Origin of the sequence: Streptomyces sp. NRRL F-5755 (genome assembly GCF_001279365.1) — a bacterium.
Classification (GTDB): domain Bacteria; phylum Actinomycetota; class Actinomycetes; order Streptomycetales; family Streptomycetaceae; genus Streptomyces; species Streptomyces rimosus.
Genome location: NZ_LGCW01000286.1, coordinates 1 through 50,392, shown reverse-complemented (window position 1 = coordinate 50,392; position 50,392 = coordinate 1). Strand labels below are relative to the sequence as shown.

The 50,392-nt window shown below is 73.6% G+C and carries 10 protein-coding genes; 6 read left to right on the top strand and 4 right to left on the bottom strand.

Going from position 1 to position 50,392, the window contains the following annotated elements; translation table 11 throughout:
- Both ADK86_RS29530 and ADK86_RS29525 read right to left on the bottom strand, forming a co-directional pair.
- A partial coding sequence (locus ADK86_RS29530) for a penicillin acylase family protein (protein ID WP_053699368.1) occupies window positions 1-2,083 on the bottom strand: 2,083 nt, incomplete at its 3' end.
- Window positions 2,084-2,129: 46 nt separating this feature from the next.
- Window positions 2,130-3,812 carry an ABC transporter ATP-binding protein gene (locus tag ADK86_RS29525; RefSeq protein WP_234346084.1) on the bottom strand — a complete coding sequence of 561 codons (1,683 nt, stop codon included), beginning with the start codon at window positions 3,810-3,812 and terminating at the stop codon, window positions 2,130-2,132.
- A 673-nt stretch (window positions 3,813-4,485) separates the two neighbouring features.
- On the opposite strand from ADK86_RS29525, the gene ADK86_RS29520 reads away from it, so the two are divergent.
- From ADK86_RS29520 to ADK86_RS29495, 6 genes are all read left to right on the top strand, one after another.
- The gene (locus ADK86_RS29520; RefSeq protein ID WP_078952346.1) at window positions 4,486-29,514 is read left to right on the top strand and encodes a non-ribosomal peptide synthase/polyketide synthase; all 25,029 of its coding nucleotides are present in this window, start codon (window positions 4,486-4,488) and stop codon (window positions 29,512-29,514) included.
- Window positions 29,511-45,818, top strand: a complete 16,308-nt coding sequence (locus ADK86_RS29515) for an amino acid adenylation domain-containing protein (protein WP_053699365.1) — start codon at window positions 29,511-29,513, stop codon at window positions 45,816-45,818. Before ADK86_RS29520 ends, ADK86_RS29515 begins: the two co-directional genes overlap by 4 nt.
- Before the next feature lie 47 nt (window positions 45,819-45,865).
- Window positions 45,866-46,084: an MbtH family protein gene (locus ADK86_RS29510; protein WP_053699364.1), complete on the top strand. Its 219-nt coding sequence runs from the start codon at window positions 45,866-45,868 to the stop codon at window positions 46,082-46,084.
- Window positions 46,085-46,170: 86 nt separating this feature from the next.
- Window positions 46,171-46,938: a thioesterase II family protein gene (locus ADK86_RS29505; RefSeq protein ID WP_053699363.1), complete on the top strand. Its 768-nt coding sequence runs from the start codon at window positions 46,171-46,173 to the stop codon at window positions 46,936-46,938.
- 78 nt (window positions 46,939-47,016) lie between these two features.
- Window positions 47,017-48,039, top strand: coding sequence for an SAM-dependent methyltransferase (locus tag ADK86_RS29500; protein WP_053699362.1), 1,023 nt, complete (start codon window positions 47,017-47,019; stop codon window positions 48,037-48,039).
- A gap of 158 nt (window positions 48,040-48,197) precedes the next feature.
- Window positions 48,198-48,722 (top strand): TetR/AcrR family transcriptional regulator, encoded by a 525-nt coding sequence (locus tag ADK86_RS29495; RefSeq protein WP_053699361.1) that lies wholly within the window; start codon window positions 48,198-48,200, stop codon window positions 48,720-48,722.
- A gap of 3 nt (window positions 48,723-48,725) precedes the next feature.
- Here ADK86_RS29495 and ADK86_RS29490 read toward each other — a convergent pair whose 3' ends face one another.
- On the bottom strand, window positions 48,726-50,177 hold the full coding sequence (locus tag ADK86_RS29490) for an Asp-tRNA(Asn)/Glu-tRNA(Gln) amidotransferase GatCAB subunit A (protein ID WP_053699360.1): 1,452 nt from the start codon (window positions 50,175-50,177) through the stop codon (window positions 48,726-48,728).
- Window positions 50,174-50,392, bottom strand: a 219-nt coding sequence (locus ADK86_RS29485) for a hypothetical protein (RefSeq protein ID WP_053699359.1), incomplete at its 5' end; no start/stop codon positions are given. The genes ADK86_RS29490 and ADK86_RS29485, both read right to left, overlap by 4 nt.

Genomic DNA, 50,392 nt, shown 5'->3' with positions numbered 1-50,392 from the left:
GGCGGGTGCCTATGGGGGCGTCCAGGGGGGAGCCCGCCGCCTGGAGCTCCCGGAGTGCGTCGCCCAGGGCGGTGCGGACTTCTGGGGCGGCCGTGTTGAGGGTGTGGGGGGTTGTCACCGGGTGGTCGGGGTCGAAGGGGGTTTTCCAGAGGGTGTCTTCGTCGGCGGTCAGGATGATGCGGGTCCAGAGGGTGGCGAAGAGGAGGGAGCCGGGGCTGTCGGCGGTGAAGTGTTTGTCCCAGGAGGCGAGTACGTCGCAGGCCGTTCCTACCGGGACGGTGTCGCCGTCCGAGGTGGGGGCCTTGCCGTCCGGGAGGGAGGTGCAGAGGTCGGCCAGGGCCGGGGTGGTGAGTTCGGCGGTCAGGCTTCGGTTGTCGGTGAGGAGGGATTTCAGGGTTTCGGCTGAGATGCGGCCCTTGGCGCGGAGCGCTTCCTGTATGGCGGTGATGCCCATGCGGGTGCGGGGGGTGCGTTCGGTGCCGATGGGGCCGACGATGCGCGGGTACGAGGTCAGCGGGGTGGCGGGGTTGGTCAGCCAGGCGCTGTCGTTGGAGTTGGCCACGTAGTCGGTGCGCAGGAGACGGGGGAGGCGGGAGGTGCCGAGGAGGCCGGGGAGAGGGGCGTCGGGGTCCTTGCCCCAGGCGCAGGAGGAGCGTGCGCCGTCCAGGGTGGCGAGGCCGGTGGTACGGAAGGCGTCGTGGTCGGTGGCGCAGCGTGCGGCCAGGTCGTCGGTGATGTGCGGGACGGACTGGTAGCCGGCGAAGAGGGCTGTGCCGTGCCGGTCCGTGGCGAGGGTGTTGACCCAGGGGAGGCCCAGGTTGCCGGCCAGTGCCGTGGACACGGCCTGGGTACTGCGGGCGTGGTCCAGGTCGAACCAGGTGTTCAGGCCGCGCAGGTTGCCGGTGTTGGCGTCGCGTACCGCGTAGGCCGTGGTGGTGTCCCAGGGGAGGGGCTTCTGTTCGGTCCCCAGGGTGACCGGGCCGTAGCGGGTGGTCCACAGGGTGCGCCGGACCTGGGAGGTGCTGCCGTCGGGGTGGGCGACCCGGACGGTGACCTGCCGGCTTTTCATGCGTTCCGGTCGGCCGTCGACCAGGTACGTCGTCGGTGATCCCGGCTGGAGGCGCAGGCGGTAGAGGCCGTACGTGGTGGCCGTGGAGACCGTATGGCTCCAGGCGGCGTCCGCGGTGTGGCCGATCTGTACCAGCGGTACGCCCAGCAGGCTGCCTCCGGAGACGTTCATCTTGCCGCGTACGGTCAGCTGGACCTGCCAGAAGCGTTCGGCGCCCTGCCAGGGGTAGTGGGGGTTGGCCAGCAGCAGGCCCCGGCCGTTGGCCGAGCCCGCCGAGCCGAGGGCGATGGCGTTGCTGCCGAGTGGGGGGCGTGGCTTCGGGGGCGGCCCCGAAGCCAGACTGGCGGACATACCAGGGGTGTTGGGGCGGGCCGTGGCGATGCCGCTGATCATCGTGCCTTGACCGCTGACGGTCGCCAGTGCGTGGTAGTGCCGGTAGAAGTCGAGTTCGGAGATGGGGCGTACCCAGGCCGCGCCCCGGCAGACGGGGTCGGAGATGCGGGCGGCGCCTCCGGTGTCGCGCAGATAGCGGTTGTAGCCCGCCACGTAGCCGCGGACGATCTCGCGTACTTCGGCGCGGGGGCTGGCCGGCGACCGCAGGGCCCGTTCGACGACGCGTGAGTCGTTGACCTGCTGGTAGTAGAGGTCGCTGTCGAGGTTGGTGCGGGCGGTGGCGAAGGTCGGGTCGGCGGGGCCCTGCCGGGGCGCGGCCTGCGGCTCCAGGTGGCGCGAGCGCTGGGCCCCGACGGTCAGGTAGACCGAGGCGAGGACGCAGAGGTTGTCCTTGGCCTGGGCGTATCCGTAGCCGTAGCCGACGCCTCGGTAGGTGTCGGAGATGATGTGCGGCACGCCGTATTCGGTGTAGCGGATGTCCGCCGCGGTGCCGGGCCGCCGCTCCGTCCCCGAGGGGACGGAGCCGGTGAGGGTGAGGGCGAGGGTGAGGACGGCGGCGAGGGCCGCGGCCGGTAATCTGCCGGGCTTACGGCGCCCGGTCCCGCGGGCGCGGGACGCCACCGCCGTACGCGACGTCTCCTGTCCCCGGGCGCCCCGCGCCCCCGCCTCACGTCGAAGCCGCGATAAGGGCACGGTACTTGTCCTCGGTCTCCAGAAGCGCGGTGTGGTGCCCGGCCGCGTGGACCCGGCCGTCCTCCATCATGATCACTTGGGTGGCCTGGAGGGCGATCGGCATCCGGTGGGTCACCGCGATGACGATCTTGTCCTTGGCGTGCACGGCCAGCGAGTCCAGCAGGGTGCGCTCGTTGTGCGGGTCCAGCTGCGAGGTCGCCTCGTCGAGCAGCAGCACCTCGCTGTCGCGCAGCAGGGCCCGTACGACCGCCAGCCGCTGCCGCTGCCCGCCGGAGATGTGCACGCCGCGCTCGCCGACCTCGGTGTCCAGGCCGTCGGGCAGGCCGCGCACCCACTCCATCAGGCCCACCGAGTCGAGGATCTTCTCCAGCCGTACGGGGTCCACGTCGTCCACCCCGTACGAGGCGGCGTCGCGGACGGTCGCGCCGAGCAGCGGCGCCTCCTGCTGGACGTAGGAGACCCGGCCGCGCAGCTCCGCGAGGTCGAGTTCGCGGATGTCGGTGCCGTTGAGGAGGACCCGTCCGCCGCTGGGTTCGACGAACCGCTCGATCAGGCTGAGGACGGTGGTCTTGCCGGTGCCGGACGGTCCCACCAGCACGGTGATGCCCACCGGCGCGTCGATGGTGACGCCGCGCAGGACCTCGCGGTTCGGGTAGCCGAACGTGACGTCGTCCAGGCGCAGTCCGGGTGCCGGGCGCCCGTCGGCCGGGGCCGCGGCGCGGGGGGCGGTGGCCTCCGGCGGGAGCTGGAGGAGTTCGTCCACCCGGCGTGCGGCGGCCAGGCCCTCGGAGAGGCGGCCGGCCGAGGCGACCAGCGAGCCGATGGGCTCCTGGATGTAGACGACGTAGAGCAGGATGGCCACGAGGTCGCCCATGGACAGTGCGCCGGAGCTGACCCGGATCGCGCCGATGCCGAGGACCAGCAGGAAGGTCACCTCGACCGAGCCGAGCGCGGCGGTCTCGGCGACGGCCTCCGTGCGCGCGGCCTTGACCCCGGCGCGGTAGGAGCCCTCGGCCTCCTTGCCGAAGGCGGCGGCCTCGGACTTCTCGGTGCGGGACGCCTTGACCGTACGGAAGGCCAGCAGGACGCGCTGGAGGACGCCGGTCATCGCGCCGAGGTAGTTCTGCGCGTGCTCGGACTGCACGGTGACCCGCTGGAACGCCCAACTCTCCACCACGGTGGCCACGGTGAGCATGACGATCACGAGGACGGCCAGCAGCGGGTCGATGAGCAGCATCAGGACGACCGTGATCACGATGGTGAACGGGACGATGAGCAGTTCGATCGTGCTGCGGATGATGGTCTGCTGGAGGAGCGTGGTGTCGGCGCCGACGCGGGAGAGCACGTCGCCGGTCGAGGCGCCCTCGACCTCCGGGACGCGCGCCCCGAAGATCCGCCGGGCGAGGTCGTTGCGTACGCGCAGTACGAAGCGCTGGCCGACGCGCCCATGGACGTACACGCCCACGTAGTTGAGCGCCATGCCGACCACGGCGATCACCGCGAGGGCGGTCACCGGGCCCCACAGCCCGCCGTTCTCCCGCACGCCTTCGACGACGCTGCTGGCGACCAGTGGCTGGACCAACGCGGTGCCGTGTGCCGCGAGTTGCAGGAGGAAGACGCCCACCAGCACCCAGCGGAACGGTCTGAGGAGGCTCACCAGCACCCGTAGCGATGATCTCGATCGATCTTCGGCCGACCTGCCCACGACTTACTCCTGCCGTTCCGGTGCGCCTGCCGGCGGGACACCGCGTCGTATTCAGCCGTTCAATTCGGCGAAGGCGCGCATTCATCGGGCTGTCATCGCAGTTATTCGGCTGCGTTCAGCATGTCGACGCGGCTGTATTCGTCCCCCGTGACTGCCGAGCATCACAGAGAGTGGGCGGGGTCGCAACCGCGGCACCGGATCTTTTTGGTTGTGACCTGGATCACTGCAAACTGAGATCGTCCTGAAATAGGCTGTCGGTGACCACACAGCGGGCCGCAATTCTGCGCGTCCGCAGCGCACTGCTTTAGCTGCTCTTTGCCTGACTGCCGGTGCGCGCATACGCTGCCTGCGGCATGGGGGAAGCCTGGCTGCGGCGTTCATTTTAGGGGGATTCGAGGCATGTGTCCGGGATGGTGCCATCCTGCCGCCGCCGCTACCGAGTGTTGCGCCGCCGCAGTCAAACGCTGATACGGGACGCCCGGCTTTAGTTTGCCTTTAAAGCGCCTGCTGGTTTGCCGGGTGTTCTCCTTCTCTTTTCATTCCGGTGCGCTGCGCACACGGTTCCGCGCGTAATGCTGATTTTCGCGTGCGCTCTTCCAGAAAATGGCGTACGCAAGGGGGAAGTATGTCTGCCCTGGGGACAACCCGACTTCCGTTGACCGCCGCGCAGCTGGGAATTTGGTATGCGCAGCATCTCGACCCGGCCAATCCGCTGTTCAGCATCGCCGAATACTTCGAGATCGACGGTGCCGTCGCGGCGGACGATCTCCAGGCGGCGCTGCGGCAGGTGGTCGGCGAGGCGGAGGCGCTGCGCGCCCGCTTCGAGGACGGCGGCGACGGCCCGGTGCAGACCGTCGAGCCGTCCGTGCCCGTCACCTTGCGGCGCATCGATCTGAGCGCCGAGGCCGATCCCCGGGCCGCGGCCCACACATGGCTGGAGGAGGAGGCCCGGCGGCCCCTCGACCCGGGCGCGGGACCGCTGTTCACCTTCGCGCTGCTCACGCTCGCGCCGGACCGGCACATCTGGCTCCACCGCTACCACCACCTCGTGATGGACGGCTTCACCGGATCGCTGGTCGCCCAGCGCGTGGCCGAGCTGTACACCGGCCGCGTCACCGGAAGCCCTGTTGGCGCAAGCCCCTTCGGCCCCCTCCGCGCGCTGGCAGACAGCGACCGGGAGTACCAGGACTCCAACCGTTACGAGGCCGACCGGCAGTACTGGACGCAGACGCTCGCCGACCGGCCCGAGCCGGTCACCCTCGCCGGCGCCCCGGCCACCGCGTCGACGGGCGTACGGCACTCCCGCGACCGGCTCCCGGCCGGCGAACTGGCCGAACTGAAGGCCGCGGCCCGGCAGCGGCGCACCCCGTGGCAGCCCGTCCTGGTCGCCGCCCTCGCCGTCCACCTGCACCGGATGACCGGGGCCACCGATGTGGTGCTCGGCCTGCCGGTCGCCGCGCGCAGCGGCCCCATCGTGCGCAGCACCCCCGGCATGATGTCGAACGAGGTGCCGCTGTGGCTCACGGTCCGCCCGGACACCCGGCTCTCGGAGCTGGTACGGCACACCGCCGACCAGATGCGCGGCGCGCTGCGGCACCAGCGCTACCGCTACGAAGATCTCCGCCGCGACCTCAACCTGCTCGGTGAGGGACGCCAGTTGACCGGCCCCACGGTCAACATCATGAACTTCGACTACGGGCTGAGCTTCGCCGGCGCGCCCGCCCGCACCCACAACCTGTCGATCGGCCCGATCGAGGACCTGGCGGTGGTGATCTGCGACCGGGGTGACGGCGCCGGGCTGGAGATCGACTTCCAGGGTGCCGACGAGCGGTACGGCGAGGCCGAACTCGCGGCGCACCGGGACCGGTACCGCTCCGTGCTCGCCGGTTTCGTCCGTGCCGCCGATACGGACGTGGTGGCGGGCCTGGACCTGCTGACCGTGGAGGAGCGGGGGCGCCTGGAGCAGTGGCAGTCGGGCGGGCCGCAGGCACCCGAGAGCGAGACCGAAGCCGAACCCGGGGCCGAGACCGGGCTTGAGCCCGCGCACCGGAACCTGGCCGCCGCCTTCGAGGCGCAGGCCGCCGCCACTCCGGACGCGACCGCCCTGGCCGGCCCCGACGGTGCGCTGACCTTCGCCGAACTGAACGCGCGCGCCAACCGCCTGGCGCGGTCCCTGGCCGCCGCCGGCGCCGGTCCCGACGACCTGGTCGCCCTGGCCCTGCCGCGCACCGCCGACCTCATGGTGGGCCTGCTGGCCGTACTCAAGGCCGGGGCCGGATACCTGCCCATCGATCTGGACTACCCGGCGGAGCGCGTCGCCCACATGCTGCGCGACGCCCGGCCCGTACTGGCCCTGGCCACCTCGGCCACCGCGGACACCCTGGGCGCGGATGCTCCCCGTACGCTCCTGCTCGACCGCCTCACCGAAGCCGAAGCCGAAGCCGCGCCCGGAACCGAAGCCGGGACCGCGGCCCCCGAGCACAACCTCACCGACGCCGACCGCACCGCCCCCCTCCTCCCCTCGCACACCGCCTACGTGATCTACACCTCCGGCTCGACCGGCACCCCCAAGGGCGTCGCCGTCGAACACCGCAGTGTGCTCAACCTGCTGGCGGCGCACCGGTCCGGGTTCTTCCGCGAGGCGGCGGGGCGCCGCTTCCGGGTCGCGCTGACCGCGTCGATCGGGTTCGACACCTCGTGGGACGAGCTGCTGTGGATGTGGGCGGGCCACGAGCTGCACCTCATCGACGACGACACCCGGCGCGACCCGGCCGCGCTGCACCGCTACGCCCGTACCCACCGGCTGGACCTGCTCGACGTCACGCCCGCGTTCGCCCAGCACCTGCTGGACGAGGGGCTGTTCGAGACGGCGCCGCCCGCCGTGCTCGTCGTCGGCGGCGAGGCCCTGCCCGAACCGCTGTGGTCCCGGCTGGCCGACGGCCCGACGGCGGTCTACAACTTCTACGGCCCGACCGAGGCCACGGTCGATGCCGCCTACGTCCGGCTCGCGGACGCCGCCTGGCCCACGGTCGGCCGCCCGGTGGCGGGCGTGCGCGCGTACGTACTGGACGGCGCGCTGCGACAGGTTCCCCCGGGCACCGCGGGAGAGCTCTATCTCGGCGGCGCCGGTCTGGCGCGCGGCTACCTGCGCCGGGCCGGGCTGACGGCGGGGCGGTTCGTCGCCGACCCGTACGGCGGTCCGGGCGCCCGTATGTACCGCACCGGGGACCTGGCGCGCTGGAACGGGCGGGGGCAGCTGGAGTTCCTGGGCCGGGCCGACGACCAGGTCAAGGTCCGTGGATTCCGTATCGAGCCGGGCGAGATCGAAGCCGTGCTGGGCGGCCACCCGGCGGTCGGGCAGGTCGCGGTGGTCCTCCGCGAGGACGCGCCGGGCGACCAGCGGCTGGCCGCCTATGTGGTGCCGGTGCCCGGCTCGCCCGTACCGGACGTTGCGGAGCTGCGCGCGGCCGCCGGGGAGCGGCTGCCGGACCACATGGTTCCGGCCGCTTTCGTCGTGCTGGACGCGCTGCCGCTGACCGCGAACGGCAAGGTGGACCGCAAGGCGCTGCCCGCCCCCGACTACGCGGCGGGCGCGGGCCGTTCGGGTCGTGGCCCCCGTAACGACGTGGAGCGGGCGCTGTGCGAGGTGTTCGCGGACGTGCTCGGGGTGCCCGGGGTGGGCATCGACGACAGTTTCTTCGACCTGGGCGGGCACTCGCTGTCCGCCACCCGGCTCATCGCCCGTATCCGCACCGCGCTGGGCGCGGAGCTGACCGTACGGTCGGTGTTCGAGGCCCCGACCGTCGCCCGGCTCGCGCCGCTCTGCGCGCAGACGGCCACCCGTACCGCCCACGCCGCGGTACCGGCCCCGCGTCCCGAGCGCATTCCGCTCTCGCTGGCGCAGCGCCGCCTGTGGTACCTCAACCGCCTCGACGGCGCCGACGCCACGTACAACATGCCGTGGGTGCTGCGGCTCGACGGCGAGCTGGACCAGGAGGCGCTGGGCCGCGCGATCGCCGATGTCGTGCGGCGGCACGAGATTCTGCGCACCGTCTTCCCCGAGGCATCCGACGGCGAGCCCTGCCAGCAGGTCACCGACCGTACGCCCGTCCTGGAGACCGTGGCGGCCACCGAGGACAAGCTGCCGGAGCTGCTGCGGGCCGCGACCGGGCGCGGCTTCGACCTGACCACCGAGACCCCGCTGCGCGCCTGGCTCGGTGTGCTCGGCCCGCGCCGGGCCGTGCTGGCCGTGGTGCTGCACCACATCGCCGCCGACGGCTGGTCCCTGGAGCCGCTGGCGGCCGACCTCGCCACCGCCTACGCCGCCCGCGTACAGGGTGAGCAGCCCGCGTTCACGCCGCTGCCGCTCCAGTACGCGGACAACACCCTCGCCCAGCTCGCCGCGCTCGGCACCGAGGACGACCCGGACAGCACCCTGGCCCGGCAGGCCCGCTACTGGGACGAGACGCTGCGGGCGCTGCCCGAAGAGGTGACACTGCCCGCCGACCGGCCGCGGCCCGCCCGCGCCTCGCACCGGGGCCGCAGTCTGCCCGTCGCGCTCGGCGCCGAGCTGCACGCCGCCCTCGCGGAGCTGGCCCGCAGCCGCGGGGCGAGTGTGTTCATGGTGGTCCAGGCGGCCCTGGCCGGGCTGATGTCCCGGCACGGGGCCGGGGACGACATCCCGATCGGCAGCCCCGTCGCGGGCCGTACGGACCAGGCGCTGGACGACGCCGTCGGCTTCTTCGTCAACACGCTGGTGCTGCGTACCGACACCGCGGGCGACCCGGCCTTCACCGAACTCCTGGACCGGGTGCGGCAGACCGACCTCGCCGCCTTCGCCCACCAGGAGCTGCCCTTCGAGCGCATGGTGGAACTCGCCGACCCGGTCCGCTCACCCGCCCGGCACCCGCTCTTCCAGGTCATGCTGTCCTGGGAGACGACCGGCGACACCGGCCTCGGCCTCACCGGGCTGGAGGTGAGCGCCCACCCGCTCGCCAACACCGTGGCCAAGTTCGACCTCACCGTCAGCCTCGCCGAGACGTACGGCCCGGACGGCGCCCCCGCGGGTCTGCACGGCGAGCTGGAGTACGCCACCGACCTGTACGACGAGTCCACGGCCCGCGCGCTGCTCGACCGCCTCGTGCGGATACTCACGCATGCCGCAGCGCAGCCCGACACACCCCTGAGCGGCCTCGATCTGCTCGGCACCGAGGAACGCGGGGTGCTGCTGGGCGACTGGCAGGGCACCGCGCACACCGCCCCCACCGGAACGCTGCCCGCGCTCTTCGAAGCCGCGGTGGCCCAGAACTCCGACGCGACCGCGGTGGTCTGCGCGGACACCCGGCTGACCTTCGGGGAGCTGAACGACCGCGCCAACCGGCTGGCCAGGCTGCTGGCCGAGCACGGCGCCGGGCCCGAACGGACCGTCGCGCTGAACCTGCCGCGCTCCGCCGACCTGATCGTGGGCCTGCTCGCGGTACTGAAGTCCGGCGCCGCCTATCTGCCGATCGACGCCGGACAGCCCGCGGAGCGCCTGGAGTTCCTGGTCCGCGACACCGCGCCGGTCGCCGTACTGGCCTGCGCCGCCACGGCCGGCGCGCTGGCGGGCACCGGTCTGCCGCACCTGGTGATCGACGCGCCGGAGACCGTACGCCGCCTCGCGGCCCTGGACGGCTCGGACCTCACCGACGCCGACCGCACCGCGCCCCTGGCACCGGCCCACCCCGCGTACGTCATCCACACCTCCGGCTCCACGGGCACGCCCAAGGGCGTGGTGATCGAGCACCGCAGCGTGGTGAACCTCTTCCATGCCCACCAGGCCGAGTTCTTCGGGCCGCTGGTGGCCCGCTCCGGACACGCGCGCCACCGGATCGCGCTGACGGCGGCCGTCGGTTTCGACAGCTCCTGGGACGAGCTGCTGTGGATGTGGGCGGGCCACGAACTGCACCTCATCGACGACGAGACGCGCCGCGACCCGCACGCGCTGCGCGACTACGCCACCGCCCACCGCATCGACCTGCTCGACCTCACCCCGTCCTTCGCCCAGCACGTCGCGGACACCGGCCTGTTCGACGGCCCGGGCCACCGCCCCGGCACGCTCGTCCTCGGCGGTGAGGCCCTGGGGGAGGCGCTGCGGCAGCGGCTGGCGGAGTGCGACGGCCTGGCCGTCTTCAACTTCTACGGGCCTACCGAGACCACCGTGGACGCCACCTTCGCCGAACTGGCGGCGGAGGGGCGGCTCACCATCGGCCGCCCGGTGGCCGGTGCGCGGGTGTACGTGCTGGACGCCGCGCTCAGCCTCGTACCCCGGGGCGTGCCGGGCGAGTTGTACGTCGCCGGGGCCGGACTCGCCCGCGGCTACCTGGGGCGTCCCGGGCTGACCGCGGGGCGGTTCGTCGCCGACCCGTTCGGCGGTCCGGGTGCGCGGATGTACCGCACGGGCGACCTGGTGCGCTGGACGGAGCGCGGGGAGCTGGAGTTCCTGGGCCGGGCCGACGACCAGGTGAAGGTGCGCGGCTTCCGCGTCGAACTGGGCGAGATCGAGGCGGCCGCCGCGGCCCACCCCGAGGTCGCCCAGGCCGCCGTACTGGCCCTGCCGTCCCCGTCCGGCACCTCGCTCGCCGCCTACTTCGTACCCCGCGAGCCCGGGGCGGCGACCGGCGAGGAGCTGCGTGCCTTCCTGCGCTCCCGGCTGCCCGACTACCTGGTGCCGGCCGCGTTCGTCGCGCTGGACGCGCTGCCGCTGACCGCGAACGGCAAGGTGGACCGCAAGGCGCTGCCGGAGCCGGATTACGGGGCGGTGCTCTCGGGGGTGCGCAAGCCGCCGCGCAATGCGGTGGAGCGGGCGCTGTGCGAGGTGTTCGCGGAGGTGCTGGGCGTACCCGAGGTGGGTATCGACGACAGCTTCTTCGACCTGGGCGGCGACAGCATCGTCTCCATCCAGCTGGTCAGCCGGGCGCGTAAGGCCGGGCTGGTCATCAGCCCGCGCGAGGTGTTCACGCACCGCACCGTAGAGGGGCTGGCGCCGGTCGCGCAGCCGGTGGCCGAGGTCCGCGCCGAGGACCCGGGCGCCGCGCTGGGCGAGGTCCCGCTCACCCCCATCGTGCTGGCCACCGACCAGGCCGGGCCCTGGGCGCGGTTCCACCAGTCCATGCTGGTGGAGATCCCCGCCCAGGCGGGCGAGGACCGGCTCGGCACCGCCCTCCAGGCCGTGCTGGACCATCACGACGTGCTGCGGTCGCGGCTGACGCACACCGCGGACGGTCCGTCCTGGACGGTCGGGGACCGCGGCACCGTACGGGCCGCCGACTGCCTGGAGCGGGTGGACATCACCGGCGTGCCGGGCGACGAGCTGACCGCCTTCATCGAGGCGCACACCACGGCCGCCCACGACTGGTTCTCCCTGGAGGACGGCAGGCTCGTCCGGGCCATCTGGTTCGACGCCGGGGACCGGGCCACCGGGCGGCTGCTGCTCGCGCTCCACCATCTCGTGGTGGACGCCGTGTCGTGGCGCATCCTGCTGCCCGACCTGGAGAGCGCGTGGGAGCAGGCGGGCACCGGCCGTCCGGTCGTCCTGGACCCGGTGGGTACGTCCTTCCGTACGTGGGCGCAGGGCCTGCGCCGGGCCGCGGCGGAACCGGAGCGTGTGGCGGCCGAACTCGACCTCTGGCAGCGGCAGACCGCACTGCCCGACCCGTTGCTCGGGGACCGGGCACTGGACCCGGCGGTGGACACCGCCGACACCGAGCGGGAGTGGCTGACCTCGCTGTCGGCGCGGTGGTCGGAGCCGTTGCTGACGACGGTTCCGGCGGCGTTCCGGGCCGGGGTCAATGACGTGCTGCTGACGGCGTTGGCGCTGGCCGTGGTGCGGTGGCGGGGTGCCGGTTCGGGTGTGGTGCTGGACCTGGAGGGCCATGGTCGTGAGGAGCAGGTGGTCGCGGGTGCGGACCTGTCCCGTACGGTCGGCTGGTTCACCAGCCTCTTCCCCGTCCGGCTGGACCTGGACGGTGTCGATGTCGAGGACGCCTTCCGGGGCGGTGCGGCGGCCGGGGTGGCGCTCAAGCGCGTCAAGGAGCAGCTGCGGGCGATCCCGGACCACGGCATCGGTTATGGCCTGCTGCGCCACCTGAACCCGGAAACCGAAGACGTCCTGTCCTCGGCCCCTGCCCCGCAGATCGGCTTCAACTACCTCGGACGCTTCGACGCTCCCTCCGCCCAGGACGGACCCCAGTTCTGGGTCACCGCGCCCGAGGCCACCCGCCTGGAAGGCAGCGGCGCCGACGACGCGATGCCGCTGCCGCACGCCGTCGAGATCACCGCGCTCACGGAGGACGACGCCGAGGGGCCGCGCCTGGTCGTCAACTGGAGCTGGGCCTCCCGGCTGCTGCCCGAGGCCGAGGTGCGCCGGCTGGGCGAGGACTGGTTCGACGCGCTCAAGGCGCTGGTCGCGCACGCCGAACAGCCGGGCGCCGGCGGCCTGACACCCTCCGACGTGCCCCTGGTCCAGCTGACCTCCGGGCAGCTGGACGCGATCACCGCCGAGGTGCCCGGCACCGTCGACGTGCTGCCGCTGTCCCCGCTCCAGGAGGGCATGTTCTTCCACTCCCTCTACGACGAGCAGGGCGTGGACATCTACCACACCCAGCTCGTGTTCGACCTGCACGGACGCCTGGACACCGGGCTGCTGCGGCGTGCCGCGCAGGGCCTGCTCGACCGGCACCCGAACCTGCGGGCGGGCTTCGTGCAGCGGGACCTGAAGCACCCCGTCTCGGTCGTCCTCGGCAAGGCCGAGATGCCCTGGCAGGACATCGACCTGTCCACCGTGCCGGACACCGAGGCCGAGGCGGCACGCGTCATCGAGGCGGACCGGCACCGGCGGTTCTCCATGGACGCGCCGCCGCTGATCCGCTTCACCGTCCTCAAGCTCGCCGCCGAGCACCACCGCCTGCTGCTCACCAGCCACCACATCCTGCTCGACGGCTGGTCCACCCCGCTCCTCGTCGGTGAGCTGTTCGCGCTGTACGGCAAGGGCGCCGACACCTCGGCGCTGCCGCGGGTCCGCCCGTTCTCCGACTACCTGGGCTGGCTGGCCGGGCAGGACGCCGAGGCCGCCGAAGCGGCGTGGCGTACGGCGCTGGCCGGGGCCGAACCCTGCCTCGTCGCGCCCGAGGCGGGCCCGCTGACGCCCGTACTGCCCGAGCACCACGTCACCCGCGCCTCGGCCGGGCTGACGGCGGCGGTGGCCGAGCAGGCCCGGCGGCTGGGGGTCACCCCCAACACGCTGGTGCAGGCCGCCTGGGCGGTGCTGCTGGGCCGGCTCACCCACCGTCAGGACGTGGTCTTCGGTACCACCGTCTCCGGACGCCCCGCCGAGATCGACGGGGTGGCGGACATGCTGGGGCTGTTCATCAACACCCTGCCGGTCCGGCTGCTCATCGACCCGGCCGAGCCGGTCGCGGCCCTGGTGCGCCGCCTCCAGGCGCAGAGCGCCGAGCTGATGCCGTACGAGCATCTGGGCCTGGCCCGGCTCCAGTCGCTGGCCGCGGCGGGCGCCACCACCGGCGGCCCGGCGCCCGACCTCTTCGACACCCTGCTGGTCTTCGAGAACTACCCGCTGGACGCCGCCGCGCTCGAAGAGGCGACCGGCGACCTCTCCTTGTCGTACGTCGACGGCGAGGACCCGGCGCACTACCCCATCAGCATCGCCGTACTGCCCGGCGACGAGCTGGAGTTCCGGGTCGACTACCGGCCCGACCTGTTCACCGCCGGGCAGCTGGACCTGGTCTTCCAGCGGCTGCTGCTGGTGCTGGAGGCGATGACGGCCGACGCCGAACGGCCGGTCGGCGCCATCGACGTCCTCACCGGCGAGGAGACCCGGCAGCTGGCGGACTGGACGCGCGCCGGGACACCGGCGGCCGCGGCCACCGTCGTGGAACTGTTCGAGGCCGCCGCGGCCGGTCACTCCGACGCCACGGCGCTGGTCGCGCCGGCCGGTTCCGGCGACGCCGACGGTACGGCGCGGCTCACCTACGCCGAGCTGAACGCCCGCGCCAACCGCCTGGCCCGGCTCCTGGCCCGGCACGGCGCCGGGCCCGAGACGGTGGTGGCGCTCGCCCTGCCGCGGACCGCGGACCTGATCGTCGGCCTGCTGGCCGTGCTCAAGAGCGGCGCGGCGTACCTGCCCGTGGACACCGACTACCCGGTGGACCGCATCGCCTACATGCTCCAGGACGCGCGGCCGGTGCTGGCCCTGGTCACCGGGGAGACGAGTGCCCTGGTGCCGGATGTGCCGCAGGTGGTGCTCGACGGGCCCGGCACGGCCGACGCGCTCCGTACGCTCGCGGACACCGACCCGGGCGACGCCGACCGGCTCCGCCCGCTGCGCCCCGAGCACCCCGCGTACGTCATCTACACCTCCGGCTCCACGGGCCGCCCCAAGGGCGTGGTCGTCGAGCACCGCAGCGTGGCCAACCTCCTGCACGCGCACCGCGGGGGCCTGCTCGCCGCGCCGGATGACGGCCCGTTCCGGCTGGCGCTGACCGCCTCCATCTCCTTCGACACCTCGTGGGACCAGCTGCTGGCGCTGCTCCTCGGCCACGAACTGCACCTGATCGACGACGAGGTACGGCGCGACCCGGCGGCCCTGACCGCCCATGTCGTCGCCGAGAAGATCGACTTCCTGGACCTGACACCGACCTTCGCGCAGCACGTCGTCAACAGCGGCCTGTTGCGCGACCCGCGGCACCGCCCGTCCGTGCTCAGCCTGGGCGGCGAGGCCCTGGGCGAGGCGCTGTGGGCGGAGCTGGCGGCCCTGCCCGACGTGACGGCGTACAACTGCTACGGCCCGACCGAGGCGACGGTCGACTCCGTGGTCACCGAACTGCGCGCGTCCGACTGGCCCTCGATCGGCCGGCCGGTCACCGGCACCCGCGCCTATGTGCTGGACGCCGCGCTGCGCCCGGTGCCGCCGGGGGTGACCGGCGAGCTGTACGTCGCGGGCGCGAGCCTGGCCCGCGGCTATCTGCGGCGCCCCGGCCTGAGCGCCCAGCGGTTCGTCGCCGACCCGTTCGGCGCGCCGGGGACCCGTATGTACCGCACGGGCGACCTGGCGCGCTGGACCGGACGCGGCCACCTGGAGTTCCTGGGCCGGGCCGACGACCAGGTGAAGATCCGCGGGTTCCGCATCGAGCCCGGCGAGATCGAATCCGTACTGGCGGGTCTGGACGCGGTGGCGCAGGCCGCGGTGACCGTCCGCGAGGAAGGCCCCGGGGACCGGCGGCTGGTGGCCTACCTGGTGCCCGCCGTGCCGGAACCGGACCTGGGCGCCGTACGCGCGGCGGTCGCGGACGTCCTGCCCGACTACATGGTCCCGGCGGCCTTCGTCACGCTGCCGGCCCTCCCGCTGACGGCGAACGGCAAGCTCGACCGCAGGGCGCTCCCGGCTCCCGACTACGGAGCGGTGCTCTCGGGCGTGCGCAAGCCGCCGCGCAATGCGGTGGAGCGGGCGCTGTGCGAGGTGTTCGCGGAGGTGCTGGGCGTACCCGAGGTGGGTATCGACGACAGTTTCTTCGACCTGGGCGGCGACAGCATCGTCTCGATTCAGCTGGTCAGCCGGGCGCGCAAGGCCGGGCTGGTGATCAGCCCGCGGGAGGTGTTCACCCACCGCACCGTCGAAGGGCTGGCCCCCGTGGCGCGGGCGGTGCCGGAGACCGGCGCCGAGGACCCCGGCGCGGCCCTGGGCGAAGTGCCGCTGACCCCCATCGTCGCCGGGACCCTGGCCGAGACGGGACAGGCGGCGCACACCTTCGCGCACTACTACCAGTCGATGGTCGTCGAGGTGCCCGCGCAGCTCGGCCACGACCGGCTGCTCACCGCCGTACAGGCGCTCCTGGACCGGCACGACGCGCTGCGGTCCCGCCTCGGCGACGACCGGGTGTGGGAGATCGTCCCGCGCGGCGCGGTCCGGGCCCGCGACTGCGTGGTCCGCGTCGAGGTCCCCGAGGACGATGCCGCGTCGCCGGCCTCCGTACTGGAGGAGCAGGGACGGGCCGCTCAGCAGTGGCTGTCCCCGGCCCACGGCCGCATCGCCCGGTTCGTGTGGTGCGACGCCGGGGCACGGCGCTCGGGCCGGCTCCTGGTGGCCGTCCACCACCTGGCCGTGGACGGGGTGTCGTGGCGCATTCTGCTGCCCGATCTGGAGAGTGCGTGGGAGCAGGCGGGGACCGGTCGTCCGGTGGTGCTGGACCCGGTGGGTACGTCCTTCCGTACATGGGCGCAGGGGTTGCGCCGGGCTGCCGCTGAGGCGGGCAGAGTGGAAGCAGAACTCCCCGTATGGCGAGCGCAGTTGGCGGATGCCGGAGCTCCGCTGGGTGCCAGGGCGCTGGACCCCGTACGGGACACCGTCGCCACTGCGCGGGAGCTGGAACTCTCGCTGTCGGCGCGGTGGTCGGAGCCGTTGCTGACGACGGTTCCGGCAGCGTTCCGCGCGGGAGTCAACGATGTCCTGCTGACGGCGTTGGCGCTGGCCGTGGTGCGGTGGCGGGGCGCCGGTTCGGGTCTCGTCCTGGACCTGGAGGGTCACGGGCGTGAGGAGCAGGTCGTCGCGGGTGCGGATCTGTCCCGTACGGTCGGCTGGTTCACCAGCCTGTTCCCCGTACGGCTGGACCTGGACGGTGTTGACGTCGAGGACGCATTCCGGGGCGGTGCGGCGGCCGGGGTGGCGCTCAAGCGCGTCAAGGAGCAGCTGCGGGCGATTCCGGACCACGGCATCGGCTACGGGCTGCTGCGACACCTGAATCCGGAAACCGAAGAGGCTCTGTCTGCGGCTGCTGCCCCGCAGATCGGCTTCAACTACCTCGGGCGCTTCGACGCTTCCGACGAGCAGAGCGCACCGCAGTACTGGGTCTCCGCCCCGGAGTCCACCGGCATCGGTGGCGGCGCCGACGACGCGATGCCGCTGCCGCACGCCCTCGAACTCAACGCGCACACCGAGGACCGCGCCGACGGCCCGGCCCTGGTGGCCGGCTGGGGCTGGGCGGCCGGGCTGCTGTCGGAGCAGGAGGTGCACCGCCTGGGCGAGGCGTTCTTCGAGGCGCTGCGCGCCCTGGTGACGCACGCCGAGCAGCCGGGCGCGGGCGGTCTGACGCCCTCCGACGTACCGCTGGCCGGGCTCGCCCAGCACCAGCTGGAGGCACTGCCCGCCGCCACCGCCGACGTGCTGCCGCTGTCGCCCCTCCAAGAGGGCCTGCTCTTCCACGCGCTCTACGAGAGTGAGGGCGTCGACCTCTACAACACCCAACTGGAACTCGACCTCGAAGGGGAACTGGACCGGGACCGGCTGCGCACCGCGGCCCGTACCGTGCTCGAACGGCACGCCAACCTGCGCGCCGCCTTCTGGCAGCGGGACCTCGACCGGCCGGTGCAGCTGATCCTCGACGGGCTCGACGTTCCCTGGCAGGAGACCGACCTCACCGGCCACCCGGACCCCGAGGCCGAGGCCCGTACCCTCACCGAGGCCGACCGGGCCCGGCGCTTCGACGTCACCGAGCCGCCCCTGCTGCGGTTCACCCTGCTCCACCTGGGCGAGAACCGGCACCGGTTGCTGTTCACCAGCCACCACATCCTGCTCGACGGCTGGTCGATGCCGCTGCTGTTCGGTGAGCTCTTCGACCTGTACGCGGCCGGGGCCGACACGCTGCCCGCGGTGCGCCCGTTCAAGGACTACCTGGCCTGGCTGGCCGGGCAGGACCGGGACGCGGCCGAGGACGCCTGGCGGCAGCGGCTGTCCGGCGTCGAACCGTGCCTGCTCGCCCCCGGGAACGAGCAGCCGCCCGCCGTGCCCGCCCAGCACGTGGTCTCCGCGGACACCGGGCTGACCGGCGCGCTGGAGGAGCTGGCCCGGCGCCTCGGCGTCACGGTCAACACCGTGGTCCAGGGCGCCTGGGCCGTGCTGCTCGGCTGGTACACCGGGCGCCGGGACGTGGTCTTCGGCTCCACGGTGTCCGGACGCCCGGCCGAACTGCCCGGCGTCGAGACGATGGTGGGTCTGTTCATCAACACCCTGCCGGTACGGGTGGACGTGGACCCGTCCCGCCCGGCCGGCGACCTGTTGCGGCAGCTCCAGGAGCAGCACACCGCCCTCATGCCGTACCAGCACATCGGGCTGCCCCGGCTCCAGTCCCTGGCGGGCGCGGGCGAGCTGTTCGACACGCTCATGGTCTTCGAGAACTACCCGCTGGACGGGGCGGCGCTCCAGGAGGCCGTACCGGGCCTCGCGGTGTCCGCGGTGGGCGGTGAGGACGCCGCCCACTACCCGGTCAGCATCGCGGTGATCCCCGGCGCGGAGCTGGAGTTCCGGGTGGACTTCCAGCCGCACGTACTCGACCGGCAGGCCGTCGGCACCATGATGGCGCGCCTGCTGCGGGTGCTGCGGGCCCTGACCGACGCACCGGACACCCCTCTGGCCGCGCTCGGAATGCTCACCGACGACGAGCGCCGCACCTTGCTGACCGGGCGCAACGCCACCGCACTGCCGGTGCCGGAGGCGACCTGGCCCGAGCTGTTCGAGGCCCGCGTCGCCGAGTCCCCGGACGCCACGGCCCTCGTCGTCACCGGGGAGGAGCTGACCTACGGGGAGCTGAACTCCCGGGCCAACCGGCTCGCCCGGCTGCTCGTCGGCCGGGGCGCCGGGCCGGGCCGCCACATCGCGCTCGCCCTTCCGCGCGGCAGCGAACTGGCCGTCGCCGTGCTCGCGGTCCTCAAGGCGGGCGCCGCCTATGTGCCCGTCGACCCCGACTACCCGGCCGAGCGCATCGGCTACCTGCTCCGGGACAGCGGACCGCACCTGGTCCTGACCGCCTCCGCGACGGCCGCCGCGCTCGACGCCGCGGACCAGGCCCTCGGCGGCGTGCCGCGTCTGGTGCTGGACGCACCGGAGGTGACCGGAGCGCTCGCCGGCCTCGCCGGTACGGATCTGACCGACGCCGACCGGAGCGCGCCCGCCCGGCCCGCCGACCCGGCCTACGTCATCTACACCTCCGGCTCCACGGGCCGCCCCAAGGGCGTCGTCGTGCCGCACACCGGTATCGCGAGCCTGGCGGCCACCCACGCCGAACGGCTGGCCGCGGGACCCGGCAGCCGGGTGCTCCAGTTCGCCTCGGCGAGCTTCGACGCCTCGGTGTGGGAGACCTGCATGGGGCTGCTGACCGGGGCCACGCTGGTCATGGCCGACGCGGAGCAGCGCGCCCCGGGTGAGCCGCTGGAGCGGCTGCTGACCGGGCAGCGGATCACCCACGCCACCCTGCCGCCGGCCGTACTGGCCCAGCTGCGCCCCGAACAGGTCCCGGCGGGCACGACCCTGGTCGTCGCCGGTGAGTCCTCGGCGCCGGACCTGGTCGCCCGCTGGTCGCGGCAGCACACGCTGATCAACGCCTACGGGCCGACGGAGACCACGGTCTGCGCCACGATGAGCGGGCCGCTGTCGGACGGCGGCCGGGTGCCGATCGGCGGCCCGGTGGCCAACACCCGGGTGTACGTCCTGGACGACGCGCTGCGGCTGGTGCCCGACGGCACGGTGGGCGAGCTGTACGTGGGCGGCGCCGGGGTGGCCAGCGGCTACCTCGGCCGCCCCGGCCTGACCGCGCAGCGCTTCGTGGCCGACCCCTTCGGCCCGCCCGGCGCGCGGCTGTACCGCACCGGTGACCTGGTCAGCTGGAATGGACAGGGCGAGCTGGAGTTCATCGGCCGGGCGGACGGCCAGGTCAAGATCCGCGGCTTCCGCGTCGAACCCGGCGAGATCGAGGCGGTGCTCGGCGAGCACCCCGAGGTCGACCGGGTGGCCGTGGTGGTACGCGAGGACGCTCCCGGCGACAAGCGGCTGGTGGCCTACGTGGTGCCGGTCCCCGGCAGCACCGTCGCATCCGCCGAACTGCGGGAGTCCACCGCGGCCCGGCTGCCGCGCCACATGGTGCCCGCCGCGTTCGTCACGCTCCCCGAGCTGCCCCTGACGGTCAACGGCAAGCTCGACCGCGCCGCGCTGCCCGCCCCGGACTTCGCCGCCGAGGCGGGCCGCTCGGGACGCGGGCCGCGCAACGACGTGGAGCGGGCACTGTGCGCGGTGTTCGCGGAGGTACTGGGCGTACCCGAGGTCGGCATCGACGACAGCTTCTTCGACCTCGGCGGCGACAGCATCGTCTCCATCCAGCTGGTCAGCCGCGCCCGCAAGGCCGGGCTGGTGATCAGCCCGCGCGAGGTGTTCACCCACAAGACCGTCGAGGCACTGGCGGCCGTAGCGACGAGCGAGGAGCAGCAGACGGTGAGCGAGGAGCCGAGCGCCGGCATCGGGGGCGTTCCCGCGACCCCGATCGTGCAGGCGTTCACCGGGGCCGCGTGGTTCCCGCAGTTCAGCCAGTCGATGGTGGTGAGCGTGCCGCCGGAGCTGGGCACGGACCGGCTCACCGGGGCCGTGCAGGCGGTGCTCGACCACCACGACGTGCTGCGCTCGAAGCTGGTGACGGTGGCCGGCATCCCGCTGTGGGAGGTGGCCCCGCGCGGCAGCGTCCGGGCCGAGGACTGCGTCACCCGTGTCGATGTGTCCGGCGCGGACCCCGCCGGCCTGTCCCGGCTGCTGGACGAGCACACCGAGGCCGCCCAGCAGCAGCTCTCCCTCGGACAGGGCTCGCTGGTGCGCGCGGTGTGGTTCGACGCCGGAGACCGGGCCGCCGGCCGTCTGCTGGTGGTGATCCACCACCTGGCGGTGGACGGCGTGTCCTGGCGCATCCTCCTTCCGGACCTGGCGTCCGCCTGGGAACAGACCGCGACCGGCGGCCCGGTCACGCTGGAGCCGGTCGGTACGTCCTTCCGCACCTGGGCCCAGCAACTCCAGCTGGCCGCCTCGGACATCGGGCGCATCGGCGCGGAGCTGCCGATGTGGCAGCGGCAGCTGACCGGCGTACGGCCGCTGCACCAGGGCCCGGTGCCCGACGGCACGCCCGCCGTCGAGACCAGCCACGTACTGCCCGCCGACTGGACCGAGCCGCTGCTCACCGACGTACCGGCGGCCCTGAACGCCTCGGTCAACGACGTGCTGCTCACCGCCCTCGCCCTGGCGCTCGCCGCCTGGCGGCAGGACGGCGGGGCCCTGCTGGTCGACCTGGAGGGCCACGGCCGCGAGGAGCAGGTCGGTGACGGCGCCGAACTGTCCCGTACGGTCGGCTGGTTCACCAGCCTCTTCCCGCTCCGCCTCGACCTGGACGGCATCGACGTCACCGAGGCCCTGACGGCGGGCCCGGCGGCCGGCGCCGCGCTGCGTACGGTCAAGGAGCAGCTGCGGCAGATCCCCGACAACGGCATCGGCTACGGGCTGCTGCGCCACCTGAACCCGCAGACCTCACCGGTCCTCGCCGCCCTGCCCCAGGCCCAGATCGGCTTCAACTACCTGGGCCGGTTCGCCGTGGAGAGCGGCGATCCGGGCGCCGCGGCGGACACGTACTGGATGCCGGTCTCCGAGGAGGACGCCGCGGCGGACCGGAGCGACGGCGACGCCACGGCCACCGCGGCCCGGCTCACGCTCGCGCACCTCGTCGAGATCAACGCGCAGGCCGAGGAGCGCCCCGACGGCACCCGCCTGGTGGCCTCCTGGGCGTGGGCGAAGGACGTGCTGGCCGAGGACGACGTACGGCGGCTGGCCGACGGCTGGTTCGCCGCGCTGCGCGCCCTGGTCGAGCACGCACGGGGCGGGGCCTCCGCGGGCCTGACCCCCTCGGACGTCCCGCTGGCCGGGCTGTCCCAGGGCCGGCTGGACGCCCTCGCCGAAGCCCGTCCGGGCACCGTGGACGTGCTGCCGCTGTCCCCCCTCCAGGAGGGCCTGCTGTTCCACGCGTCGTACGACGAGGACGGCGTGGACGTCTACAACACCCAGGTGGTCTTCGACCTGCGGGGCCCGCTGGACGCCGCGGCCCTGAAGGACGCCGCACGGGCGCTGCTCGGCCGGCACCCCAACCTGCGCGCCGCGTTCTGGCAGCAGGGCCTGGACGCACCGGTCCAGTTCGTGCCCGCCGAGGCACCGCTTCCGTGGCAGGACGCGGACCTGAGCACCCTCCCCGAGGAGGAGCGCGCCACGGCGGCGGACCAGCTGGCCGAGGCCGACCGGACGACCCGCTTCGACATGAGCACGCCGCCCCTGGTGCGCTTCACCCTCGCCCGGCTGGCCGCCGACCACCACCGGTTCATGCTCACCAACCACCACATCCTGGTGGACGGATGGTCGATGCCGCTCGTGGTCGAGGAGCTGTTCGCCCTCTACCGCTCCGGGGCCGACGCCTCCGCGCTGCCGCCGGTCGCGCCGTTCTCGGACTACCTCGCCTGGCTGGCCGGGCAGGACCGCGCGGTCGCGGAGAAGGTCTGGGGCGAGGCCCTGGCCGGTGCCGAGCCGGTCCGGCTCGCACCGTCCACGGCGGAGCACGCCCAGGCCGCCCCGAGCAGCCTCTCGCACATCGCGTCCGAGGAGCTGACCGTACGGCTGGGGCAGCTGGCGCGGCGGCTGGGGATCACCGTCAACACCGTGGTCCAGGGCGCCTGGTCGCTGCTGCTGGCCCGGCTGACCGGCCGGGACGACATCGTCTTCGGCACCACCGTCTCCGGCCGCCCGGCCGACATCCCCGGCATCGAGACCATGGTCGGCCTGTTCATCAACACCCTGCCGGTACGGGTGCGCCTGGACCCGGCCGAGTCGGTCGCCGCCCTGCTGACCCGCGTGCAGCGCGAACAGTCCGACCTGATGAACCACCAGTACCTCGGACTGGCCGACCTCCAGTCGCTGGTCGGCGGCGCGGAACTCTTCGACACCCTGCTGGTGTTCGAGAACTACCCGCTCGACGGCGACGGCGTACTGGAGCCCGGCGCCGACGACGGCCTGACCGTGGCCGGCATCGACATCAGCGACGCCGCCCACTACCCGGTCACCATCGCGGCCCTCCCCGGCGAGCGGCTGGAGTTCCGTACCGACTACCGGGCGGACCTGTTCACCGAGGAGGAGGCCGGGCGGCTGGTCCGGCGCCTGGTGTCCGTACTGGAGACGCTGACCGCCGACCCGGACGCCACGGTCGGCACGCTGGACACGCTGCTGCCCGGTGAGCGGGAAGAGCTGCTGGCCGCGCCCGGCCAAGGCCCGGAGCTGCCCGGAACCGACACCCGCACCCCGGCCCGGCTCTTTGCGGAATGGGCGGCGGAAACCCCCGACGCCACCGCGGTGACCTGCGAAGACGTCTCGCTCACCTACGCGGAGCTGAACGCGCGGGCCAACCGGCTGGCGCGGCTGCTGCTCGCCCGCGGCGCCGGCCCCGAGACCTTCGTGGCGGTCGCCCTGCCGCGCTCGGCGGACCTCGTCGTCGCCCTGCTCGCGGTGGCCAAGACCGGGGCCGCGTATGTGCCCATCGACCCGGACTACCCGGCCGACCGCATTGCGTTCATGCTCGGTGAGACCCGTCCGGTGCTGGCGCTGACCGTACGGGACACCGCGGGCGTGGTGGACGGGACTCCGGCGTACGTTCTCGACGACGACGGGACGGCCGCCGAACTGGCCACGCTGGACGGGCACGACCTCGACCCGGCGGAGCGCCGCGACGGGCCGGGCGCCGCCGACCACCCCGCGTATGTGATCTACACGTCCGGCTCGACGGGCCGCCCCAAGGGCGTGATGGTCCCGCACCGCAACGTCGTCCGGCTGTTCACGCACACGGCCCACTGGTTCGGCTTCGACGCGCGGGACGTGTGGACGCTCTTCCACTCCTACGCCTTCGACTTCTCCGTATGGGAACTGTGGGGCCCGCTGCTCAGCGGCGGCCGTCTCGTGGTCGTCCCGCGCGAGGTGAGCCGCGCCCCGCGCGAGTTCCTGGAGCTCCTGGTACGGGAGCGCGTCACCGTCCTCAACCAGACCCCGTCGGCCTTCTACCAGCTGGTACAGGCCGACCGGGAGCACCCCGCGCTCGGGGACCGGCTGGCGCTGCGCCAGGTCGTCTTCGGCGGTGAGGCGCTCGACCTGCGGCGCCTGGCGGGCTGGTACGAGCGGCACGCCGACGACGCCCCGCGCCTGGTGAACATGTACGGCATCACCGAGACCACCGTGCACGTCACCTACCGGTCCCTGGACCGCGGCGCCGTCGCCGACGCCACCGCCAGCCTCATCGGCGAGCCCATCCCCGACCTGCGCGCCTACGTCCTGGACAGCCACCTCAGGCTGGCACCGCCCGGTGTGGCCGGAGAGCTGTACGTCGCCGGGGCGGGCCTGGCCCGCGGCTACCTGGGCCGCCCGGACCTGACCGCGCAGCGCTTCGTCGCCGACCCGTACGGCGCGCCGGGCACCCGCATGTACCGCACCGGTGACGTGGTCCGCCGCAACGCCGACGGCGAGCTGGAGTACGTCGGCCGCGCCGACGACCAGGTCAAGATCCGCGGCTTCCGCATCGAACTCGGCGAGATCGAATCCGCGCTGGAGGCACACCCCGGCGTCGCCCGGGCCGCCGTGCTCGCGCGGGAGGACGCGCCCGGCGACAAGCGGCTGGTGGGCTACGTCGTGCCGCAGGGCGACGACGACCTCGACACCGCCGGGCTGCGGGAGTTCACCGCCACCCTCCTGCCCGACTACATGGTGCCCGCGGCCCTGATCACCCTCCCCGGGCTGCCGCTGACCGTGAACGGCAAGCTGGACGCCAAGGCCCTGCCCGCACCCGACTACGCCGCCGGGACGGGCGCCGCCCGCCGCGCCCCGCGCACCGCCACGGAGCGCACCCTGTGCCAGGCGTTCGCCGAGGTGCTGGGCATCGAAGAGGTCGGCATCGACGACAACTTCTTCGACCTCGGCGGCCACTCGCTGCTCGCCACCCGGCTGGCGGCCAGGGTCCGGGCGGCGCTGGAAGTGGACCTGTCCGTACGGGCGGTCTTCGAGGCGCCCACCGTGGCCGGGCTCGCCGAACGCTGCGGCGCCGCCACCGGCACGCACGAACCGCTGCTCCCCGTGCCCCGGCCCGAGCGGATACCCCTGTCCTTCGCGCAGCGCAGGCTGTGGTTCCTGCACCGCATCGAGGGGCCCGGCGCCACGTACAACCTGACGCTCGCGCTGCGGCTGACCGGACGGCTGGACCAGCAGGCGCTGCGGGCCGCGCTTCAGGACGTGGTGGCCCACCACGAGAGCCTGCGCACCGTCTTCCCGGACGACGACGGAAACCCGTACCAGCGCGTTCTCACGCCCGAACAGGCCCAGGTCGAGGTGGAGTTCCTGGACGTCGAGGAGAGCGAGGCGGAGCGGTACGCCGAGGAGGCGGCCGGCCACGCCTTCGACCTCACCACCGACCTTCCCGTACGGGCCCGGGTGCTGACCACCGGCCCCGACACCAGCGTGCTCGTCCTGGTCCTGCACCACATCTCCGCCGACGGCTGGTCGCTGACGCCGCTGGCCGACGGCCTCGCCACGGCCTACACCGCGCGGGCCGCGGGCGGCCGGCCGGAATTCCGGCCGCTGCCCGTCCAGTACGCCGACTACACCCTGTGGCAGCAGCGGACCCTCGGCAGCGAGGACGACCCGGACAGCCCGATCGCCCAGCAGGTCGCCTATTGGCGCGAGGCGCTGGCCGGGCTGCCGGAAGAGCTGGCGCTGCCTTTCGACCGGCAGCGGCCCGCGGTGCTCAGCCACCGTGGCGCCACCGTCCCGGTCCGCATCCGCCCCGAGCTGCACGGCGCCCTCCGCGAGCTGGCGCGGGCCAACGGCGCCTCGGTGTTCATGGTGCTGCGGGCCGCACTGGCCACCGTCCTTTCGAGGCTCGGTGCCGGTACGGACGTGCCCATCGGCACACCGGTGGCCGGACGCACCGACCAGGCGCTGGACGACGCCGTGGGCTTCTTCGTCAACACCCTGGTGCTGCGGACCGACCTGTCCGGCGACCCCACCTTCACCGATCTGCTGGCCCGGGTACGGGAGGGCGACCTCGCCGCGCACGGTCACCAGGATGTGCCGTTCGAGCGGCTGGTGGAGGTGCTGCAACCGGCCCGGTCCATGGCCCGGCACCCGCTGTTCCAGGTCATGCTGTCGATGGACAACAACAGCGCGGCCGACCTGGACCTGCCCGGCCTGACTGCCGAACCGGTGGAACTCGGCTCCCGAACCGCCAAGTTCGACCTGACCCTGCACGTCATGGAGACCCAGGACGGGACCGGCCCGGCCGGTATCGAAGGCGAGCTGGAATACAGCACCGACCTCTTCGACCGCGCCACGGTCCAGGGCATGCTGGACCGTCTTGAGCGGGTGCTCGCCGCCGTCACCGAGGCGCCGGACCGGCCCCTGTCGGCGATCGACGTGCTCGGCGACGCCGAACGCGAACGGCTCCTGGCCGACGGCACCGGCACCGCCCTGCCCGAACCCGCCGATCGGCGGCCCACCGTCCCCGAGCTGTTCGCGGCCCGGGTGGCGGTGGCACCCGACGCCATCGCGGTCTCCACGCAGGAAGCCGAGCTGACCTACGCGGAGCTGGACGGACGGTCCAACCGCCTCGCGCGGCTGCTCATCGGGCGCGGAGCCGGGCCGGAGACCTTCGTGGCCCTCGCGCTGCGGCCCGGCACGGACCTGGTGGTCGCCGCGCTCGCGGTGCTCAAGACCGGTGCCGCGTACGTGCCGGTCGACACCACCTACCCGGCCGAGCGCATCGCGTACATGCTCGCCGACTCCGCGGCGGTGCTCGCCGTGACCGACGACGGCACCCTGCCGGCGGCGGCCGACGCGCCCCCGGCGGTCCGGCCGGCGGAAGCGGACGGCCTGGACGGCACGGCCCTGGACCGGCCGGCGCCCCACCCGGCGCACCCCGCGTACACCATCTACACCTCGGGCTCGACCGGCCGCCCCAAGGGCGTCGTCATCGAGCACCACTCGCTCGCCGCCTACGTGCGCTGGGCCACCGAGGCGTACCCCTCGCTCGCCGGGACGGCCCTGCTGCACTCCTCGGTGTCCTTCGACCTCACCGTCACCAGCCTGTTCGGTCCGCTGATCAGCGGGGGCAGGGTGCACGTCGGACCGCTGGACGACGCCGACGGCATCACCGGGCGTCCCGCCGCGGCCTTCGTCAAGGCGACCCCCGCCCACCTGCCGCTGCTCACCGTGCTGCCCCGCCCGTTCTCGCCGACCGGCGAACTGGTCGTCGGCGGCGAGCAGTTGGTCGGCGAGGTACTGGACCAGTGGCGCACGGCCCACCCCGGTGCCGCCGTCGTCAACGAGTACGGCCCGACGGAGGCCACCGTCGGCTGTGTCGTGCACCGCGTCGAACCCGACGAGGAGATCACCCCCGGGGCGCTGCCGATCGGCCGCCCGATCCCCGGCGCCGGTGTCCGGGTGCTGGACGAGCGGCTGCGCCTGGTGCCGGAAGGCGTCCTGGGCGAGCTGTACCTCACCGGCGCCGGGCTGGCCCGCGGCTACCTGGGCCGCCCCGGCCTGACCGCGCAGCGCTTCGTCGCCGACCCGTACGGCGCCCCCGGCGCCCGCATGTACCGCACCGGTGACCTGGTCCGCTGGCACGGCGGGCGGCTGGAGTACGCCGGCCGCGTCGACGACCAGGTGAAGGTGCGCGGCTTCCGTATCGAACTCGGCGAGATCGAGGCGGTGCTCAGCGGCCACCCCCAGGTGACCCACGCGGCCGTCGTGGTGCGCGAGGACGGCCCGGGGGACCGGCGGCTGGTCGGTTACGCGGGCGGCGAGTGCGAGGCCGCCGAACTGCGCGCGTACCTGGCGGAGCGGCTGCCGGACTACATGGTGCCCCCGGTGGTCACGGTCCTGCCGGAGCTGCCGCTGACCCCGAACGGCAAGGTCGACCGCAGGGCCCTGCCCGCGCCGGAACCCGCCGGGGCCGCCACCGCCTCCGGCGAACCGCCGCGTACCCGGGCCGAGCGGGTGCTGTGCGACCTCTTCGCCGAGGTGCTCAAGCTCCCCGAGGTCGGGGCCGACGACGGCTTCTTCGACCTGGGCGGCGACAGCATCGTCTCGATCCAGCTGGTCAGCCGCGCCCGCAAGGCCGGTATCGGCATCTCGCCGCGCGATGTGTTCACCCACAAGACGCCGCGGGAACTGGCCCGCGCCGCCAGGACCGAGCGCACCGCGACGGCCGAGGACCCCGCCGCCGCGATCGGCGAGATACCGCTGACGCCCATCGTCACGGGGATGCTCGCGGACGGCGGCCCGCACGCGCAGTTCCACCAGTCGATGCTGATGAGCGTGCCCGCCGGTCTCGGCGCGGCACGGCTGGCCCGCGCGCTGGACGCGGTGCTCGACCACCACGCCGTACTGCGGTCCCGGCTGACGGCGGACGGACAGTGGACCGTCCTCGACCGCGGCGCGGTACGGGCCGACGCGTGCCTGTCGCGCGTGGACGTGACCGGGCTGGACACGGCGGCACTGACCGCCGTGGTCGAGCGGGAGAATTCGGCGGCACAGCACCGGCTCTCGCCCGCCGACGGCCGCGTGCTCCAGGCCGTCTGGTTCGACGCCGGACCCGACCGGCCCGGACGGCTGCTCGTCCTCGCCCACCACCTCGTGGTCGACGGCGTCTCCTGGCGCATCCTGCTGCCCGACCTGCACAGCGCCTGGGAACAGGCCGGGGAGACCGGTGACGGCACGGTCACGCTGGAGCCGGTGGGCACCTCGTTCCGTACCTGGGCGACCAAGCTGCGGGACGCCGCCGCCGACCCGCGGCGCGTGGAGACCGAACTGCCGCTGTGGCAGCAGTACGCACAAGGCGCCGAGCCGCTGGCCGCCCGCCCGCTGGACGCGGCGGTGGACACCGCCGCCACGGGCCGGGACCTCACCCTGTCCCTGCCCACCCGCTGGACGGAGGCCCTGCTGACGGTGGTGCCCTCGGTCTTCAACGCGGGCGTCAACGACGCGCTGCTGACCGCCCTGGCCCTGGCCGTCGCCGACTGGCGCGGCACCGGCGGGGTGGCGGTCGAGCTGGAGGGCCACGGCCGCGAGGAGCACATCGTCGACGGCGCCGACCTCTCGCGCACCGTCGGCTGGTTCACCAGCCTCTTCCCCGTGCCCCTCACCCTGGACGGCATCGACATCGCGGACGCGCTGGCCGGCGGCCCGGCCGCGGGCACCGCGCTCAAGCAGGTCAAGGAACTGCTGCGGGCGATCCCGGACCACGGAGTCGGCTACGGCCTGCTGCGCCACCTCAACCCCGCGACCGGGGAGGAGCTGGCCGCGCAGGCCCGGCCGGAGATCGGCCTCAACTACCTCGGCCGGTTCGCCGCCGGGAACGGTGACGAGGACGGGGCCGGGACCGAACGGCCCGAGGACGCGTACTGGATCGGCGAGCCCGGCGGCGGCAGCGAGCCGGACATGCCGCTGGCCCACGTGATCGACATCAACGCCATGACCGAGGACCGGCCCGAAGGCCCCGTCCTGGTCGCCACCTGGACCTGGGCCGCCGAGCTGCTGCCCGAGGCGGAGGTCCGGCGGCTCGCCGACGGCTGGCTCGCGGCCCTGCGCGCCCTCCTCGGCCACGCCGAGCGCCCCGACGCGGGCGGCCTCACCCCGTCCGACGTCTCGCTCGTCGAGGTGGACCAGGACGACATCGATGAGTTCGAAAGCGACATGGAAGACGACTGGGGGACCGCGGAGTGAAGCAGCAGTCGAAGATCGAGGACCTCCTTCCGCTGTCACCCCTGCAAGAAGGGCTGCTCTTCCACGCCCTGTACGACGAGCGGGAAGCGGACCTGTACGCGGTCCAGCTGACGCTCGACTTCCACGGCGAACTGGACGCCGGGCGGCTCCGCAGGTCGGTCGAGGCCGTCGTACGGCGCCACCCGGCGCTGCGCGCCGCCTTCCGCCAGCGCAAGAACGGCGAATCCGTACAGCTCATCGCCCGCGCCGTCCAGGTGCCGTGGCACGAGGCCGACCTCTCGGGCCGCCCGGCGGCACAGGCGGAGGCCGAGGCCGCGCGGCTGGCCGAGGCGGACCGCACGCGCCGGTTCGACATGACCCGGCCGCCGCTGCTGCGCTTCACGCTCCTCAAGCTCGCGGACGGGCTGCACCGGCTGGTCTTCACCCACCACCACATCCTGCTCGACGGCTGGTCGATGCCGCTGGTCTTCGGCGAGGTCTTCGAGATCTACGCACGCGACGGCGACGCGTCCGGACTGCCCGCCGTCCGCCCGTACAAGGACTACCTCTCCTGGCTCGCCACGCAGGACCGCACGGAGGCCGAGGCGGCCTGGCGGCACGCCCTGTCGGGCGCGGAACCCTGCATGGTGGCGCCCGCCGGCGCGCTGCGCGAGTCGGTGGTGCCGGGCAAGTGCGTGACCGTACTGAGCGCCGCGGAGACCAAGGCGCTCGGCGAGCGGGCCCGCGGGCTGGGCGTCACCGTCAACACGGTGGTGCAGGCGGCCTGGGCGCTGGTGCTCGGCTCCCTCACCGGCCGCGACGACGTGGTCTTCGGTGCCACGGTGTCGGGCCGCCCGCCGGAGCTGGACGGCGTCGAGGACATCGTCGGCATGTTCATCAACACCCTGCCGGTCCGGCTGCGCCTGGACCCGGCCGAGACGCTGGGCCGGCTCGTCACGCGCCTCCAGGAGGAGCAGACCCGGCTGCTCGCCCACCAGTACCTGGGCCTCAACCAGCTCCAGTCCCTCGCGGGCGGCGAACTCTTCGACACCCTCATGGTGTTCGAGAACTACCCGATCGACGAGGACGCCTTCGACGACACGGAGGACGGCCCGCGGGTCTCCGCCGTCGCCGCGGACGACGCGACCAACTACCCGCTGAGCGTCTCGGTCGTCCCCGGCCACGATCTGGAGATCCGCTTCGACTACCGCCCCGACCTCTTCCGGCTGGAGCAGGCACAGGAGGTGCTGGACCGCCTCGTACGGGCGGTCGTGGCGATCACCGAGGACCCGGACGCGTACGTGGGCCGGGTGGACGTGCTCCCCGCCCCGGAGCGGGCCCGGCTGCTGGCCCTGGGGCGGGGCGCCGAGGTCCCGGCCGCCCCGGCAACCCTGGCCGAGCTGTTCGAGGAGCAGGCCGCGGCCACGCCGGACGCCACCGCGCTGGTGTCAGCCGACGGCGAGCTGACCTTCGCCGAACTCGACGCCCGAGCCGACCGGTTGGCCGCCCTGTTGACCGCACGCGGCGTACGGCCGGAATCCCGCGTCGCCCTCGTGCTGCCGCGCGACTCCTCGGCCCTGGTGGCGATGCTGGCGGTGCTCAAGTCCGGCGCCGCGTTCGTGCCCGTGGACACCGAGTACCCGGCCGAGCGCATCGGCTACATGCTCACCGACGCGGCCCCGGTGCTCACCCTGACCACGACCGCCACCCGCTCGGCCGTGTCCGGCACCGGCGTCGCCGAACTCGTCCTGGACGACGCGGAGACCGTGCGGACGCCGGCCGCCACGGACGTGGCACGGCGTGAGGACAGGGCGCGGGTCTCGCCGTCCAGCCCGGCCTACGTGATCTATACGTCGGGTTCGACGGGCCGTCCCAAGGGCGTGGTGGTGGAGCACCGGAGTGTGGTGAATCTGCTCCGTGCCCATCAGGCCGAGTTCTACGGGCCGGTGTCGGGCGGGCGCCGCTTCCGGATCGCGCTGACGGCGTCGCTGTCCTTCGACACCGCGTGGGACGAGCTGCTGTGGATGTGGGCCGGCCACGAGCTGCACTTCATCGACGACCGCACCCGGCGCGACCCCGACACACTCCGCGACTACGCCCTCGACAAGTCCCTCGACCTGCTGGACGTGACGCCGACGTTCGCGCAGCACCTGTTGGACTCCGGGCTGTTCACGGGGTCGGGGCACCGGCCGAGTGTGCTGGTGGTCGGTGGTGAGGCGCTGGGTGCGGCGCTGTGGGAGCGGCTGGCCGCGCTGGAGGGTGTGTCGGTTCACAACTTCTACGGGCCGACGGAAGCGACGGTGGATGTCACGTCCACTGGGTTGGCGGATGCGTCTTGGCCTGCCATTGGGCGGCCGGTGGGCAATGCCCGGGTGTATGTGCTGGACGGGCGGTTGCGTCTGGTCCCGGTGGGTGTGCCGGGTGAGCTGTATGTATCGGGTGAGGGCCTGGCGCGTGGCTACCTGGGGCGTGCGGGCCTGACGGCGGAGCGGTTTGTCGCCGACCCGTACGGTACGGCGGGCGCCCGGATGTACCGCACGGGTGACGTGGTGCGCTGGAACGCCCACGGTCAGCTGGAGTTCGTGGGCCGCGCCGACGACCAGGTCAAGATCCGTGGCTTCCGCGTCGAACTCGGTGAAGTCGAGTCGGCCCTGACCGCCCTGCCGGGCGTGGAGCGGGCCGCGGTCGTGGTGCGTACCGACGGCGATGTCACCCGGCTGGTCGGTTACGTGGTCGGGGACGCGGAGGGGCCGCGACTGCGGCAGGCGCTCGCCGACCGGCTGCCCGACTACATGGTCCCGGCCGCGGTCGTCCCACTGGACGAGCTGCCGCTGACCGCCAACGGCAAGATCGACCGCAAGGCGCTGCTCGCGGACCGGCCCGCGCCGGACTACGCCGGATCGGCCGCCCGCTCCGGCCGCGCGCCGCGCACGGAGACCGAACGGCTGCTGGCCGGGCTCTTCGCCGAGGTGCTGGGCGTACCCGAAGTGGGCCTGGACGACAGCTTCTTCGACCTGGGCGGCGACAGCATCGTTTCCATCCAGCTCGTCAGCCGCGCCCGCAAGGCCGGGCTCGTGCTCAGCCCGCGCGAGGTCTTCACCCACCGGACGGTCGAGGCGCTCGCCGCGGTCGCGGACACCGCGCGGGACGCGGTGGTGGTGGAGGAGGCCGGGGCGGGCATCGGGCCGGTGCCGGTGACCCCGATCGTGGCCGCGACCGACGAGGCCGGGCCCTGGGGCCAGTTCCACCAGTCGATGCTGGTCGAGGTCCCCGCCGACGCGGGGGCCGACCGACTGACCGCCGCGCTCCAGGCGGTGCTGGACCACCACGACGTGCTGCGCTCCCGGCTCGACGGCGGTACGTGGGAGATCGCGCCGCGCGGCGCCGTGCGGGCTGCCGTACGGCGTGTGGACGTGGCCGGGGCGGACGCCGACGCGCTGATGGCGGCCCTGGCCGATGAGGCCGAGGCGGCGCAGCGGTCGCTGGACCCGAAGACCGGCGACCTCGTACGGGCCGTGTGGTTCGACGCCGGGCCGCACGCCTCCGGACGCCTGCTCCTGGCCATCCACCACCTGGTCGTGGACGGCGTGTCCTGGCGCATCCTGCTGCCCGACCTGCGCAGCGCGTGGGAGCAGGCCGCCGGGGGAGGGGAGATCGAACTCGACCCGGTCGGCACGTCGTTCCGCACCTGGGCGCGCGCCCTGGAGACGGCGGCACGGGAACGGACCGGCGAACTCGGACTGTGGCGCGCCATGGTGGCCGAGCCCGAACCGCTCCTCGGCGCCCGCGCGCTCGACCCGGCCCTCGACACCGTCACCACCGCGGCCGAGCTGACGCTCAGCCTCCCCGCCCGGTGGACCGCGCCGCTGCTGACCCAGGTGCCCGCCGCGTTCCGGGCCGGGATCAACGACGTGCTGCTCACGGGCCTGGCGATCGCCGTCGCGAACTGGCGCGACCGGCAGGGCAAGGAGAACGCCGGACGCGCCGTCCTGGTGGACCTGGAGGGCCACGGCCGCGAGGAGCAGGCCGTGCCCGGCGCGGACCTGTCCCGTACGGTCGGCTGGTTCACCAGCCTGTACCCGGTCCGCCTGGACCTGGACGGCATCGACCCGGCCGACGCCGCCGCGGGCGGCCCGGCGGCGGGGGCAGCCCTCAAGCGGATCAAGGAACAGCTGCGGTCCGTACCGGACAACGGCATCGGCTACGGCCTGCTGCGCCACCTCGACCCGCGGACGGCCGAACAGCTGGCGGGCGGGGCCGTACCGCAGATCGGCTTCAACTACCTGGGCCGGTTCGCGGCGAGCGGCCCGCAGGACACCGCCGGGGACGCGCACTGGGTGTCCGCGCCCGAGGCCACCGGCATCGGCGGCGGCACCAACGACGACATGCCGCTGCCGCACCTGATCGAGGTCAACGCCCACACCGAGGACCGCGCGGACGGCCCGCAACTGGTCGCCACCGTGGGCTGGGCCGGTGCCGTGCTGTCCGAGGCGGACGTCAAAGCACTCGGCGAGGCGTGGTTCGACGCGCTCAAGGCGCTGGCGGCGCACGCCGCGCGGCCGGGCGCCGGCGGGCTCACCCCGTCCGACGTACCCCTGGCCGGACTCGACCAGCCGGAGCTGGACGCGCTGGCCGCGACCGTCCGCGGCGAGCTGTCCGACGTCCTGCCGCTCGCGCCCCTCCAGCAGGGCCTGCTCTTCCACGCGGTATTCGAGGAGCAGGGCCCCGACCTCTACAACACGCAGCTCGTCTTCGACCTCGAAGGCGACTTCGACGCCGACGCGCTGCGCACCGCCGCACACCTCCTGCTGGACCGGCACGCCAACCTGCGCGCCGCCTTCCGGCACGACGGCCTGGACCGCCCGCTCCAGCTCATCCCCGCACGCGTCGATCTCCCGTGGGAACAGATCGACCTCACCCACCTCCCCACCGAGGAAGCCGAAGCCCAGGCCCAGGCGGCGGTCGAGGCCGACCGGCTGCGCCGCTTCGACCTCGGCGCACCGCCGCTGGTGCGCTTCACCGTGCTCACACTGCCGGGCGGCCGGGCCAAGGTGCTGTTCACCAGCCACCACATCCTGCTGGACGGCTGGTCGACCCCGCTCCTGGTGGGCGAGCTGTTCGAGCTGTACACGTCGGGCGGCGACGCCGCCGCCCTGCCCAAGGTCCGCCCCTACCGGGACTACCTCGCCTGGCTCGCGGGCCAGGACCGGCAGGCCGCCGAGGGCGCCTGGCAGCAGGCGCTCGCAGGAGTCGAGCCCTGCCTCCTCGTACCGGACGACAACCAGCACACACCGGTACTGCCCGCGCAGCGCTCGGTACGGGCGACGGCGGAGCGGACCGAGGCGCTGACCGCCTTCGCACGCCGGCACGGCCTGACCCTGAACACCGTCGTACAGGGGGCCTGGGCGGTACTGCTGAGCAGGCTGACCGGCCGCGACGACGTGGTGTTCGGCAGCACCGTCTCCGGACGCCCGCCCGAGGTGCCCGGCGTCGAGACCATGGTGGGCCTGTTCATCAACACCCTGCCGGTCCGCGTCACCACGGACCCGGACCAGCCGGTCGCCACACTGCTGTCCCGCCTCCAGCACCAGCAGACCGAGCTGATGCCGCACCAGTACCTCGGCCTCAACCGCCTCCAGTCCCTGGCCGGAACCGGCGCGCTCTTCGACACCCTGCTGGTCTTCGAGAACTACCCCGTGGACGGCACGGCCCTCGACGAGCAGACCGGCGGACTGTCGATCCGCGGCGTCGAGGGCGAGGACGCGGCGCACTACCCCGTCAGCCTCGCCGCGATCCCCGGCACCGAACTGGAGCTGCGCGCCGACTACCGGCCCGACGTCTTCGACGCCGAGCGCGTGGACCAGCTCCTCGGCAGCCTCCTGCGGGTCCTGGACGCCATGGCCGACAACCCCCGGGGCGCGGTCGGCGACATCGAGATCCACTCGGCGGACGCCCGGACCGCCCTGCTGGAGACCGGGCACGGCACCGAGGTCCCGGCCACCCCGGCAACCCTGGCCGAGCTGTTCGAGGCGCAGGCCGCGGCCACTCCCGGGGCTACGGCGCTGGTGTGCGCCGACGGCCGGTTCACCTTCGCCGACCTCAACGCCCGGGCCAACCGGCTCGCGCACCTGCTGGTCGCGCGGGGCGCCGGACCGGAGACCTCGGTGGCCTCGGCGCTCCCGAGGACCGGCGAGGCCGTCGTCGGCCTGCTGGCGGTGCTGAAGTCCGGCGCCGCCTACGTCCCCGTCGACATGGAGTACCCGGCGGACCGCATCGCGTTCATGCTGGCCGACTCCCGCCCCGTACTGACCTTGACCACGCACGGAACGGCGTCGGCGGAACTGCCGCCCGGGACGGACCGACTGCCGCTGGACGACCCCGAGACCGTACGGGCGCTCGCCGCGCTCCCCGCCACGGACCTGGCACAGACCGACCGGGTGGCGCCGGTGTCGCCGTCCAGCCCGGCGTATGTGATCTATACGTCGGGTTCGACGGGCCGTCCCAAGGGCGTGGTGGTGGAGCACCGGAGTGTGGTGAACCTGCTCCGTGCCCATCAGACGGAATTCTTCGCGCCGCTGTCGAACGGGCGGCGTTACCGGGTGGCGCTGACGGCGTCGCTGTCGTTCGACACCGCGTGGGACGAGCTGCTGTGGATGTGGGCCGGTCACGAGCTGCACTTCATCGACGAGACCACGCGCCGGGACCCGGAGCTGCTGCGTGCGTACGCGGTGGCCGAGCAGCTGGATCTGCTGGACGTGACGCCGACGTTCGCGCAGCACCTGTTGGACTCCGGCCTGTTCACGGGGCCGGGGCACCGGCCGAAGGCCCTGGTAGTTGGCGGTGAGGCGCTGGGTGCGGCGCTGTGGGAGCGGCTGGCCGCGCTGGAGGGCGTGTCGGTCCACAACTTCTACGGGCCGACGGAAGCGACGGTGGATGTCACGTCCACCGGGTTGGCGGATGCGTCTTGGCCTGCAATCGGGCGGCCGGTGGGCAATGCCCGGGTGTATGTGCTGGACGGGCGGTTGCGTCTGGTCCCGGTGGGCGTGCCGGGTGAGCTGTACGTATCGGGTGAGGGGCTGGCGCGTGGCTACCTGGGGCGTGCGGGCCTGACGGCGGAGCGGTTTGTGGCCGACCCGTACGGTACGGCGGGCTCCCGCATGTACCGCACGGGTGACGTGGTGCGTTGGAACGCCCACGGTCAGCTGGAGTTCGTGGGCCGCGCCGACGACCAGGTCAAGATCCGCGGCTTCCGCGTCGAGCTCGGCGAGGTCGAAGCGGCGCTCGCGGCGCACCCTGGTGTCAGCCGGGCCACCGTGGCCGTACGGGAGGACCGGCCGGGCGTCACCCAGCTGGTCGGCTATGTCGTTGGTACGGCGGACGGGCACGAGGTGCGGTCGTTCCTCGGCGGGCGGCTGCCCGACTACATGGTTCCGGCCGTGGTCGTATCGCTGGACGAGCTGCCGCTGACCGCCAACGGCAAGATCGACCGCAAGGCGCTGCCCGCGCCCGCCCACAACACCACCGGCGACCGGCCGCTGACCGGCCCGCGCGATGCGACGGAGCGGGCGCTGTGCGAGGTGTTCGCGGAGGTGCTGGGGGTGCCCGAGGTGGGCATCGACGACAGCTTCTTCGACCTGGGCGGCGACAGCATCGTCTCCATCCAGCTCGTCGGCCGTGCCCGCAAGGCCGGGCTCGTGCTCAGCCCCCGGGATGTCTTCCGGCACCGGACGCCGCGCGCTCTGGCACAGATCGCCGGCGACCGTCCGCTGGGCGTGGCGGAGGACCGGGACGCCGGTACCGGCCCGGTGCCGCTGACCCCGATCGTGGCCTCCATGATCCAGGAGGCCGGGCACTACGCCGGGTTCCACCAGTCGATGCTGGTCGAGGTCCCGGCCGGGCTGGGGCTCGACCGGCTGACCGCCGCGCTCCAGGCCGTACTTGATCACCACGACGTGCTCCGGTCCCGGCTGCGCGGGGACAGCTGGGAGATCGCGCCGCGGGGCACGGTGCCCGCGGGCGCATGCGTCGAGCGGGTGGATGTCTCCGCGGCCGACGCCGACGGGCTCCTGGACGCCCTGGAGGACGCGGCCGCCGCGGCACAGCGGAACCTGTCCCTCGAAGAGGGCCGCATCGTCCGCCTGGTCTGGTTCGACGCCGGTCCGCAGGCCACAGGGCGGCTCCTCCTGGTGGTCCACCACCTCGCCGTGGACGGTGTGTCCTGGCGCATCCTGCTGCCCGACCTGGCCTCCGCCTGGGAGCAGAGCGCGTCGGACGGCGACTGCGTGCTGGATCCCGTACCCACCTCGTTCCGCACCTGGGCCCGGGAGCTGACCAAGCGCGCTGCGGACCCCGGGCAGCGGGACTTCTGGGAGCGGACGCTCGACGGGCCCGCGTCCGCCCTCACCTCCCGCGCGCTCGACCCGGCGCGGGACACCGTTGCCACGGGCGACGAACTCGCCGTGACCCTGCCCGCCGAGTGGACCGGCCCGCTGCTCACCTCGGTGCCCGCGGCCTTCCGCGCCAGTGTGGACGATGTGCTGCTCACCGGCCTTGCGCTGGCGGTGCTGACCTGGCGCCGCCGCCGTGGCCTGCCCGACACCCCCGCGGTGGTGGTCGATCTCGAAGGCCACGGCCGTGAAGAGGAGTTGGTCGACGGCGCCGATCTGTCGCGTACGGTCGGCTGGTTCACCAGCCTGTATCCGGTACGGCTGGACCTGGACGGCATCGACCGGTCCGACGCGCTGGAAGGCGGAGACGCCGCCGGGGCCGCCCTGAAGCAGATCAAGGAACAGCTGCGGGCCGTCCCCGACCGGGGCATCGGCTACGGGCTGCTGCGCTACCTCGACGCCGGGACGGCCGACGCCCTGGCGCGGCTGCCGCAGCCCCAGATCGGGTTCAACTACCTGGGCCGGTTCGCGGCCTCGGGGGCGGACCCGTCGGACGGGCCCTCCTACTGGGAGGCCGCTCCCGAAGCCACCGGCCTGGCCGGCGGCGCGGAGCCGGACATGGCCCTGCCGCACATCGTGGACGTCAACGCGGTGACCGAGGACCGGCCGGACGGCCCGTATCTCGTCGCGAACTGGGGCTGGGCCACCCGCGTCCTGTCCGAAGCGGACGTCCGGGAGCTGGCCGAGGCGTGGCTCGACGCGCTCAAGGCGCTGGTGGACCACGCCGCGCGGCCCGGCAGCGGCGGCCTGACCCCGTCCGACGCGCCGCTCGTCACCGTCACCCAGCGGCAGCTGGACGAGCTGCGGTCCGACCACCCGTCCGTCACGGACGTGCTGCCCCTCTCGCCGCTCCAGCAGGGCCTGTTCTTCCACGCCCAGTACGACACCGACGGCGTGGACGTCTACAACACCCAGCAGATCTTCGAGCTGCGCGGGCAGGTCGACGTACCGGCCCTGCGGGCAGCGGTGGAGGCGCTGGTCGCCCGCCACTCCGTACTGCGCGCCGGTTTCCGGCAGCACGGCTTCGACCAGCCGGTGCAGTTCATCGCCGGGACCGTGGCTTCTCCGTGGCGGGAGACGACGCTCTCGGAGGCGGAAGCGGACCGGTTCGTCGAGGACGACCGGGTACGCCGCTTCGACCTCGCCGCGCCCCCGCTGATGCGCTTCACCCTGATCCGTCTCGGCGGCGACCGCTACCGCCTGGTGTGGACGAGCCACCACATCCTGCTCGACGGCTGGTCGGTGCCGCTGATCACCGGCGAACTCTTCGAGCTGTACGGCAAGCGCGGCGACGCCTCCGCCCTGCCGCCCGTCCGCCCCTTCGCCGACTACCTCGCCTGGCTGGCGCAGCGCGACCGTACGGCCTCCGAGCGGGTCTGGCGCGAGGTGCTGTCCGGCGCCGAGCCGTGCCTGCTCGCGCCCCCGACCGCGGAGCAGGCGCCACCGGCGCAGCCCGCGCAGTACGCGGTCAGCGCCTCCGCCGAGCTGACGCGGGACCTGGACGCGCTGGCCCGGCGGCTCGGGCTGACGGTCAACACCGTGCTCCAGGGCGCGTGGGCGCTCGTACTCAGCCGGATGACCGGCCGCGACGACGCGGTCTTCGGCACCACGGTCTCCGGGCGCCCCGCGGAGATCCCGGGCATCGAGGACATGGTCGGGCTGTTCATCAACACCCTGCCGGTCCGGATCACGCTGGACGTCACCGAGTCCGTCGCCGAACTGCTGGCCCGCATCCAGCACCAGCAGTCCGACCTGCTCGACCACGCCTACCTGGGCCTCGCCGACCTCCAGTCGCTCGCCGGCACCGGCGACCTCTTCGACACGCTGCTGGTCTACGAGAACTTCCCGATCGACCACGAGGCGCTGGAAGCCGCGGTCGGCGACGTGGAACTGGCCGACGCGCACGGCTCGGACGCCGCGCACTACCCGATCAGCGTCGCCGCCCTCCCCGGCGAGCGGCTGGAGTTCCGCGCCGACTATCAGCCGCACCTCTTCGAGGAGGCGTGGATCGACCGGCTCTTCGGGCGGCTGCTGCGCGTACTGGAGGCGTTCACGGCCGAGCCGGACGCCCCGGTGGGCCGCATCGGCGTCCTCTCCGGCGCGGAGCTGCGGCGGCTGATCCCGGAGCCGGTGGCGCACCGGGCCCCGGACACCACGCTGCCCGAACTGTTCGCGGCCCGCGCACGGGCCGTGCCGGACGCGGTCGCGGTCGTCCATGAGGACGAGCGCCTGACCTACGCGGAACTGGACGCCCGCGCGGAGCGCTGGGCGCGGGCGCTGACCGCCCACGGCGCCGGACCCGAGACGTTCGTCGCGGTGGCGCTGCCGCGCTCGGCGGACCTCGTCGCCGCCCTGCTCGCGGTGCTCAAGTCCGGTGCCGCGTACGTACCGGTGGACCCCGGCTACCCAGCGGACCGCATCGCGTACATGCTCGCCGACACCGCACCGGTGGTCGTGATCACCGAGACGGCACAGGACCTGGACGGCGCGCCCGGCAGCAGGCTGACGCTCGACGCGCTGCGGGCCTGGGACGACGAGGCCGAGAGGGCACCGGCCGCACGGCCGCGGCCCGGGAACCCGGCGTACGTGATCTACACATCGGGCTCGACCGGGCGGCCCAAGGGCGTGGTCGTACCGCACGCCAACGTCGTACGGCTCTTCTCGGCGACCCGGCACTGGTTCGACGTCGGCGCCGGCGACGCCTGGACGCTGTTCCACTCCTACGCCTTCGACTTCTCGGTGTGGGAGCTGTGGGGGCCGCTGCTGAGCGGCGGCCGCCTGGTGGTCGTACCGCACGAGGTGAGCCGTTCGCCGCGGGACTTCCTGCGGCTGCTCTCCCGCGAACGGGTCACCGTCCTCAACCAGACCCCGTCGGCCTTCTACCAGCTCATGCAGGCCGACGAGGAGACGGACGTACCGCTCGCCCTGCGCTACGTCGTCTTCGGCGGCGAGGCGCTGGAACTGCGCCGCCTGGCGGGCTGGTACGCCCGGCACGCCGACGACGCGCCCCGCCTGGTGAACATGTACGGCATCACCGAGACCACCGTCCACGTCACCCACCTGCCGCTCGACCGCGAGACGGCGCAGGGGGCGACCGGCAGCCTCATCGGCGAGGCCATCCCGGACCTGCGTACCTACGTGCTGGACGCCGGACTGCGCCCCGCCGCCCCGGGAGCCGCCGGCGAACTGTACGTCGCCGGCGCGGGCCTGGCCCGCGGCTACCTCGGACGCCCCGGCCTGACCGCGCAGCGCTTCGTCGCCGACCCGTTCGGCGCGCCCGGCACCCGGATGTACCGCACGGGCGACGTGGTGCGGTGGAACGAGGCCGGGGAGCTGGAGTACCTGGGCCGGGCCGACACCCAGGTGAAGATCCGCGGGTTCCGTATCGAACTGGGCGAGATCGAGGCCACCTTGGAGGCGCACCCGGCCGTCGCGCAGGCCGCGGTCGTCGCGCGCGAGGACACCCCTGGGGACCACCGCCTGGTGGCCTACGTGGTGTCCGCCGAAGACGGTGCTCACCACGACGCCCTGCGGGAGTTCGCCGCCGCACGGCTGCCGGAGTACATGGTGCCCTCGGCGTTCGTGGCGCTGGAGCGGCTGCCGCTGACCGTGAACGGGAAGCTGGACCACAAGGCGCTGCCCGCGCCCGGCCGCACCGGGGCGCCGCGGGCGGCCCGGCGCGGCCCCCGCACCGCCACCGAACGCGTCCTGTGCCAGGCGTTCGCCGAGGTGCTGGGCGTGCCCGAGGTCGGCATCGACGACAGTTTCTTCCACCTCGGCGGCCACTCGCTGCTGGCCACCCGGCTCATCGGCCGGGTCCGTACCCTGCTGGACGCGGAACTGCCGATACGGGCGCTGTTCGAGGCGCCGACCGTGGCGGGGCTCGCGGAGCGCCTGGACCCGGCCGGGACGGTACGGGAGGCCCTGGCCCCGGTGCCGCGGCCGGAGCGCGTGCCGCTGTCCTTCGCGCAGCGCAGGCTCTGGTTCCTCAACCGCCTCGAAGGCCCGAACGCCACCTACAACCTGCCGCTCGTGGTGCGCCTGCGCGGCAGCCTCGACCCGGCGGCCCTGCGCGCGGCCCTGGTGGACGTACTGGACCGGCACGAGAGCCTGCGTACGGTCTTCCCCGAGGTGGACGGGGCTCCCCAGCAGGTCGTCCGTGCCGTGGACGACGTGCCCGGCTGGCAGGCCGTCCGTACCACGGAGGAGGAACTGCCCGCGGCCGTTGACCGGTTCGTGGACCACGCCTTCGACCTGACCGCCGAGATACCGCTGCGCGCCGCGCTGTTCCCGGTGGCCGACGACGAAGCGGTCCTCGCCCTGGTCCTGCACCACATCGCCGGTGACGGCCAGTCCCTGGCGCCGCTGGCCGCCGACCTGCAAGCCGCCTACGCGGCACGGGCCGCCGGTACGGAGCCGTCGTTGGCGCCGCTCCCGGTGCAGTACGCGGACTACACGCTGTGGCAGCGGCGGGTGCTCGGCGACGAACAGGACCCGGACAGTCCGATCAGCGAGCAGGTCGCCTACTGGCGGCGCGCTCTGGCCGACCTGCCCGAAGAGCTGGACCTGCCCTTCGACCGGCCGCGCCCGGCGGTCAGCAGCCACCGGGGCGGCAGCGTCGCCGTACACCTCGACGCCGCGCTGCACGGCAGGCTGGCCGAGCTGGCGCGGGCGCACGACGCGACCGTGTTCATGGTCGTCCAGGCGGCGCTGGCCACGGTGCTGTCGCGGCTGGGCGCGGGGGAGGACGTGCCGATCGGCAGCCCCGTCGCGGGCCGCACCGACCAGGCCCTGGACGACCTCGTCGGGTTCTTCGTCAACACCCTGGTCCTGCGCACCGACCTGACCGGCAACCCGTCCTTCGCCGAGCTGCTGCACCGCGTACGGGAAACCGGCCTCGCCGCCTACGCCCACCAGGACGTGCCCTTCGAGCGGCTGGTGGAAGTGCTGCAACCGGCCCGGTCCATGGCGCGCCACCCGCTCTTCCAGGTCATGCTGGCCATGGAGAACGGCGGCCCCGCGCACCCGGCGGCCGACTGGCCGGGCATCGAGGCCGAGCCGTACTCCGTGGACAACACCGCGGCCAAGTTCGACCTCACCTTCAACCTCGCGGAGAGCTACGCACCCGGCGGCGAGCCGTCCGGCATCGACGGCGAACTCGAATACGCCACCGACCTCTTCGAGGAGTCCACGGCCCGGTCGCTGGCCGACCGGCTGACCCGCGTGCTCACCGCGGTGACCGCGGACCCGGCGCGGCCGGTCGGCGAGATCGACCTGCTGTCCGGTCCGGAGACGGCACGCCTGCTCGACCAGGGGCAGCACGCCGATCCCGGCGCCGTACCCACGACGTTCCCGGCGCTGTTCGAGAGCGTGGTGGCAGCGGACCCGGACGCCCCGGCGCTCGTCGCACCGGCCCGCGACGGCAGGGGCCGCGACACGCTGTCGTACGGCGAGCTGAACGCCCGCGCCAACCGCCTGGCCCGGCTGCTGATCGCACGGGGAGCCGGCCCGGAGCAGTTCGTCGCCCTGGCGCTGCCGCGCGGCACCGACCTGTTCGTGGCCCTGCTGGCGGTGCTGAAGACCGGCGCGGCCTACCTCCCGCTGGACCTCACCTACCCGCAGGAGCGGATCGACTTCATCCTGCGGGACACCGCGCCACGGCTCGCCGTCAGCCTCGCCGAGGTCAGCGGGGTGCTGGACACGGCAGGCCGCTCGATCCCCGTCGTACTCCTCGACGAGCAGGAACCGGACCTGGCGGAGCAGCCGTCGCACGACATCGGCGACGCCGAGCGGAGCGGCGCACTGCTGCCGTCGCACGCGGCCTACACGATCTACACCTCGGGTTCGACCGGCCGTCCCAAGGGCGTGGTGGTGTCCCACGCGGGCATCGCCTCGCTGGTGGCCACCCACCGCCGGTGGCTGGAGGCCGGCGCGGGCAGCCGGGTGCTCCAGTTCGCGGCGGTCTCCTTCGACACCTCGGTGTGGGAGATCACCATGGGCCTGCTCACCGGCGCGGCCCTGGTGGTCGCGGCCGACGACGAGCGCGGCCCGGGGGAGCCGCTGGTCCGCCTGCTCACCGAGCAGAACGTCACCCACGCGACGATCCCGCCCGCGGTGCTCGCCCGGCTGGACCCGGCACGGCTGCCGTCCGGCCGTACGGTGATCGTCGCCGGTGAGGCGTCCGGGCCCGGCCTGGTGGCGCGCTGGGCCGCACACCACCGCGTGATCAACTCCTACGGTCCGACCGAGACCACCGTGGACGCCAGCATCGCGGTCTGCGCGCCGGGCCCCCGCGACACGGTCCCCATCGGCGGACCGGTCGTGAACACCCGCCTGTACGTCCTCGACCCGTCCCTGCGGCTGGTCCCGCCGGGTGTGCCCGGAGTGCTCCACGTCGCGGGCGCCGGGCTGGCCCGGGGATACGGGAACCGCCCCGGGCTCACCGCCCAGCGCTTCGTCGCCGACCCGTACGGCCCGCCCGGGTCGCGGATGTACAACACCGGCGACGTGGTGCGGTGGAACGCCCGGGGCGAGCTGGAGTTCGTCGGGCGGGCCGACGACCAGGTGAAGGTGCGCGGCTTCCGCATCGAGCCGGGCGAGATCGAGACCGTGCTCGCCGGGCATCCCTCGGTGGAGCAGGTCAAGGTGACGGTCCGCGAGGACGTGCCGGGGGACCGGCGCATCGTCGCCTACCTCGTGGGCGCCGCCGAAAGCGCCGCTCTGCGGGAACTCGCCGCCGAGCGGCTGCCCGACTACATGGTCCCCGCGGCCTTCGTCACGCTGCCCGCGCTGCCGGTCACCTCCCGCGGCAAGGTGGACGTGAAGGCCCTGCCCGCACCGGCCTACGCCTCCTCGGGCGGCCGGGCCCCGCGCACCCCCGTCGAACGCGCCCTGTGCGAGGTCTTCGCGGAAGCGCTCGGCGTCGACACCGTGACCGTCGACGACAACTTCTTCGAGCTGGGCGGCCACTCGCTGCTGGTGCTCCAGGTGGTCAACGGCGTCGAACGGACGCTCGGCGTACGGCTCCCGCTGCGCAGCCTCTTCGAGCACCCGACCGTGGCCGGGCTCGCGGAATCCGGCCTGGACGGCGGACCCGGCGGGTTCGAGCCGCTGCTGCCCCTGCGGACCGGCGGCGACCGCGCCCCGCTGTTCTGCGTGCACCCCGTGGGCGGCCTGGGCTGGGACTACTTCGGTCTGCTGCGCGGCCTCGACCCGGACCGGCCCGTCTACGCGCTCCAAGCCGACGGCATGGACGGGGACGCCGGCCTGCCGGACACGATCGAGGAGATGGCCCGCGCGTACGTGACGCGGCTGCGCGGCGTACAGCCCACCGGCCCGTACCACCTGCTCGGCTGGTCCTTCGGCGGGCTGGTCGCGCACGCCATGGCCACCCGGCTCCAGGAGGAAGGGGAGGAGGTCGCGCTGCTGGCCCTGCTGGACAGCTACCCGCCGGTGCCGGGGGCGGCCCCGCCCACCACCGACCAGGAGGAGGAGCAGACGGCCCTGCTGGAATTCCTCGGAATCGACCCCGCCGAATTCGGTGGCGCGGCCCCCACTCCGGAAGAACTGGCCCAACTGCTGGCGGACGACCCGACCACCTATGCCGCACTGGGTACGGAACGCCTGCTGGCCATCGGCCGGATCATCGGCCGGGGCGTCCGGGCGAGCAGGGAATTCCGCCCTGCCGTCTTCCACGGCGACCCGGTGTTCTTCCAGGCCACCGAGGACCAGGCCAGCGACCTGCGCCCCGAAGCGTGGGAGCCGTACACCGAAGGGCACATCGAGATACACCCCGTCGACTGCGCCCATTCCGACATGCTCGACCAGCGGTCGGCGCTCACGAAGATCACCGCTGTTCTGTCCGAGAAACTCACCTGAGAACACCCGATAAATCCCAGAGCAATCCCCAGAGCAAGGAGCTCACCGTGCAGAACCCGTTCGAGAACCCCGAGGGCACCTACTACGTCCTGGCCAATGCGGAGAACCAGCACTCCCTGTGGCCCGCTTTCGCGGAGATCCCCGACGGCTGGGAGATCCGCTTCGGCGAGGAGAGCCACCAGGCGTGCGTGGACTACGTGAACGAGACGTGGACGGACATGCGCCCGAAGAGCCTCGCCGACGCCATGGACGGCGAGGCGGCCTGACCCTTTCGCATGCGTGACCGGCGGGCGGCGCACACAAAGCCGCCCGCCGGAAACCCAGCCCCCACGAGAAAAGGGACCCGCCCGTTTTGCACGCACGACCAGTCGCGCACTCCACCTGGTTCCGCCGTTACACCCCGAGGCCGGACGCCGATATCCAGGCCGTGTGTTTTCCGCACGCCGGGGGAGCCGCGAGCTATTACCGGGACTGGGCCCGCGCCTTTCCCGCCCGTTTCGAGGTCCTGGTGGCCCAGTACCCGGCCCGTGAGGACCGCCTGCCGGAAGACCCCGTGGACGACCTCCACCGGCTCGCCGACCTGGCGGCCGAAGACCTGCTGCGGACCGCCGACCGGCCCTGCGTCCTGTTCGGGCACAGCATGGGGGCTCTGGTCGCCTACGAGGTCGCATTGCGCATGCAGCGGGCCGGCCGGACACCGGCGCGCCTGTTCGCGTCCGCTCAGAACGCGCCCGGACGACGGCCCCCGGGCGCCTTGGGCGACGCCTCCGACGACACCCTCCTACGGGACCTGCGCGAGATGGGCGGCACCGCCGACGCGATCACCGAGCACCCCGAACTCCTGGAGCTGCTGCTGCCCGGCATGCGCGGCGACTACCGGGCCGTGGACGCCTACCGGCCGCGTACCGGAACCGCGCTGACCTGCCCCGTCACCGTGCTGTACGGAGATGCGGACCCGTATGTGGACCCGTCGGACGCGGCCGCCTGGGCCGGGGCCACCACCGCGGACACGGAGTGCGTACGGTTCGACGGAGGCCACTTCTACCTCCGGGAGCGGCAGGCCGACCTGCTCGCGGCGATCGCGGACCGGGCACCCCTTCCGGACGCTGCGCAGATGTGAAGCCGCGGACCGGTGCTTCGGTAAACTGCCCCGGGCCCAGCCTGCCCGGACGAAGACCCTTCGAAAGCGACGAACGCGATGCCCACCAGCATATTCTCCACCTCGGAGGAGTATCTTCCCGCAGCGCGGCGGGAGTTGACGGACGTCTGGGGCAAGCGCGCGGCCGTCGAGCGCCTCGGCCCGGACGTCGGCGCGCTGACCCTGCCCGACGCCTCGCTGCGGGACGTGTCCGAGCTGTGCCGGACCCGGCCGGTGTCCTTCGTCAAGCACCTGACCGCCGAGATCGCCCGGGTGCCCTTCGACGAGGCACGGGACCTCGACGCCGTGACGCGGCGCGCGCTCGCCGCCCTCCCCGGGGACCTCCCCTCGGGACCGCTGGCCGTCCAGGCATGGGTGAGCGGCCAGAACCCCGCCGAGTACGGCTCGGCGCAGCTCTTCCGCGGCCTGGCCGACGCCCTGGAGAAGCAGGGCTTCGAGGTCGTGCGCTCCGGTGCGCCCGCGGTCCTGTCGGCCTGCATCACCCGTTCGGGCGTCCTGCTCGGGATCGGGAACCCCACCGACAGCCTCTCGGACTGGCCGGGCGGCCGGGTCCGGCTCTCGCGCAGCCCCGACACCATCTCGCGGGCGGAGTTCAAGCTGGAGGAGGCGATCAAGGTCTTCGGCCTCGACCTCCCCCGCTCCGGAGTGGCCGCCGACCTCGGCGCCAGCCCGGGCGGCTGGACCCGCATCCTGCGCACCCACGGCCTGAAGGTCTGGGCCGTGGACCCCGGCGACATCGACCCCCGGCTGCTCGCCGACCCCGGCGTCCACCACGCCAGGACGACGGCCGGCAACTTCTTCGCGTCCAACAAGACGCGCTTCGACGTCGTCGTCAACGACATGAAGATGGACCCCCGGCTGACCTGCGACACCATGCTCACCGCCGCGCAACGGCTGCGCCCCGGCGGCACGGCCGTCGTCACCCTGAAGCTGGCGCACGGCAACGTGGTCGAGGTCGTGCACAAGTGCCTGGCACGGCTGCGCAAGAAGTACGAGATCCTGCACGCCCGGCAGCTGCACCACAACCGCCACGAGGTCACGGTCGTCGCGCGGCTGCGCTGAGGGGCGGAGGCCGTTCCACCGCTGTACGGGGCAGCCTTGACGCAAATATTTCGCGTTAAGCTGGGCCGGTGAATGCCAGGAAGAGCGCGGAGGCCGGGACGGCGGGCGCCAAGGGGGGCGCACGCAAGGCCGTTCGGCCCGGAGGCCGCAGTGCGCGGGTGCAGGAGTCGGTGCACCGGGCCGTGCGGGAGCTGACCGCCGAGCGGGGGCGGGACGGGCTGACCGTGCCGGCCATCGCGGCGCGGGCCGGAGTCACGCCGTCCACCGTGTACCGGCGGTGGGGCGACCTGCAGGAACTGCTGTCGGACGTGGCGGTGGAGCGGCTTCGGCCGGAGGGGCCGCCGGAGGACCACGGCTCGCTGCGGGCCGACCTGGGGGCCTGGGCCGAGCAGTTCCTGGAGGAGATGGCGTCCGCGGCCGGCCGCGCGTACATCCGTGACGCGCTGGCCGGTGACCCGGACGGCGGCAACGCCGGGCAGTGCTCCGGGTACGCCGCCGAGCAGGTGCGCACCGTCCTGGACCGGGCGCTGGCGCGGGGCGAGGCGGTGCCGGAGCTGGAGGAGGTCATGGACCGCCTCGTGGCGCCGATGATGTACCGCATCCTGTTCCGTCCGGGGCCGGAGACCGGCCCGGGCGCGGTGGACTACGCCCGGAGCCTGGTGGAGCGGCTGCTGCCCGCCTGACGGCTACAGCGGCGCGAGTTCCGGCGCCGGCCGGTGGGCGGTCTCGTAGGCGTGCGCCAGCCGGAGCAGGGTGGCCTCGGCCAGCGGGCGGCCGATCAGCTGCATACCGATCGGCAGGCCCTGGCCGTCGCGGCCGACGGGCAGGGAGAGCGCCGGGAAGCCGGTGAGGTTGGCGGGGGCGGAGAGCCGTACGTACGCGTCGGAGACCGACTCGGTCGAGCCGTCGGGCCAGGTGAACTCCGACTGCCCGGCGCGGGCGGCGGTGGCGGGGACGGCCGGGGCCGCGAGCACGTCGATACCGCCGGCGCCCTCCGGGCCATCGGTTCCGTCGAAGAGCGCCAGCCACCGCTGGTGCATGATCGTCCGGGTGCGCTGGGCGCGGATGTAGTCGGTGGCCGGGACGAATTCGCCCGCCTCCAGGAGGATGCGCACGTCGTCGGCGTACAGGCCGGGCGAGGCCCGCAGCATGTCCTGGTGGTACGCCGTGGCCTCCGGGACCATCAGGCCCCACTGGGCGGCGTGCACATACTCCGTCATCGGTATGCGCACGGGCACGGTGGTGGCGCCGAGCGCGGTGAGCGCGTCGACGGCGGTGCGGACCGCGGCCGCGACCTGGGGCTGTACGCGCTCGAAGTAGTAGTTGGCGGGGATGCCGACGCGCAGTCCGGCGATCGGCGCGCCGAGGGCCCGGGTGTAGTCCTCGGGCGGGTGGGCGAGGGACGCCGGGTCGCGCGGGTCGTGTCCGGCGAGGGCCTGGAGGACGAGGGCCGCGTCGGCCGCCGTACGGGTGAGCGGGCCCACGTGGTCCAGCGACCACGACAGGGACGTCACGCCGTGCCGGGGGACCAGGCCGTACGTCGGCTTCAGGCCGACGACGTGGTTGAGGGCGGCGGGGACGCGGATCGAGCCGCCGGTGTCCGTACCGAGGGCGAAGGTGGCCGTACCGGCGGCGACGGCCGCCGCCGAACCGCCGCTGGAGCCGCCGGGTATGTGCTCGGGCGACCAGGCGTTGCGGGTCTGCGGGGTGGTCAGCCCGTACGCGAACTCGTGGGTGTGGGTCTTGCCGGTCAGCACCGCGCCGGCCGCGCGCAGCCGCTCCGTCACGGCGGCGTCCGCGTCCGGCACGTGGTCCGCGCGCACCCGGGAACTGGCCGTGGTCGGTACGCCCGCGACGTCGATCAGGTCCTTCAGCGCCATCGGAACGCCGTGCAGCGGACCCCGGGGCCGCCCGGCGGCGATCTCCCGCTCGGCCTCGGCGGCGGACCGCAGCGCGGCCTCACGGGCCACCGACACATAGGCCCCGAGCTTCGGCTCCACGGCTTCGGCCCGGTCGAGGACGGAGGTGGTGAGTTCGACGGGGGACAGGGCGCGGTCCGCGATGAGGCGGGCGGCTTCGGTGAGCGAGAGCCGGTAGGGCTCGGTGGGGAGGTGATCGAGGTGGCCGGGATGGCTCATGAGGTCCTCCGGGAGGGGGCGCCGCCGGGTACGGCGGTGAAGGAGGGCGCGGGCGGGGTCTCGCCCAGCGGTACGTCGCGCAACGCGCCGAGGACCGTGTCGATGGCGTGCACGGTCGCCGCGACACCGGCCAGGCGGTCGGACGGAAGCGGCAGTCCGGCGCGCCGGGCCAGGTGGGCGAGGTGGTCGGGCGGGAGCGGGGGAAGCGGGGGGTG

Excerpts from the sequence above, each read along its gene's own strand:
- ADK86_RS29520 (WP_078952346.1), top strand. The coding sequence starts at position 4,486 with ATGTCTGCCCTGGGGACAACCCGACTTCCGTTGACCGCCGCGCAGCTG.
- ADK86_RS29500 (WP_053699362.1), top strand. The coding sequence starts at position 47,017 with ATGCCCACCAGCATATTCTCCACCTCGGAGGAGTATCTTCCCGCAGCG.
- ADK86_RS29490 (WP_053699360.1), bottom strand. The coding sequence starts at position 50,177 with ATGAGCCATCCCGGCCACCTCGATCACCTCCCCACCGAGCCCTACCGG.